This window comes from Zoogloea sp., from assembly GCF_030157465.1.
Taxonomy (GTDB): domain Bacteria; phylum Pseudomonadota; class Gammaproteobacteria; order Burkholderiales; family Rhodocyclaceae; genus Zoogloea.
In genome coordinates, this window is sequence record NZ_JAOAUU010000092.1 from 1 (window position 1) to 49734 (window position 49734).

Sequence of the window (49734 nt, forward strand, 5' to 3'; positions counted from 1 at the left end):
CAGCATGACAACGGAGGAATGGGAAACCTACCTCGGCGAGCAGTTTCGAACCATGCGCATCCGGGCCAACCTGGAGCAGACCCAGCTGGCCACCCGCTCCGGGGTGAGCCTTGGCGCCCTCAAGAACCTCGAAGGCGGCAAGGGCTGCTCCCTCAAGACGCTCATCAAGGTCGCACGGGGGCTAGGCAGAACCGACTGGCTCGAAGCACTCGCCCCCAGGATCAGCGTGAGCCCCATGCAGTTGCTGAAGTCCCGCACCCTGAAAGCCCCGCGGCAAAAGGTCTTTCGGCCCCGCAAGTGCAGCCCGTCGGAGTAGCCCATGTACCGTGCTGTCGACCTGATTGAAGTACGGGCCTGGGGCGCCACGGTCGGCGGTGTGTCCGTCGACCCCGGCCTTGGCTACTACGTTTTTGAATACGACCCGAAGTGGCAGGCACGCGGCATCGAACTGGCGCCGCTGACGATGCCCGTCGCCCAGCCCGTCCATGTGTTTCCCCTCTTGCCCGAGGCCACCTTCAAGCGCCTGCCGGCCATGCTGGCCGATGCCCTGCCCGACGACTTCGGCAACGCCCTCATCGACGCCTACCTGGCCCGGGAAGGTGTGGCCAAGGCCGCCATTACCGCGCTTGATCGGCTGGCCTACATGAGCAACCGGGGCATGGGCGCGCTGGAGTTTCGCCCGGCCCGCGGCCCCAAGCGGACCAAGGCCACCGCCGTCGAGATATCCCAGCTCGTGGCGGGCTCGCGGGAGGCCCTTTCGGGCAGGTTCGGTGGTGATCGCGAAACGGAAGCCGCAATCATGAACCTGATCCAGGTTGGCACCTCTGCCGGTGGCGCCCGGGCCAAGGCGGTGATCGCCTGGAACCCCGACACCAACGAGATCCGCTCCGGGCAGCTGCCCGCCGAAGCGGGATTCGACTACTGGCTGCTCAAGCTCGACGGCGTCGGCACTGATTACGAACTTGGAACCGGCGGGCACTACGGGCGCATCGAATACGCCTACTACCTGATGGCAAGGGCTGCCGGCATAAGCATGTGCACCTGCCGGCTGCTCGAAGAAAACGGGCGCGCGCACTTCATGACCCGGCGCTTCGATCGCCAGAACGGGACAAAACAGCATATCCAGAGCCTGTGCGCCATGCAGCATCTCGATTACAAACAGCGCGGCACCCACGACTACAACCAGTATTTCCAGACCATCGCCGCGCTGGGCCTGCCGGATGCCGAACGGGCCGAAGGCTACCGGCGGATGGTCTTCAACGTGCTGGCCTCCAACTGCGATGATCACACCAAGAACCTGTCCTTCATCCTGGACAAAGGCGGGCAATGGCAGCTTGCCCCGGCCTACGACGTGACTCACGCCTACAATCCGAACGGTGAATGGACGTATCAGCACCTCATGTCGGTGAACGGAAAGTTCCGCAACATCAACCGGGCCGACCTCGAATCGGTCGGCGATCGCTACCTGGTGCCCGGCTACCGCGACATCATCAGGCAGGTTTCCGCCGCCCTCGCCCGCTGGCCGGAGTTTGCCGGGGCGGCCGAAGTGCCCGACGACGAGATGCGGCGAATTCAGAACGACTTCCCGGTTGTCTAGGGCATCGACCAAGATCTTTCGATAAAAACGACGACTGCAGCCCCGCCCGCAACACGCGCGGTTCATAGTGCGAAAAATGTATCTACAGGAATCCGACTCTTGAGCAATCAACTATTTCACCGCCTGGCTTTACTCGACCCTGCGGAACAGCGCGAGCTACTGCGCCACTGCCGGCATGGCCTCGAGAAGGAAAGCCTGCGCGTCGATCCTGCCGGCCAGCTGGCCCTGACGCCCCACCCCCGGGTTCTGGGTTCGGCACTGACCCATCCGCAGATCACCACCGACTATTCCGAGGCGCTGATGGAGTTCATCACCGACGCCCTGGAAGACCCCGCCGACACCCTCGGCGAGCTGGATGCCATCCACCGCCACACCTACGCCCGCCTCGGCAGCGAGCAGCTGTGGACCCACTCGATGCCCTGCCCCCTGCCCGACGAAGCGGCAATCCCCATCGCCGAATACGGCGCCAGCCATGTGGGCAAGCTCAAATACGTCTATCGCAAGGGCCTGGCGGTGCGCTATGGCAAGGCCATGCAGTGCATCGCCGGCATCCACTACAACTTCTCGCTGCCCGAAGCCCTGTGGCCGCTGCTGCAGCAGGACCAGGGCGACAGCAGCCCGGCGGCCGAGTGGCAGTCGGCCTGCTACATCGCGCTGATCCGCAATTTCCGCCGCTACAGCTGGCTGCTGATGTACCTGTTCGGGGCCTCGCCGGCGCTGGGTGCCAGCTTCCTCAAGGGGCGCGAGCACACGCTCGAAAAGCTCGGTGACGACACGCTGTTTCTGCCCTGGGCCACCAGCCTGCGTATGAGCGATCTCGGCTACCAGAACAACGCCCAGGCCAGCCTCACGCCCTGCTACAACAACCTGGAAAGCTACCTGGCCAGCCTGCGCCAGGCCGTCTCCACGCCCTATCCGCCCTACCAGGCACTCGGCACGCACCGGGACGGCGAGTGGCAGCAGCTCAACACCAACGTGCTGCAGATCGAAAACGAGTACTACTCGAGCATCCGCCCCAAGCGCGTGATCGGCAGCGGCGAGCGGCCGATCCAGGCCTTGAGCGCGCGCGGCATACAGTACGTCGAGGTGCGCTGCCTGGACATCGACCCCTTCCTGCCGCTGGGCATCGATCTGACCGCCGCCCGCTTCCTCGACGCCTTCCTGCTGTACTGCGCGCTCGAAGACAGCCCCGCGCTGTCGTCCGCCGAATGCCGCGAGTGCACCACCAACTTCGCTCTCACCGTGAAGGAAGGCCGCCGGCCGGGCCTGCAGCTGAGCCATCGCGGCGCAGCGGTCGGGCTGAAGGAATGGGGCCTGCAACTGCTGGAAAGCATCGGGGCCTGTGCCGAGCGGCTGGACGCCGCCCACGGCAACACGCTGCACCGCGAAGCCCTGGCCAGCCAGCGCGCCAAGCTTGAGGACGCCAGCCTCACGCCGTCGGCCCGCGTGCTGCAAAGCCTTCACGAGGACAAGCTGGGTTTCTTCGCCTTCGCCCGGCGCCAGTCCGAACGCCACGCCGAGTGGTTCCAGAGCCGCCCGCTGGATAGCGCAGACGAAGCCGTCTTCGAAAAAGCCACCCGCGACTCCCTCGCCGCCCAGGAAAAACTGGAACGCGAACAGCAGGGCTCTTTTGACGAGTACGTGGCGCGCTACATGGCGGCTGCGGCAGCACCCGTCTGAGCCCGAAAACACAGCCCCTGACCCGGCCTTGCGGGTCGGGTGAGGGGCTGGATGAAGTGGCTCCGGGGCGTCTGCCCGCCCGCGCTACGACTCTTTAATGATGCCAAACAGTCGAAGCGTGCCCTGGAACGCCCGGACGCTCACATCCGGGTCGTAGCGCCTGAAGAGCGCTTCCTGTTTCTTGCGGTCGGAGGGCGGCATGGCATCGAGAATGAGCTGGCGCTCCTGCATGATCTCCTGCCCCATCCGCTCCGTGACAAAAACGAAGGTGATCGGCCAGTACAACCCATTGCTCTGCCGCAAATGAAAGCGCGGCATCGCGGGGAGAATCGCTTCGGTGCTGTGGCTTTTCATGACGGTTTCGGGGTCCGTTGGTCTCACCGTCATTGATAACTCATCACGGCCCCGGCTGCCTTGACTCAAGTCACACCGGCGAGTTTTTGGCGCCGGACACGCTCTTATTTCCTGGTCCGGCGCAGCAACCAGAAGATGACTTCATGCAGCTCGTCGTCGTCGCGAATCTCCGCGGCAAAGGCGTCACAGGTGGCTTCATCCACCAGAACCCGCTCGGCAAGCACCAGAAAATCCGACAGCTTTTCGGGGTCATGCAGTTGCCCCACGGCAATCCGGAAAGCCTGCCTGCTCGGCACGCAATACCAGATGTCGTAATAGAGGTCGATGAGCCCGACGCAGGGAATCCTTGGCAGGCGTTCGGCCAACTGGCGGATGAACTCGGGGTCTGGCCCGTAGCTGATGAGGTTGTCCAGCTCTTTGCGGACATCCGCGGTTTGAGCGTCCAGCCAGGCGGCGGTTGAAGCAGTCATTGAAAGTGTTGTGTCGTGACCAGCCGCAAGGATACCGGTGCCGGCCCGGGCTGCATCGCACCGAGCCCTTGCCCCGGTTCATTTCGAACATGTCCCCCGCCCGGTGGATCGAGCGGAACCGTGGCGCGTCCGGGGATAAATTTCACGGGATTCCATCCGTAAAAGAGGGGCCATTCAAAACCACAGCCCCGCCTCCAGATGCGCCGTCTTCCCCTGCTTCTGACCCTTTTCTGCCGCCCAGGCTTTGCGGACAACTGCGACCGGCTGCCCAACCCGTCGGTAACGCTCAAGCTGCACGAAGAGCCCATCAGCCTTGATACACGCACCAGCATCCGAACCCTCACGCTGCTTGGCCCCCTTCCCATGCGGCCGGAGAAACACGTCCTGGGGCTCACACGGGGCACCGCGACGGTCCGGTTTGAAACACGTATCGCCTCGTACGTGGATCCGACCGGGCAGTGGGAATGCGCCAGCCCGCACATCACCGTGAGCTATGGCTTCAGCCCCATGACCGTTTACGTTGCCAGGGAGTTTCCGGAGGGGAGCTGTGCCTACCGGGAAATTTATCAGCACGAAATGCGCCACGTTCGCGCCTACCAGACGCACCTCAAGCACATCGAACAAGGCCTTGCCGACACCCTCAATGAGCGCTTTGCATCTGCCGGCCCCTGGCGCGGTCCGCGAGGTCAGGCGAGCGCCAGGCTGCAACAGGAGCTCGAAGCGCGCTGGGCGCCTTACGTCAAACGCGAGATCAACAAGGTCGATGCCGCCCAGGCCCTGATCGACACGCCCGAGGAGTACGCCCGCGTCGCCGGGAGCTGCGGCGGTGAAATCAGGAAAATCACTCGCTGAGCGAACTGGCGGGTATTTCCAGGCAACTAGCGCTGAGGAGTCGCAAGGCATTTTTCCAGCTGATTTTTCGGCGCCCGCTGAATGCGCCGAAGCAGCTCGACCGACACGTCACGCACTTTATGGCGGAGGCGCAGCTCATCCTCCAGGCGCAACAGAAGGCTCGCTGCCATCTCTGCGTCCGCCAGCGCGCGGTGGTAGCGGCCGGCAACCGGCAGCTTCGCGTACTCCACCAGAGCGCCGAGCTTGTGGCTTGGCGCAAGCGGAAAAATCCGCCGCGACAGCAGTAACGAACAAACGAAATCCTGCCTCCTGGCCCGCTGGATTCGCGCCAGCTCGGCATCCCAGAACCTGGAGTCGAACGACGCGTTGTGGGCAACCAGCGGGTAGTCGCCGACAAAGTCGGACACCTCCCGCATCACCTCGGCCGCCGGCGGCGCGCTGCGAATCATGGCGTCGGAAATCCCCGTGAGGGCCTCGATGTACGACGGAATGCGGACGCCGGCGTTCATGAGGCTCTGATAACGGTCGACGACCTTGCCGTTCTCTAGAAGCACCGCGGCAATCTCCGTCGCCCGGTCACCCTGGACGGGTGACAGGCCCGTGGTTTCGAAGTCGATGACTGCAACAATCTCCATTACTCGTCCTATCGCTGAATGTCACAGGGCCGAAGCACTCAACTCGTCCAAAAACCCGGCAACCAGATCCTGCATGTGCGCATCGCGCGCGTCGGCCAGGACGTGACTGGCCACCGTGTTCGTACTGCCCTTCAGGAGCCAGCGCAAGGTCCGGTGTGCAGAAAACAAAAAAGCCCCGATTTCTCGGGGCTTTTTTGCTGATACTTTGGCGGAGAGTGAGGGATTCGAACCCTCGATGCAGGTTTGTGCCCGCATGCTCCCTTAGCAGGGGAGTGCCTTCGACCTCTCGGCCAACTCTCCGCAACAGCCGCGCATTATAGGCAACACACGGCACTAAGGCAAATTATTTTTTAAGCCTGATCGAGGCCGAAAGCGCGGTGCAGCACGCGAACGGCCAGTTCCAGGTATTTCTCGTCGATGGCGACGGAAATCTTGATCTCGGAGGTGGAGATCATCTGGATGTTGATGCCCTCTTCGGCAAGGGTACGGAACATGCGGGAGGCGACACCCGGGTGGGAGCGCATTCCGACGCCGACGATGGAAACCTTGGCCATCGTGCGGTCGCCGCGGATTTCGCGGGCGCCGATGTGGGACTGGACACCTTCGAGGATCTTGACGGCCTTGTCATAGTCAGGACGATTCACCGTGAACGAGAAGTCCGTGGTGCCGTCATGGCCGACGTTCTGGATGATCATGTCCACATCGACGTTGGCATCGGCAACCGGGCCAAGGATCTGGTAAGCGATGCCCGGCTTGTCGGGAACGCCCAGCACGGTGATCTTGGCTTCGTCGCGATTGAAGGCAATGCCGGAGATGATCGGCTGTTCCATGTTGTTCTCTTCCTCAACGGTAATCAGGGTTCCTTCGCCTTCCTCCTGGAAGCTGGAAAGAACCCGAAGCTTTACTTTGTACTTGCCGGCGAATTCCACCGAGCGGATCTGCAGCACCTTGGAGCCGAGACTGGCCATTTCCAGCATCTCTTCAAAGGTGATGGTGTCCAGCTTGCGGGCTTCCGGCACGACACGCGGGTCGGTGGTGTAAACACCATCCACGTCGGTGTAGATCTGGCACTCGTCCGCCTTGATCGCGGCAGCCAGCGCAACACCGGTGGTATCCGAGCCGCCACGGCCGAGGGTTGTGATGTTGCCCTCCTCGTCCACGCCCTGGAAACCAGCCACGACGACCACCGAACCGGCATCGAGGTCACGACGGATGTTTTCTCCGTCGATATCGAGGATGCGCGCCTTGGTGAAGGAATCGTCGGTGAGGATGCGCACCTGACCACCAGTGTAGCTGCGGGCGTTAACCCCGGCTTCCTGGAGCGCCATGCACAACAGGCCAATAGTGACCTGTTCGCCGGTGGAGATCACCACGTCGAGTTCGCGGGGGCTGGGGTTGGCACTGATTTCCTTGGCCAGACCGATCAGACGGTTCGTCTCGCCGCTCATAGCGGACAGGACGATCACCATCTGGTGTCCCTGGGCATGGAACTTCGCGACCCGCTGGGCCACGTTCTTGATCCGTTCGGGGGTTCCGACGGAAGTGCCGCCATATTTCTGAACTATGAGCGCCATCTTGACTTCTAAGAAGATGAGGATGTGGAAAGCCGGTGATCTTATCGGATTATGCGAATTCTTGCATCAGCGCGATTTTTCCGGGGTATGTGAATCAGGTCACGCTTAGACCGTGTGGAAAACCCTAACCCATACAAATACGGCGTTGTATCTGTTGCGAGTAGTAATCTATACTTTCTGGCATATAACGAAAGTTATAGAAGAAACCTGCGGTAAAGCCGTAATAGCTAACATAGTCAAACCCTTGAGGAAGCCAACATGAAAACCACCGAAAAAGTTGATGTGCGTGAAATCCGTCGCAAGCTGGGCATGAACCAGTCCCAGTTCTGGTCGAAGATCGGCGTGACCCAGAGTGGCGGTTCACGCTATGAGAGCGGTCGCAACATTCCGCGTCCGGTGCAAGCCCTGCTCCGTCTGGTGCATATCGAACAGGTCGATATCTCCAAAATCAAGAAAGACGACGTGGAAGTGGTCGAATATCTGAAGGCCACCAACCCGGAACTCTTCAAGACGCTGAAAAAAGAAGCCCGCGCCAAGCGCAAGGAGCGTATTCCCCACTGAGCCGGCGGCAGCATGACTGTCAGGGGCTGACCGTCACGGTCAGCCCGGCGCTGCCAAGCATCTCCCTCACCGTGCGGGCAATCGCTTCCAGTTCATCCGGCGCAAGTTGCTGCAGATGCGTGGCTTCCGGCTGAAACGATGGCCGCGCAACGCCGTACAAAAGCACGCCCTTGAGCGCAGCGCTTCCGGCGTATTCCAGCATTTCCCGGTAATGGTCGATCTGATCCTGCGACGGCACTTGCCCGTCCCAGCGAAACAGGCAGGTCTGCACCCAGGTCGGGCACAGGGATGCGCACAGGGCCAGACGCCTGGCGTGAGTGTGCGGATCCACATCGATGCCGTTGATGCGCGCGATGTCGGCAGCTGTGCCTGCATCAAACTTGAACCACACTTCGCCCCCTGCCGCTGCCAGATGTTGCAGCGCCGTCTGCACGTAGGGCCGGTCGATCAGGCTGCCGTTGGTAATCAGACGGATCGGCACCGCGTTGAGCCCCGCCGCGTTGCGAATCGCAACCACCTTGTCGACGATTTCTGCAAAGGCCTTGCTGCCCGTCGGTTCGCCGTTGCCTGAAAAGGCAATATCGCGGATGACCCGCGCCTCCGGTGGCACCCGTTCCTGCATGAAACGGCCGTGGAGCAGTTCGTCGAGGAAGCCCTTCAGCTCGGCTTCAAGCAGCGCCAGGTCGATATCGGGCGCAGCACCACGCACCAGGCCGGGCACCTGGCAGTAGGCGCAATGCCAGTTGCAGGCGTTGTTGGGGTTCAGGTTGATGCCCACCGACACGCCGCCGGCACGTCGCGACACGACCGGATAGATATAGGTCATCGCGCTGAAACTGCGATTGTGATCGGTCACGGTAAGCATCTGCGGAGGCTGGGTCATGCTGTGGTCGAGGTCCAAAAACGAGGTGCGTATAATATCGAAATCTTCTTTGCTACCCGGTGCTCCCATGCGTATTACGCGCCGCCTGGAATTCGACGCGGGTCACCGCATCCCCGACCACGCCAGCCAGTGCCGTCACCTTCACGGCCACCGCTACGCGCTGGAAATCACCCTGTCCGGCGAGGTCATCGAGACCGAAGGCTCACCGGCGCGGGGCATGCTCATTGATTTTGGCGACGTCAAGGCCATCGCCAAGCAGCACATTGTTGATGTCTGGGATCACGCCTTCCTGGCCTATCGCGGCGACACCGCCGTCGTGGACTTTCTGCAAGCCATGCCAGGCCACAAGACGGTTCTGCTCGACGTGATCCCCACCGCCGAGAACCTCGCCGCCGAAGCCTTCCGTATTCTCGAACCGCTATATACCGGGGTGTACAGGGATCAATTGCGCCTCGAACGGGTGCGCCTCTACGAAACCCCGAACTGCTGGGCCGACGCACTCCGTTCAGGGCACAGTTAAGCCACCTCTCCGGCCTGGACGATCCGCAGCGCAAGGCTGGCCAGCCCGTCTACGGCTGCCTCCACCACATCCCCCGGCTTCACCGGCCCGACGCCTTCCGGCGTGCCGGTGAAGATCAGGTCGCCCGGCTCCAGGCGAAAGTACGCCGACAGCCTGGCAATGATCTCCGCCACCGACCAGATCATGTCCGCCAGATCACCCTGCTGGCGCGCCTCGCCGTTCACCTTGAGCCAGATCGGCGCCGCAGCCGGGTGGCCGCAGCGTTCAACCGGCACCAGCGGCGCAACAGGCGCCGAATGATCAAAAGCCTTGGCGGCCTCCCACGGCTGCCCCTTGCTTTTCAGGGCGCCCTGCAGGTCGCGGCGGGTCATGTCGAGGCCGACGGTGTAACCCCACACGTGATCCAGCGCCTGCGCCACAGGAATATCAGCCCCGCCGCGGCCAATCGCCACAACCAGCTCCACTTCATGGTGAAAATCCTGCGTCGCCGAAGGATAGGCCAGCTCGCCAAGCGTGCCTGCCCGCACCGGCACGACGGCGTCAGCCGGCTTGCAGAAGAAGAATGGCGCCTCGCGCGTGGGGTCGCCCCCCATTTCCCGCGCGTGGGCCGCGTAGTTGCGCCCCACGCAGTAAATCCGCCTTACCGGGAACACGCCCTCGCTGCCCACCACCGGCAACACCGGAACGGGCGCTTGTTCAATCACGTAATCGGTCATTGCACATCCTTCCAGAAACACCAGGGTGCGAATGATGACCAAAGCGCCGGCCGAGGGCCAGAGCATGTTTGCGGTAACCGGCTACCACCAGCCCGCCGCCCCGCGCCGCCACACTCGACGCGTTGTTCCCGATGACCCACACCCAAATGGAGACAGGCATGGCCAAGAAAATCCTGATGATCTGCGGCGACTTCTGCGAAGACTACGAAACCATGGTGCCCTTCCAGGCCCTGCTGGCGGTTGGCCACACCGTGCACGCCGTGTGCCCTGACAAAAAGGCCGGCGACAGCATCGCCACCGCCATCCACGACTTCGAAGGCAACCAGACCTACACCGAGAAACGCGGCCACAACTTCACCCTCAACGCCACCTTCGCCGACATTCGCGCCGAAGACTACGACGCGCTGGTCATTCCGGGCGGTCGTGGCCCCGAATACCTGCGCATGTACCCGGCCGTGATCGACGCCGTGCGGCATTTCTTCAGCGCCGGCAAACCCGTCGCCGCAGTCTGTCACGGCGCCCAGCTGCTGGCCGGCGCACGGGTTCTGGAAGGTCGCACCTGCTCGGCCTACCCGGCCTGTCAGGCCGAGGTCGAGCTGGCCGGAGGCACTTACGCCAATATTCCGGTGGACCAGGCCATCACCGACGGCAACCTCGTTTCGGCGCCTGCCTGGCCGGCCCACCCGGCCTGGATTGCCCAGTTCCTCGCCCTGCTCGGCACAAAAATCAGCCACTGATCCGGCGCCCGGCGCCCAGGCCGGCACAAAGCCCCCGCAGCACCTACAATGGTTTGGCGGGGGCTTCCCCGTTTTTGAGCGCCCGACGATGTGCCAGATCTTCATCAACGCCGACCCGGATCTTTACGCCACCCGCAGCCGCTCGATCCGCCTGCGCGGCGTCGCCACCAGCCTGCGCCTCGAAAACCTGTTCTGGCAGGTGCTCGAAGAAATCGGCGAGCGCGACGGTCTCAGCGTGCCGCAGCTGCTCGGCCGGCTCTACGACGAACTCTCGGCAAGCGGCCGACTCGACGAAAGCACGAACTTCACGTCCTTCCTGCGTGTCTCCTGCCTGCGCTACCTGCAACTGCAACTGGCCGGCGGCATTCCCGCCGATCCCCGCGTCCCGATTCGCAGCCTCGACCCCGCCTGGGTACTGGCCGCCGAGCGACGCCCTTCAGCCTGAGAGAAACACAATGATCGACCTGTATTACTGGACCACCCCCAACGGCCACAAGATCACCCTCTTCCTCGAAGAGACCGGCTTGCCCTACACCGTCCGGCCGATCAACATCGGCAAGGGCGAACAGTTCCAGCCGGATTTCCTGCGCATCGCACCGAACAACCGCATCCCCGCCATCGTCGACCGCAGCCCGAGCGGTGGCGGCGAGCCGATTTCGGTGTTCGAATCCGGCGCCATCCTGCTCTACCTCGCCGAAAAGACCGGCCGCTTCCTGTCTGCAGACGCCCGCACGCGCATCGACGCCCTGCAGTGGCTGTTCTGGCAAATGGGGGGGCTGGGCCCGATGGCCGGGCAAAACCACCACTTCACCCAGTACGCCCCCGAACCGGTTCCCTACGCCATCGATCGTTACGTCAAGGAAACCGCCCGCCTCTACGCCGTGCTCGATCGCCGCCTGGCCGACCGCGACTTCATCACCGGCGCCGACTACTCCATCGCCGACATGGCCTGCTACCCGTGGATCGTCTCCCACGACAAACAGCGCCAGAACCTCGATGACTTCCCCGCCCTCAAGCGCTGGTTCGAAACCATCCGGCAGCGCCCGGCCACCGTCCGCGCCTACGCCCTGGCCGAGCAGGTCAATCCGGCCCAGCCTCCCATGAGCGACGAGGCAAAGAAGGTTTTGTTCGGCCAGGATGCAAGTACTGTCACCAAGCCGTGAACCGGGGCCGGGACGCGGAAGCCGGCTTCCGGTAAAATCCCCCTTTATTTGAAGCCGCCTCTTTTTCCCGGGCCCAAGACCGCTTCACCCTTCACCCGGCCCGCGCCCCTCTCCCATGACTGCTCCCATCGAACGCTTCGACCAGCTTGATCTCCAGGCGCCGCTCCTCGCGGCCCTCGCCGAGATCGGCTACGAAACCCCCTCGCCCATCCAGGCCGCCTGCATTCCGCTCCTGCTCGCCGGCAACGACATCCTCGGCGAAGCCCAGACCGGCACCGGCAAAACGGCCGCCTTCGCGCTGCCCGCACTTCACCGCGTGGACATCACCAAGCGCAACCCGCAGGTGCTCGTCCTCGCCCCCACGCGCGAACTCGCCATCCAGGTTGCCGAAGCCTTCCAGCGCTACGCCAGCAAGATGCCCGGCTTCCACGTGCTGCCGATCTACGGCGGCCAGAGCATGGTCGTCCAGCTGCGCCAGCTCCAGCGCGGCGCCCACGTCATCGTCGGCACCCCCGGCCGTGTCATGGACCACATGGAGAGAAAGAGCCTCAACCTCGAAGGCCTCACCACCCTGATCCTCGACGAAGCCGACGAAATGCTGCGCATGGGCTTCATCGACGACGTGGAATGGATTCTCGAGCGCATTCCGGCCGAACGGCAAACCGCCCTCTTCTCGGCCACCATGCCGGACGCCATCCGCCGGGTCGCCCACCGCTACCTGCGCGACCCGAAGGAAGTGAAGATCAAGTCGGCCACGACAACCGTCTCCACCATCCGCCAGCGTTTCCTGCAAATTGCAGGCCCGCACAAGCTCGACGCGCTGACCCGCATTCTTGAAGTGGAAGACGAATTCGATGCCGCCATCGTCTTTGTCCGCACCAAGACCGCCACCGTCGAACTCGCCGAGAAACTCGAAGCCCGTGGCTACGCCGCCGCCTGCCTGAACGGCGACATGACCCAGCAGCTGCGCGAGCGTGTCATCGAGCAACTCAAGAACAAAACCCTCGACATCGTCGTCGCCACCGACGTGGCGGCCCGTGGCATCGACGTGCCCCGCGTCAGCCACGTCATCAACTACGACATTCCGTACGACACCGAGGCCTACGTTCACCGCATCGGCCGCACCGGCCGCGCCGGCCGCGCCGGCAACGCGATCCTCTTCGTCGCCCCGCGTGAAAACCACCTGCTGCGCCAGATCGAGCGCGCCACGCGCCAGCCGATCGAAGCCCTCAAGCTGCCCTCCCGGGAAGCCGTTGCCGACAAGCGTGTCGCCTCCTTCCGCCAGCAGGTTACCGAAGTGCTCGAGTCCGAAGACCTGAGCTTCTTCCTCAACGTGATCGCCGGCATGGAAGAGAACAACGACTCGGACATCCGCGAAATCGCCGCCGCGCTCGCCTACCTGGCCCAGAAGGATCGCCCGCTGCAGATGCCCGATTCCGGCAAGCCCGACTTCGCCCAGATGTCCGCCTCCGGCAAGCCGGATCCGCGCGCCCCGCGTGAAACGCGCGAGCCCCGCGAAAACCGCGGTGAAATCCTTGAGCGTCGCCGCGACTACGCTGAAGGCCGCCTGGCCCGCTACCGCATCGATGTGGGTCGCGAGCACATGGCCAGCCCGAAGGACATCGTCGGCGCCATCGCCAACGAGGCCGGCATCGAAAGCCGCTTCATCGGCCAGATCAACCTGTTCGAGGACTACAGCACCGTCGAACTGCCGGCCGATCTCTCCAACGATGTGATCCAGATCCTGCGTCGCGCCCGTGTGCGTCAGCAACCGCTGAACATCCGCCTCGCCAGCCCCGAGGAAGCCAGCCGCGAACGGGGTGCTGGCAGCCGTGGCGCGGGTCCGAAGAAGCCCTTCCGCAAGGAAGGCGGCTTCGATCGCCCGGCGGGTGGCTTCGATCGCCCGGCAGGCGGCTTCGGCAAGCCCCCGCGCAAGCCCAGGCCCTGAGCAAGGGGCGCTGCGCCCCTGCGTGTATTGACCATTTCAGGGGGACGCTCGCGTTCCCCTGATTTACCTTTGTGGGTCAGCGCACCCTAGCTCAAGCCAAGGTCATCGACGATCCGCTGCAAGGCTTCAAAGCAGCGGGGATCAATGGCCTGCCCCACTTCCGAGCCCATGATTGCCAGCGTTTTGGCCACCGGCATCGCTCCACGGTAAGGCCGTTCGGCGGTGATCGCATCAAAGATGTCGGCGGTGGTGATGATCCGGGTTTCCAGGGAAATCGCCTCCCCGGAGATTCCCCGCGGATAGCCCTTGCCGTCCAGGCGCTCATGGTGGGCGCCTGAAACGATCGCCATTTCAGTAAAAGCCCCGATGCGCGACAGGATGGTTTCGGTATAAACCGCGTGCTGCCTCACCGCGGCCCATTCGTCTTCATCCAGCTTGCCCGGTTTGTCGAGAATGGCATTGCTGACACCCAGCTTGCCCATGTCGTGAAGCAGCGAGGCGCGCTTGAGCCAGCGCCGCCGGTGCGGCTCCAGCCCCAGCTCGGCGGCAATGCAGTCGGCGTACAGCGCAACGCGGGCACTGTGACCCGAGGTATAAGGGCTTTTCGAGTCGATCACCTCGCCAAAGGCCGCGGCGATCTCATCGAGGTAATCATCATCCAGGGGCACGACAAAACGCCCCGGCTCGAGTGCGAACACAGCCTGATCCAGGTCGGGTGCCGACAGGCGCTCCCAGAAAGCGGGGTCTTCCGCACAGCGCCGGAATGCAGACACGACCGCGGGGTCGAACCACGAACCGCTGCGATCCTCCACCTCCCAGCCCGCCGCATCCGCGCCGTCGGAAACATTGAACACATCCACCACCTGCGCCAGCAGGGCGATCCGCGAGGAAAGGGGAATCGCCTCTCCCTGCAGCCGCGCCGGGCGCCCGCCGCCGTTCCAGTGCTCGTCGAGGCCGTGGATGCCCATCGCCACACCCTCGCCAAAACGCAACTGCCGCGCGATGTCAGCACCGCGGGTGCACCGGGTCTGGATCAATTCCTGGGCAATCTCGTCGCCACTCTGAAAAATCCTGGCGAGCGCCTTGAAGCGCTCGGCAAGGCCTGCACCAAGGCCGGTATGGCCGATGACGAACTTCAAGACCTTGGGCAGGCTGCCATTGACGGTTTTGAAGTCACGCTTGAATGCAAGGTCGTCACTCAGATATAGCTCGCAAATGCGTGCGGCGTTGCTGCTGCAGCCCAGATCCTTCAGCAGCAACGTGTAATAAAGCTCCCACAACTGCTCGTCGCTCAGACCCATTGCGCGCCCCACGTGCATGCCGATCCAGCAGCAGCGCACACAATGGCCTTCCGGCTGCCCTTCGGTGATATCAAGAGCGTGACTCAGGGCCCCGATCAGTTCCGACAACGTCAATCCGCCCAACGACATCCGATTCCTCCACCCGCTTCGACAGCGCCTGCCGCCCGTTCCGGGCGACAGCAGACGTCAGACTAACGGCATGGCACCGGCGGACTGTAGCCTCAGGCAGACAGGTGCTGGCGTGCCGGGCACACACTTCCTGTCGTTAAGCGGGCAGCGCTCTGTTAAAATTTAAAGTTACAGTCATCACTTTGTAACAACAAAAGCCATGTTCGGACGTCTCCTGCCCCAAGAGGGCCGTTTTTTTGACTACTTCAATAACCATGCCGAGCAAATCGTTCTCGGGGCTCAGGAACTCGTCGCCCTGATGGAAGACATGGGCAGCGCGGAGAAACATATCGCCGCCATCGAGAAAATCGAGGAAGCCGCCGACAAGATCACCCACGAAACCGTCGCCCAGGCGCACAAGAGCTTCATCACCCCCCTCGACCGCGACGAGATCCATAGCCTCATCAATGCCATGGATGACATCCTGGATACGGTTCAGGACGTCGCCGAGTGCATCACCCTGTACCACATCCAGCGCATCACCCCGGAAGCCCTCCAGCTGGCCAACGTGAGCCTGTCCTGTTGCACCCGCGTGAAGATCGTGGTCGGCCTGATCGCCAACATGGACAACGCCAGTGCCATCCTGCAAACCTGCCAGGAAATCGACCGGCTCGAAACCGACGCGGATCGCATCATGCGCAGCGCCATGTCCAAGCTCTTCCGCGACGAGCGCGACGCACTCCAGGTCATGAAGCTCAAGGCCATCTACGAACAACTTGAATCGATTACCGATCGCTGCGAGGACGTCGCCAAGATCGTCGAAGGCATCGTGCTGGAAAACGCCTGAGCACCGCCATGGAAACCGTACAGATCGGATTCTGGGTCATCGCCGGGCTGGTGGTTGTTGCGCTGCTGTTTGACTTCATGAACGGCTTTCACGACGCAGCGAACGCCATCGCCACCGTCGTCTCCACCGGCGTCCTCAAACCCCATCAGGCCGTAGCCTGGGCCGCCTTCTTCAACTTCGTCGCGCTCTTCATCTTCCAGCTCAAGGTCGCCAGCACTGTTGGCAAGGGCATCATCGACCCGAGCGTGGTGGACCACTACCTCATCTTCGGCGCGCTCCTGGGCGCCATCGCCTGGAACGTGGTCACCTGGTATTACGGCATTCCGTCAAGCTCGTCCCACGCCCTGATCGGTGGCATCGTCGGCGCAGCCATCGCCAAGGCGGGCAGCACCGATTCCCTGATCGGCGCGGGCATCTGGAAGACCGTCGCATTCATCATCATCTCCCCGCTGTTCGGCTACATCCTGGGGTCGCTGATCCTGGTTGTGGTCGCCTGGGTCTGCCGCAACAAGACCCAGCGGCGGGTGGATAAATGGTTCCGGCGCCTCCAGCTGGTTTCCGCGGCCCTCTACAGTCTGGGTCACGGCGGCAACGACGCCCAGAAGACCGTCGGCATCATCTGGATGCTGCTGATCGCCGCGGGTGTCACCGCCCAGGGCGACCCGGTTCCCATGTGGGTCGTCGTGCTGTGCTACATGGCCATCGGCCTTGGCACCCTGTTCGGGGGCTGGCGGATCGTCAAGACGATGGGGCAGCGCATCACCAAGCTCAAGCCGGTGGGCGGTTTCTGTGCCGAAACTGGCGGTGCCATCACCCTGTTCCTCGCCACCAGCCTGGGCATCCCCGTGTCCACCACCCACACCATCACCGGCGCCATCGTCGGTGTCGGCTCGGTACGCCGGACGGCGGCAGTGCGCTGGGGCGTTGCGGGCAGCATCGTGTGGGCCTGGGTGCTCACCATCCCCTGCTCGGCACTCATCGCCGCAGGCGGCTACTGGCTCGGTCGCGGGCTGTTCTGACGAGCACTTACCGGGAGGCTTGACGCGCGGGAGGAGAAGCCTGATCCTCCCGCCACTCCGGTTCCCGACTCAAGCACCCATGGCAACACCCACCCTCAAGCAGCAAAAAACCTTCGCGATGATCCGCATCCTGGGCGGCTTCGCAGCAGCCCTCGTGCTCGGCTACTCCTTCATCACCAACGTGCTCGCCGGCCAGCCGGTCGAAGGCCCGGTATTCATGACGGGCATCATGGCACTGCTCGGCCTGGGCTACTCGGCCTACTACACGCGCACCCTGAGCCGCATCGCCGAAGCGGAAAAAGGCGCCGGGGCGCCCGCACAAAAGCCTTGACCAGCCGCCTCGCCGCGCGGGTTGCTCTGGCCGGGCTGATCGCCGGCATGGCGCTTGTTTCGGGTTGCGCGAGCACCGGCCCGGTTGAATCGCGCCCCTCGCCGACGCTGCCACCCGCCTCTGGCGGGATACCCGCCAAACCCCTGCCAGCGCCTGCCACCGAGCTTCCGAAACCCGCTCCGGCACCCGCGACCTTGCCGACGCCCGTACCACTGCCCACTCCGCCAAAGCCGCCCGCGGCCTATCCGTCCGAGCGCGAAGGGCGGGCGCTGGTCGCAGGCTTCCTGCCGCCCGGCGTGAAGGACCGCGACGGCTGGTCCGGCGACATCTTCACGGCCTTTTCGACGCTGCGCATCCCGCCCACGCCGGACAACATCTGCGCCGTCATCGCCGTCATCGAGCAGGAATCGACCTTCCAGGCCGATCCGGTGGTGCCCGGCCTCTCGCAAATCGTCCAGAAAGAAATCGACACCCGGCGTGAGCGGCTGCACCTTCCACGTCTGCTGGTCGACGCCGCGCTTCTCAAGACCAGCCCGGACGGCCGCAGTTACAAGGCGCGCATCGATGCCCTGCGCACCGAAAAGCAGATGAACGATCTGTTCGACGACATGATTTCCGAGCTGCCCAACGGCCGATCCCTGCTGGGCGGCTACAACCCGGTGCGCACCGGCGGACCGATGCAGGTCAGCGTCGCCTTCGCCGAGGAACAGGTCACCGAGAAGGCCTACCCCTATCCGCGCCGCGGCAGCGTGCGGAGCGAAGTCTTCACCCGGCGCGGCGGCATCTATTTCGGCACGGCGATCCTGCTCGACTACCCTGCCCCCTACAGCAAGCTCCTGTACCGCTTTGCCGACTTCAACGCCGGCCGCTACAGCAGCCGCAACGCAGCCTTCCAGGCCGCTGTCGCACGCATCAGCGGCCTGCCTCTGGCCCTCGACGGCGACCTGCTGCGCTACACGGGCGGCGTCCCCGCATCCGAGCCAAGCACCACCCTCACCGCATTGCAGCGCATCGCCAGCCGCCTCGGCCTGTCCGGCGCCGAAATCAGTCGCGATCTGCGCCTCGAAAAAACTGCCCGCTTCGCACAAACAGCGCTTTATACCCGGGTCTTCGCCCTCGCCGAGGGTGCCGCCGGAGGACATTTTCCGCGTGAAGCCATGCCTCAGATCGACCTCAAGAGCCCCAAGATCCAGCGCAAGCTCACCACCGGCTGGTTCGCCGAAAGGGTCGACTGGCGGCACCGCACCTGCCTCGGCCGCGACCGCTCGGCGCTGCCCTGAAACCCGCGCGGGGCAAAGCGTTTCCTTGATGCAGGCCAGATGCGCAAGGGCCGCCAGGCTATACAATCCAGTACAAACCATGCCCGCAGGACATGGTTTAATATTTTGATAAAACAACGATCAAGGGAGAAGAACAGATGACCGTCCACGCCCAATACGCCGCCAAGCGCGTAACTCCGGCCGAAGCCATCCGCAATGTCCATAACGGCGACACCATCGTCGTTCCCACCGCAGTCGCCGAGCCGCCGGCGCTGCTCAATGCTCTCTCCGAAAGCCGCCGCGACTTCCGCGACGTCAAGGTTTCGCAGATTCTCGCCGTGCGCAAGTTTGGCTATCTCGACCCGACCACCGCGGAGCACGTGCGTCACGTGGCGTACTTCTTCAGCGCGGCCAGCCGTCCCGGCTTCAAGGAAGGAGTGGGCGATTTCTACCCGAGCTACTTCTCGGAAATGCCCCAGCTCATCGACCGCGGCCTGATGCCTGCCGAAGTGGTGTTCACCCAGGCCTCGCCGATGGACGAACATGGCTACTTCTCCCTCGGCCTCGCCCCCGACTACACCATGGCGGCGATCCGCAAGGCGCGGGCGGTGGTGATCGAAGTCAATCCGAACGTGCCCTTTGCCTTTGGCAACTGCCACATCCACATTTCGCAGGTCACCGCGCTGGTCGAAAACGACGAGCCCGTGCTCGAAGTCGGCCTGCCCACCATCGGGCCGGTTCAGGAAGCCATCGGCAAGTACGTCGCCGACATGATCGAGGACGGCTCGACGCTGCAGATCGGCTACGGCGGCATTCCCGATGCGGTCGTGATGCAGCTGACCCACAAGCACGATCTGGGCATCCACACCGAAATGGTCGGCGACGGCATCCTCACGCTGCTCGAAGCCGGCGCGGTCACCAACCGCCGCAAGAACTTCATGCCCGGCAAGATGGTCGCCACCTTCGCCCTCGGCTCGAAAAAGCTCTACAAGTTCCTTCACCGCAACCCGATGGTCGAGATGCACCCGGTGGATTTCACCAACGACCCGTACATTGCCGGCCAGAACGACAACCTGATGTGCATCAACGCCACGCTGGAGATCGACTTCCTCGGCCAGTGCGGTTCGGAAAGCCTCGGCCCCATCCCCTACTCCGGCACCGGTGGCCAGTCCGACTTCGTGCGTGCGGCCAACCGCTCCAACGGTGGCAAGGCCTTCATCGTGCTGCCCTCCACGGCCAAGAACGACACCATCTCGCGCATCGTGCCCACGCTTACCCCGGGCACCCACGTATCGACCAGCAAGAACGACATCAACTACGTGGTGACCGAGTTTGGCGTGGCGCAGCTGCGCGGCAAGAGCGCCAAGCAGCGCACTCAGGCGCTGATTGCCATCGCCCACCCGAACTTCCGTGCCGAACTCACCGCAACGGCCAAAAAAATGAACCTGCTGTAATTTTTTCGCAGCAAGCAGTCAAACAAAACGCCCCGGTTCTGCCGGGGCGTTTTTTCTTGGTGCGGGGCAGCAGCAGCGTTACTGCTGCGTCGATCCAACCTAGTCGATCTTGAATTCCATCTCGAATTTGGCGCCGTCGTCGATGCCAAGCACGCTCACCAGGTAAGGCATCACCTTCTTCAGCGTGGCCGGCAGCGTCCAGGGCGGGTTGACGATGAAAAGGCCGCTGCCATGCATGCCAAAGCCGTCCTCGGAAGGCTTCTGTACGTCGAGGCTCACGTTCAGCCAGCTGATGCCCGGCAGGCGCTTCAGCTTTTCCGGCAGCTCCCGCGACTGCATGCTGTGCAGCTTCGGGTACCACACCATATAGGTTCCACTCGGGAAGCGGCGCAGGCTTTCCTTGATCATGGCGACCACGGTGCGATAGTCGGTCTTGACCTCGTAGGGCGGGTCGATCAGCACCAGCGCGCGCCGGGGCTGGGGCGGCAGGAAGGCGTTGATGCCGGTGAAGCCGTCCTGATCGAGAACCATCACCTTGTTGCCGGCATCGGCGAAGGTCTTGTTGAGGATGCGGTTGTCCGCCGGATGCAGCTCGAAAAGACGCATCTTGTCGTCGGCCCGCAGGAGCGGCTCCGCGCAGCAGGGCGAACCCGGGTAGAGGTGCAGCTTGCCGCTGGGGTTGAGATCGCGAACCAGCTTGAGGTAGCTTTTAAGCTCTTTCGGCAAATCCTTGCGGCCAAGCAGCCTGCCAACACCTTCTTCGAATTCGGCGTTCTTGCGGGCAAAGGTCTCGTCGAGCGAATAGCAACCGGCACCGGCATGGGTGTCGATGTACCAGTAGGGCTTGTCCTTCTGGTTGAAGTATTCGAGCAGCTGGACGAGGACAAAATGCTTCAGCACGTCGGCGTGATTGCCGGCGTGGAAGGCGTGGCGGTAACTCAGCATGGCAGATGCGCCCAAAAACGGGATAAAGGATCAGGGCGCGATGCTATCACCTCGAGTGCCCCGCCGCCTCCCCGGCGATCACTCCGGCGAGTCGTATTTGCGGCGCGACCCGCGAAAGCCCTCGACTGGGTATTTGGCTTCGTTTTTGGCGAGCTTGGCGCGGGCGGCCGCCTCGAGGTCGATACCGGCCCGATCGGCAATCAGGAGCAGATACAGCAGCACGTCGGCGCATTCGTCCTCAAGCGCTTCACGGCCGTGAAGATCGGTCGGCAGCCCGGCAATCTCCTCGTCGGTCTTCCACTGGGTCAGCTCCAGTAATTCGCCCGCCTCGAGGTTGAGGGAGACGATCAGGTTGCGCAGGGAATGAAACTGCGACCAGTCCCGCGCATCCCGAAAGGCCGCGATAAGGCGGGTCAGTTCAATCAGATCGGCGGCCATCAGTCAGCTCCGGCCGTGGATCGAGAGGGTCGCCACCGGCGCATCATGGTTTCCCGTTGGCATAAAGACCTTGTTAAAGACCTTGTAATTGCTCATCACAGCAGCTCCCCGTGTGCCTGCAGTTTTATCAGAACGCCCGTCAGCGCGCCTTCCGGTGCTCGTAAGCCCTTATTTCCCTTACGGAAAGCGCCTCTGCAAAAGGGGACTTTCCCCTTGCACTCGACTGTCACCCTGATATTATGGCGCGCTGTTTGCCCGGCCATTCGGCGGCACGGGCGAAACCCAACCAAAACAGGAAAAAAATATGCCGATTTACCGCCTCGGAGAGCACACCCCGCAAATGCAGGAGGGCGTCTGGATTGCCGACACCGCGACCGTAATCGGTGACGTGCACCTCGGACGCAATGTCAATTTGTGGTTCGGCGCGATCCTGCGCGGTGACAACGACCCCATCACGATCGGCGACAACACCAACGTCCAGGATGCCGCAGTGCTCCACACCGACGATGGCGTGCCGCTCGACATCGGCGCCAACGTCACCATCGGCCACAAAGCCATGCTGCACGGCTGCACGGTGGGCGAAGGCTCGCTGATCGGCATCAACGCCGTGGTGCTGAACCGGGCGGTGATCGGCAAGCATTGTCTGATCGGCGCCAATTCGCTGATTCCCGAAGGCAAGGTGATTCCCGATCGATCGCTGGTATGCGGCTCACCGGGGCGCATCATCCGGGAGCTGACCGATCACGAAATCTCCAAGCTCCAGGCCAGCGCAGACAACTACGTCAACAACGCGCTGCGCTACCAGGAACAACTGGTCCAGCTGTAAACAAAAATCGGGAAGGCCGCGCTCACCAGCGCGCCTTCCCGATTTTTTTGATCAGGCCAGGGTCAGGATGACCGGCTGGTGGTCGGATGCGGCCGTAAGCTGATCCACCGCCACGGATTCCACCCGGTCGACAAGGTCGGCGCTGACGAAGAAGTAGTCGCAGCAGTAGGCGCGATCCGGCCATTCGGCGCCGTTCAGCCCCACCGTGTTCAGGTGCGGAATATCGCTGTAGCAGGCTCGCCAGGCGTCTTCCCAGCCTGAAACATCGGCACTGATCGGCGCGGTCATGCGGTAGTACTCCGGGCTGCCCGGCTCGCAGTTGAAATCACCGCACACGATGGCCGAAGCCGGCCGCGGCAAGTAGGCAAACGGCGAATCCTGCCCGTCTCCGCTTTTCTCCTGGGGGCTGTCCATCGCCGCGAGGCGCACCGAATCACACTGAAGCGTGTGCAGCGCCGCGATCTGGGTCATGCGCTGGATGCGCGAGTAGTACTCCAGGTGAGTGTTGAGCACCCGGATCGGGCCGCGTGGTCCGTCGACAATCACTTCAATGCACGCCCGCGGCATGCTCGGCACGCCTTCTTCGGGCGGGCGCGGCAGGCTGTGGCGAAACACCTGCCCCACCGGCAGGCGGGACAGCGTGAGGTTGCCGAACAGGCTGCGACCGCCGGATTTGCCGGGCAGGTCGACTGCGGCAACGAAATGCGCGCTGTAGTCCGCAAAGGCTTCGGCCAGTTCAGCCACGCAATCCACGGGCGCGCCGCCCTGCAGGCCGGCAAAGCCGACGGCAACCTCCTGCAGGCAGATCACGTCGAAATCGCCCAGCGTTCGAATGGCGGAAATCGTTCGCTGAAGGTTAACCACCCCGTCAGCGCCCCGCCCCCACTGAATGTTCCAGCTCAGTAGCTTCATCAGAAAATCTTCTCTCCATGCTTCACGATACTGACCGGTCCGCCGGCAAGCGGATCGTCGTGAATGAGCATAGCAAGCTTGCGCTGCTGCCTCCTGCCCAAAACGGCCGGTGCCGTGAGCAATTGCCTGTCGCAACGCAGCTCATTGCGTGGGGCAGGATATTCATCACGCTGGCGAAACCGCCACGGCGCGGCGTCTGCAGCTAAAGCGGGCGCTTCGACTGCCGTAAACCCTTTCGCTCCCTGAACGCATTACCGTCCACGCCCCTGCCCCGGATTTCGACTGCGACCACCATCATGACGACACCCCAGGAACTCGTTGCCTGCGTAGAAAAACTTGCCAGCCTTCCCGCGGTGTATCACCGCATCCGGGCGCTCCTCGATGATCCCGACAGCTCGGTGCACGACTTGACCGAGGCGGTCGCCAGCGACCCCGGCATCACGGCGCGGGTGCTGCGGGTGGTGAACAGCGTTTTTTACGGTTTTCCGGGAAAGATTGAAACGGTGAACAGGGCCGTCAATCTGATGGGCATGCAGCAGGTCCATGACCTGGTGCTGAGCACCGCGATCATCGGCGCCTTTTCGGGCATCCGCCCGGCCCGCATGCACATGACGCGCTTCTGGACGGATTGCGTGTTCAGGGGTCTGGCCGCGCGCACGGGGGCACGTCAGCTGGGTCTGGCCGATCCCGAACGGATGTTCGTCGAGGGGCTCCTGGCCGACATCGGGCACCTGGTGATGTTTCAGGTCGATCCCGACAATGCCCAGATCGCCCTCGAAACGGCCAACAGCAAAAATATTCCGGTCCACGAGGCGGAGCAGGCCGTCATGGGCTGCAACTACGCGGAAGTCGGCGCTGCGCTGGCGTCCTCGTGGCACCTGCCCGGCGGCTTCGCCATGGCAATCGGGGCCCAGTTGATGCCGGCGCTGGCAGGGCCCCATGTCACCGAAGCGGCCCTGCTCCATCTGGCCAACCACATTCTCGCCACCGACGAAGCCGAAAACCCGGACGAAGCCGTTCTTGAACGGATGGACCCGATGACCGCCGCGATGCTCGAAATGAGCGTCGAGCACATCACCTCGATCCGGGCCGCGGTGCGCAACGAAAAATCCGCGGTGATTGCGCTGTTCTTCCCATGCAGGGGCTGAGCGCGTATCCGTAATCACGGATACGCGCTGGATCAAAAGCGCCGGAAAATCGTTTCGACGCCCTCGCCGCTCTCGACACTGCCGCGCCACACCACCGTGGTGCTGGGCACGATGCGGTCGTAGCCACGGGAAATCCACCCCGCCAGCGGTTCGTTCGATCCATGCAGGATGCTCACCTCACCGTCCGGCGGCAGGATCATCGCGAGACACACCGGCCCATTGGCAATACTGATCCCGTCGGGCGTGCAGGTTACGTTGCACTCTTCGCTGAAATGCCAGTTCAGCGTAACCGTCTGGGTGGTCGAACCCTGCACTTCGTCGCGCACCGTCAGGCGGTCGCCCAGCTTGTCGAACTCCCAGCTGCGCCGGTGCACCGGGCGCCCCGGCAGGCGCCGGTAGCCATCGTGCTCGGCCACCAGCCGGTCGAGCACGCGGTTGGTATCCCGCACCACAACGCGGGTCTTGTACTTGCGGGTCCACATGAACTTTCCACCCGACACCGCCTGGTCCACGCCGCCGATGCACAGCGTGTTGTGCATGGCGGTGCCGCGGAAGGCATCGCGCCACGGCCCGGCGCCGTGGTAGGTGCCGGTACCGGGATCGACGAGAAACTCCCGCCCGGCCACCGACAGCGTGAAGGACAAGGCATCCGCATGGCCGTGGGCCGCGATCCCGCCGAGCCCGAGCGGGCCGGCGTCGGCAACGATGCGGAACTCGTCGGGAGTATCCAGGTTGGCGCCCAGCACAAACACCCCACCCTGCGGAAAATCGGTGCGGGACGTGGCCGGCACGGCCTGCAGCAGCAGGCTGTCGAAGGCGGCGCAGGCTTCGCGCCCGAGCAGCCAGCGGGTGCGCAGGTCGACGATGCCGGCCTTGCGCGCCAGTGCCGGGTTTGAGAACAGCAATGCGCCGGTTGCCAGCTGGCTCTGGAAGGGGCAGCCAGCGGCCCCCAGCGACAGCCCCGAGACCCGCCCGTCATCCGCGTCACCGAACATCGGCACGTTGCCGCCGGCATCCATGATGGCGGCAACGTATTCGAGCATCGCCTCCATGCGCTTCCAGTAGGCCTCGGACATCGGCTTGCCGGTGGCCCGCGCGGCGAGCCCGGCAAACAGCAGAAAATCCCATACGAACTGCTGGTAGGACGTGGTCTGCTCGAGGTTGACCCCATCCGGCGCGTTTTGCGCCAGCGCCTCGCGCTCCAGCCCTTCGCGGGCGATCCGGCGCCACTGCTTGGCGTCCTCCCAGAAGGGCCAGGTGGCGCCCGCCACGAAGAGCCCGGACAGCTCGCCGATCAAGTGATTGTTGGCCGATGAATGGCGCGACATGTGCCCGCGGATGAACTCGGCGTGGCGCCACACGCTGTTGAGCCAGTCGGTGCGCAGCACCTTGCCGATGGGGTGCTCGAACAGCGGCGACTGCAGCCCGCCGATCATTTGCCACACCGTGGCCCAGTTGATCAGCCGGATGCCGGCCTCGAGCGCGCTCGACCAGTTGGCGCCAAGAGCGTGCGGGCACTGCACGAACCAGCTCTCCAGCAGGGTGCCGACACCTTCGAGGTAGCGCGCATCGCCGGTGATCTGCCAGGCCTGGGCCAGGCACACCATTTCGAGGTGGCGGTTGGGCTCCCACAGATACTTGATGTCGCCGGTCTGGGCCGGGTTGCGAAAGGACATCACCTTGCCGTAGCTCAGCGGCAGCAGCGCGCCCTTGTCCGGGTTGCGGTTCCATTCCGGTGGAAAGCCCAGGGCCTCGGTATCGCGGGCCAGCACCCGCCACTGGCCGGACAGCAGTTCGTTGGCCCGTTGTATGGTCAGCCCGGCTTCTTCCGGCAGTTCGCGGGGCAACCAGCGGGCGCCGGGACGGTCCAGGCGAATCAGTGGCACGTCCGTCGGTGCGCGACGCCGCTCCATGGCGCGGCTGGCCGTCGAACCGGCGCGCCCCATGATTTCGGCAACCGACATGCAGCGCAAGCGGTTCCAGTACCAGCCCACCTGGGTCAGATTAGACATTTGATTCACTACTCCTGCTCAACCGGCTCACGATCTGCCGGAATTTTCCGTTCCGTGTGCGCGCGATCTGCGCCACACGCTCGATTCTGATATTGACCTGCGTGCCCAGCCGCTCGCGGGCCCGCTGCAACAGGGCCGACTCGGCCCGCGGGCCGAATTCGGGGGCCGCCACGATGCGGATGCACACGTCGTCCAGCCGCTCCTGCACCACCTGGGCTTCAATCAGCCCGCGGAGGCCCGAGAAGATCCAGTCGAGCATCACCACGTGGCGGCCATCCGGCGTGTGGATGGCGTCGTCCACCCGGCCGAGCACCCGCTCGACAACGCGAAAACGTCGCCCGCAGGAGCACTCGAAGGCCGGGTCGGCCAGCACCACCCGGTCTTCCGCGCGGTAGCGCAGGAAGGGCATGCTGCGATTGCCGAAGCCGGTGCCGATGAGGCTGGCCGTGCCGTCCCCGTTGGACTCGAACTCCACGCAGCCGTAGTCTTCCATCACGTGGTAGCGACCGTGCTCGCAGGTGCCGATGGCCGCCACCCGCTCGAAAGCACCGTACCAGTCAAAAACGCCGCAACCGAAACGCTCGGCAATCACCTTGCGATCGGCAGCGCTGAGGGTTTCGGACGAGGTGACGATGCAGCGCAGCGCGCGGCCGCGATACACCCGGTCGTGATCCTCCAGCCAGCGGGCCAGGTAGCTCACCGACGAGGGATAGGCCTGGAGCATCACCGGATCGAAGCGCTCCAGCGCCTCGATGTAGGCGGCGCCGTTTTCCGGCTTGAGGTGGAACGAGGACAGCATCAGCATGTTGTCCGCCCGGTTCATGCGCCACAGATGGCCGCCGGACTGCGCCATCGGCACCACCGGATCACCGCGCAGCCAGGCCCGCCGCTCGCCATGGCGATAGCCGGCCCACTGCGCCTGACGGTCGACAAAGGCCTGCTCGAAGGCGATCGCATCCCGGTCGCGCCAGCCCGGCATCGCTTGGCCGGTGGTACCGCTGGTTGAACCCTTGAAACGCAGCCACGAGCCGCCCTCGGCAAGCAGTCGCGGGCCGGCAGCAATCACGTCCTGCCGGGTCAGCTCGGGAATCTCGCGCAGATCATCCAGATGCTGCCAGCGTGCGGGGTCGATGCCGGCCTGGGCAAACAGATCACGGTAATAGGGCACCCGCTGCCGGGCATGCTCGGCCAGCTTGCGCACCGATTCCAGCTGCAAAGCCTGCCACTGGGCCGGCGCCAGCCACTGGCTGCGCTCGATGGAAGCGGCCGTGCGCCTGAGCATGCTGCGCGCGCTGAGCGCTGCGCGCAGCCGGCTGTTCAGTGCCAGGATTTCTTCCTGCACGCAAAACGGCGACTGGCGATAGAGAGTGGAGTGACTGGAGATCATGACCGCCTCAAACTTTCCTTTGACCCGGCGTGGCATCCAGCTCGCGCCAGGCAGACTCCAGCAGATCGCTCACACGCTCGATGCCGTAAGCCTTGAGCACGCGCCGGCGCCCGATCTCGCCCATGCGGCGGGCCTCTGCCTCATCGGCCAGCAAGGGCTTGAGGGCCGCCACCAGCGAGGCCACATCGTCGGGCTCGGCCAGCCTGCCGCTGTAACCTTCGATCACCACCTGCGGAATGCCCCCCACGCGGGTGGCGACAACCGGCAGGCCGGCCGCCTGGGCTTCGAGCACGGCCATCGGCACGCCTTCGAAACGCGACGGCAGCACAAAGATTCCGGAGCGGGCCAGCAGCCGGGCCTTGGCCGCGCCGGCAACCCAGCCGGGCAGCTCGACCCGTCCGGCCACACCGGCCGCGATGGCGGCGGTACGCACGCCTTCCAGATCGCCCTCGCCGGCGATGATCACCTTGAGCTGCGGCCGCACACCGGCCAGCCGGGCCAGCGCCTGGATCAGCACAAAAACGCCCTTTTCTTCTTCGAGCCGGCCCAGAAACAGCAGGGTGTGCGGCTCACGGATGACATCGGCCGGCAGCTCGGCCGGAAGCACCGGGTTGGGCAGCACGCGCACGTCGGGGTGGCCGATGTTCTGGCGCAGCCACGTGGCCCAGCTTTCCGACAGCACGAACACCACCCGCGCCTTGTGCACGGTGCGCTCGACCCACGCCCGTTCGAGCCGCGACAGGCCCGCGTGGTAGCGGTCGAAAGCCCCGCCGTGCAGATGAAACACGTAAGGCTTGCCGGCCAGCCGGGCCAGCGCCAGAAAAAGGCTCTTGCGCCGAAAGCTGGCGTTGGAGGCCGAATGGGCATGCACCGCCGCCACCCGGCCGGCCAGCAGCAGGCCGGTAAAGCGCAGCAGCGCCGTGACCAGGGCCACCAGCTTGCGGCCGGCGCTGCCATCCATGTAGGTGGGCAGATAGTGCAGCGCGCGGCCCTCGCCCAGCCCGGCCTCGCGCCAGATGCGCAAAACCGAGGCGATGCCGCCCCGCGCCGCCGGATCGGGGCCGAGCATCACCAGTGCCGGACGCGGGGAAGCGGGCAGTTCAGTGGGCACGGACAGCCTCCTCGGCCTTGATGTGCTGGATCATCAGGCGCCGCTTGCCCCGCGCCGTGCGCTCGATGTTCGGCACCACCTGCAGCTCGGCCTCCACTAGGCCGAGGAGCTTGGTGTTGAAGTAGTTGTCGAGCACGCTGATCACCGACGGGGCCAGCGGCGTGGCCGACTGCAGGCGCACGATGATGCGGCCCGGCGCGTGCTGCTCGTACTGGCAGGCCTCGACCTGCAGGAACTCGGGCGGACGCAGCCCGCCCAGCGACGCCACCGGAATGCGTCGCCCGTCGCGGCCCACAAAATAATCGTTGTTGCGCCCGTCGATGCGCTCCAGCACCGGGTAGCCCGGCAGTGCCGGATGGGACGGCCCGGCCGACCACATGGCCAGGTCTCCGGTGCGGTAGCGTATGAAGGGCATGGCCTTGTTGTCGAAGCCGGTCGCCACCACTTCGCCCTGTACGCCGGGCTCGGTGATCTGGCGGCCTTCCTCGTCGATGAGTTCCACATGGCCATACAAGGGCCACACAAAATAACGGTGATCGTCCGGCATGGAGCCGGCCATCACGGAACGTTCGGAATGGCCGTAATGCACCAGCACCGGGCAGCCGAACACGCGCTCGATGAGCGCCACCATGTCCGGCTCGGCCGATTCCGAAAACAGCTGCACCCCGCGAACCGCAGCGACAAAGCGCGGCACGGGGTTGTAATCCAGCCAGCGCGCCAGCTCATAAACCGCCGACGAATAGCCCTGGATGAAGCTCACCCCATGCTCGATGGCGGCCTCCACGTGGCGGGGCATGTAGGCCGCGTCCAGGTGGTTAGGGCTGATCCAGAGCATGCGCTTGATCGGCTCGTAGCTTTGCAGCGGGCCGTCGTCGGCCGCCGAGCCGCGGACGTTGCGCCCGCGCAGTGACAGCACCGCATCCTGCCGGGTCAGGCCGATGCGCTGGCTGAAGGCTTCGATGTAGGCCGCTTCCTTGGCCCGCGAGACGCCCTTGTGCAGCGAGAAGCGGAACGGTTCGGACACCGAGCCGCTGGTCTGCATGGGCAGCCGGTCGGCAGCGGTGCAGGCCGTCGAAAGGTAGTTTTCCGGCGCGCGTTTGTAGTCCAGCTTGGTCATCAGCGGAAACAAGGCCAGCCATTCGCTGGCCGGCATGTCGGTCAGCAGCTGGGCCGCCAGCGCGGCATAGGCCGGCACGGTGCCGGCGGCCCAGCGCAGGGTTTCGCGCAGGCGGTCGTCGGCCAGCTGCTTGATCTCGGCGGGCGACGCAAGCGCCGCCTCGGCGCGATAGCGCGGGTAATCCTTGCCGTGACGCAGGCGGTCCGGCAGCAGGCCGTAGAGGCGCCCCAGCGGCTCCTTCACCCACGCGGGCGCGTCCATGTAGCGCTTCAGCCAGCGGTAGCCCCAGTCTTCGATTGCCATCGTGGCTCCTTTAGCGCTTGACCCATTCGCGCGCAAACAGCGCAACGAAGGCCATGTCGTCGATGAAATAGCGGCGGAACATGCGCCGCGGTTCCTGCAGGAACCGGTAGAACCATTCCAGGCCGGCGTTCTGCATCCACACCGGGGCCCGCTTCACGAGGCCGACCGCCACGTCGAAGGTGCCGCCCACGCCCATCGCGAAGGGCACTTTCATGGCCGCCTGGTAGCGCGCCAGAAATGCCTCCTTCTTGGGCGAGCTGATCGCCACGAACAGGATGTCGGGCCGGGTGGCTGCGATCTCGGCCACCACCTTTTCTTCTTCCTCGGGCGTCCAGTAACCGTTGCGGTAGCCGGCCAGGGTGAGGCCGGGGTAACGGGCCGAATACAGGCGCGCAACCCCGCTCACCACCTCTTCGCGGGCGCCCAGCAAAAACACCCGCCAGCCCTTTTCGGCCGCGCGGGCCATCAGGGCCTCGAACAGATCGACGCCGGTCACCCGCTCCTTGAGCGGCTTGCCGAGCAGGCGCGAAGCCCACACCACGGGCATGCCGTCGGCGTTGATCAGGTCGCAGTCGTTGATGATCTGGCGCAGCGCCGGATCCCGATTGGCCTTGACGATCTTGTCCACGTTCACCACCACATGCTGGTGCGGCTTGCCCGAGCGGATGAAGCCCTCGACCACTTCGAGGGTCTCGGCCATGTTCAGGTTGTCCACCGCGCAGCCCATCAGATGCGTTCTCATTGCGTTTTCCCGCCGGAATTATCCGGACTGCCTCCGGCCGGCTGCGTGGCGTGGGGCACGGCCCGCGCCGCGCGCCCGGCGGCAAAGCGTGACCGTCTTGTCAGATAGTCGAAAACAGTCAGTCCGGACTGATGGCTGATGGTGTGCACGCAGGCGATTCCCGGCTGCCAGCCCGGGTCGATGCGCCTCTCGGTTTCCTCGACATATTCGGTCGGCGTCAGCTTTTCGATGCGGCGCAGGTTGAGGGCGTGGCCGTATTCAGGCACGCACACCTGGGCCGGGCGCAGCAGCTTGCCCTCGTGGGTGAACACCGGGCCGGCCGGCCGGGCAAAGCGCGCATCGGCCACCACCGGGTTGGCCGCGTGGGGCAGCCAGGGGCCGAGGGGCGTTTCCGCGTAGTAGGCGTGCAGCTCGTCGTGCTTGTCGGCGCCGGGCTCGGACACATTGCCGAGCAGCCACCACCGGCCCTCATGGGTGAACAGGGTTGCATCCACCATGTCGATGCCGGTGAGGATGTCGGCCTCTTTCTCCCAGCGGTCCGGCAGGGCCACACAGCGGTAAAGCTCGACGCTGCGGTTGGCGCCGCTCTCGGGCACCATCCACAGCGTGTCCTTCCACCAGAACAGGAAGGGGTAGGACAAGTGCCACGGCTTTTGCATGACCGGCACCGGGTCTTCCCAGCGCCCATCCTGATGGACGCGCATGGCCTTCAGGGTACCCTTGCCTTCCCGGTAGATGACTTCCTCGATGAACACCCACCAGCCTTCGCCGGCGGCGGGCCACACCATCGGGTCGGCCCAGAAGCGGTCGGCCGGGGGCTGGATCAGGGTTGTCGCGGCCGGGTCGAAGCAGATCTCTTCGCCAAACGCCAGGGCCAGGCCCCACTGATCGCAGCTCAGGGCCTTGCTGGCCGAACGCGACACGGTGCGCTGGAGCAAGGTGGCAAAGCGCGCCCGCGCCGGCAGGGCCGCAGATGCCGCAGCGGGCCCCGACCCATCGTGCGGGCGGCCGGGCTCGTCGTCCTGCGCCAGCCGCAGCAGGGCGCGGCGAACCATGCCCATGCCTTTGGCAATCGCGCGGCGGCGGTTGCGGCGGATCGAAAAGCTGCACGATGCGCCCAGCGAATCGTCGATCAACTGACCGTCGATCACCGATTCAAGCCGGATCACCGTGCTGTCGTCACCATCCACAACCGGCGCCGCACCGGCCAGCGGGTCCACCGCCGGACGGCCCGAGAGCATCAGCGTCCAGTGACGGGCGGGGCCGGCTGGAATCGCGGCGGGGCGTGCGCGCAGGTCGAGCAGCACGTCGCAGCCCTGCTCCGCCAGCCATTCGCCCGCGGCAACGCCTGCCGGACATTCCGCCACGCCGTCCGGAGTGGCCAGGTTTACGCTGCGCAAGGGCGAGGCGCCCCGGTCGAACACCAGCCCGTCCACCCGGTCGGCCCAGTCGGGCTCGGGCAGCGGCAGCGTATCGCGCACGCATGCGGTGAGATGGATGCCCGGCAGGGCCAGACAGTCGCCCACCAGGCGGGCCACCCAGCCGGGAACCGGGCCGGCCGGCAAAAAAACGGCAAGACGAATAGTCATGGGCTCAGGTGCACTCATGCGAAAACCTCCGGCGCCCGGCGCAGTACGGCCCGGCGTAATAAAAGATTGCGCGACAGGGTCGCACCCAAAAGAACGGCAAAAAGACTCAGCACGGCATCGACACCCCGCGGCGCCACTAGCATCACCACGGCGCAGGCCGCAACGAAAATCACCAGCGACAGCACATTCACCCTCAGCGGAAGCCGGGTTTCTTCAACGGTTTGCAGGTAATTGGATTCGGGCAGCACCAGCTGGCCCACATAAAAGCTCGCCAGATAGAGCAGGAAGATGGCGCTGGCGCCGGCAAGGGCAAAATCCGGACGCTGGCCCCACCACGCCAGCGCCCCCCAGACGGCCAGTGCAAGCAGGCTGAGCGCGGTGTTGAGGCGCACCAGGTTGCGGCGCAGCGCGGCCAACGTGGCGCGCACTTCCGCGCTGCCCTGCTGGTGCACCACCCGCGCCAGGGCCGGCAGCGCATTGAAACTGAGCGCCCGCGGAAACAGCAGCAGCACGCTGGTCAGGCTGCCGATCAGCGCCACGAGGCCGCCGTAGCCCTCCCCCGCCACACGCACGGTCAAGGGCACCAGAATCATCGACATGCCGGCGCTGACAAAATTGAGCGCCGCCTGCTCAAACGCAGTGCGCGCGCTCCCTGCCGGCAGGGATGCATCGCCACCACAGCGGCGGGTCTGGCGCACCAGCACCAACAGGCCGACGAGGCCCAGCAGCGCGGTGGGCACGGCCAGCGCCGCATAGGCCATCCACGGCTGTCCGCCGCCAAAAAGCGCCAGCCCGCCGGCCAGCAGCACAACCAGTACGGTTTCAAGAATCAGCAAACGCCGGTAGGCCGCCAGCGCCAGGCCAAAGTGACGGGCCAGCGTGTAGGCCGTCCAGCCGGCCAGCAGCAGCGCCGTCCAGGCGGGCTCGAAAACCCAGCCACCCCAGGCGAGGAGCGGCAGCACCAGGCAGGCCGGCAGCGTGAAGGTCAGCGCACCGCGCGCAAGGCCCAGCATCACCGGGGCCGACTTGCCCACCCCGGCCACCGGCACGCGGGCCAGCACCAGGGCCGACCACCCCACCGCCGAAAAAAGCCCGAGCATCATGGCAAACGAAAGATCGTTGGCGAAGCGCCCCAGCGCCTCGGTGCCGCACACGGCCTGGACCAGCGCAAAGTGAAGCAGGCGCTGGCCGCCGGGTGCCGCGGTGACCGCCAGCACCTCGCCACGCCGCATCAGGCTGGCCAATCGCGCGCTCATGGTGTGGCCACCGTTTTGCGGTGCTGCCAGGCCGCCGTCGCCGCCACGAGGGCCAGCGGCATGATCAGGCTGGCCTGGGGGCGAAACATGATGCCGTTGCTGAAAGCCGTGGAGGCCACCAGCGCGGCCAGCAGCGGCGCCGCCACGCCGGGCGGAAAGCTGCGCGACCACACGACCAGCACGGCCAGCACGGCACCCAGACCAAGCACGCCCTGCTGGTTGAGCAGACGGATGAAGTCGTTGTGGGAATCCTTGGCGCTCCACCACCACACTTCGGAGACGATCCAGTCCGAACCCTCGCCGTGGCCGAACAGCCACTGGAGCAGGCTGCTGTTGGCGAGAATGTCGATTTTTTGCAGCCACATGGAAAACCGGCCGGAGGTCAGCTCGACCATTTCATCCCACGAAGGCAGATGCACCAGGCCGAACAACAGCGGCACGAAGGCTGCGGCCAGCCCCGCCGCCAGCATCACGAACAATGCCAAAGGCGCCATCGGCCGGCGCTGGACGAGCAGCACGGCACCAAAGGCCAGCGCCGCCACCATCGAGGTGCGCACGCCCCAGCCATAAAAAACCAGCACCACCGAAAAGCCGACAAGGCCGATCAGCAGGCGTCGCCCGAGCTGGCCGGCCTCGAAAAGGTAGAACGACAGCGCGCCGCACACCACCACGAGGTAGGAGCTGGTGTGCAGCGAGGCGAAATACACCGGCCAGAACGGCTCGCCGCCCCGGTTGAGAGAGGGCGGCAGCACGATCAGCGCACCGATCACCAGCACCCAGATCAGGCCGAGCGTGATCTGCATCAGCCGGATCACCAGCGCCGGTTCGCGCTCGAAAAGACGCAGCAGCAGCACCGAGAGCAGGGCCGGCGTGACGATTTTCAGGTATTCGAACATCGCCGTCGTGAAGTTGAGACCGGACAGCACTTCGGTGGTGAGGAAGGACGCCAGCCCGAGGGGCACCGCCACCAGCACCAGCGGCGTGCGCTTGAGAATCGCATCGGCGTAAGCCAGAAGGCCGGCACCCAGCACGCCGAGCAGCAGCATGTCGGCCAGCCGGTTGTAAACGGATTCGATTTCCGCATCGAAATAGGGCCTGGCCAGCAGCACCGCCACCAGCAGCTTGCCCCACAGGCCGATGAACAGGGCCCAGGCGAAGCCCTGCGTCACCCGTGTTTCAAACGGTGTGGAGGCGACAGCCGGGCCCTTGGCGGAAAGCAGCGCAGTCATCAGAAATCGAGCAGCACGCCGCCGATGACCACCACCCCGGCCTCGCGCAGACCGGTCGACAATTCGGCAACCCGCTTGTGGACCGACGCATGACGACGGGCCACCACGATGGCGCTGCCGCAGGTGGCGGCCACGAGCCGGGCATCGGCGCCGGTTTCGTCGGCCGGTGTATCCACGAGGGTCATGTCGTAGGTATCCCGCGCCACCGAAATCTGCGCACCAAAGGCCCGGCGGGCCAACAGCTCCTGCGGGTTGGGCGGCACGATGCCGGCCTGGAGCACCGACAGGTGATCGAAGCGCGGGTGAGGCTGAATCGCGCCCTTCTCGCCGCGTTCAGCCAGGCGCGCGGCCAGGCCGCCCGCCGGCGGCAGGCGAAACAGGCTTTGCTGACGCGGAAAGCGCAGGTCGCAATCCACCAGCAGGGTGCGCTCGCCCAGTTGCGAGAACAGCACCGCCAGGTTGGCTGCCAGCCAGCTACGCCCTTCGCCGCGTGCCGCGCCCACCACGGCAACGCTGCACAGTTGCGGGTTGGTCATGCGCCGCAGCACCAGCTGGCTGCGCAGCTTGCGCAGGGCTTCGACGCGCGGCGAATTCGGCTCGAAGGCCGCGACCAGCTCCGGGTCGGCCCCCTGATCGCCAGCCGCCAGCACCGGGTAATCGAACTGGCGCGACAACGCGGCGTGCACGTCGGCCTGGCTGACCAGCCCGAGCTCGACGGCCGCGGCGCCAAAGGGAATGCCGCGCTCCTTCTGGCGGGCCGTAACACGCTCGACGGCCCGCGCATCGAGCCGGCCGCTGGAAACGAGAATCTCGCCCAGATTGGGAAAGCCCATCTGCTGCGTTTCGAAGGCCGGCACCGGGTTGCGACCGGGAAAGTTTTTCATGTCCATCGTTCGATCCTCAGGCCCGCCGCAGGGCTGCGGGCAGGAAACGCGCGAACAGGCCGTCGCTGGCACTGGCCGGGCTGTTGATTTCGGCCAGCATCGGTGCGCCGAGGGCATCGAGCATGTCGTCGGCACCGCGGATGCGCCTGTCGAAGAGTTCGCGCACGATGCTGAAGGCCATGCCCAACAGACCTCCGATGAAGATCGCCAGCCCGAGGTTGAGCAGCAGCTTGGGGCTGGACGCTTCGGTGGCCGGCACCGCCGTCGACAGCACGGCCACGTTGCCCTGCCGCGACTTGCTCTCGAGGCTGGTCTGGGTGAGGCGAGCCATCACCAGGTCGTAGGCCTTCTGGGCGCTATCCACTTCACGCAGCAGCACGCCCATTTCATCGCGCTGTTGCTTGAGTTCGATGACGCGCCGCTTCTGAGCTTCGAGGCGCCCTTTGATGTCCCCCTCGCGAGCCTGGTTGATGCGGCTGTTGGTACCCACCACCGCCGCCACCTGGCCGCTTTCGGAGCGCAGCCGGGCGCGCAGGGATTCGACTTCACCCTTCACGCGCTGAAACTGGGGGTGGTTTTCGCCGAGGTATCCAGCGAGCTCGGTGAGCTTGGCTTCCTGCCGGGCCAGATCCACCTTGAGGGCCTGGATCAGCGGGTTGGCCGCCACTTCATTCAGGCCGCCGCCCTGGCGCTGGCGCGACGAGGTGTCGGTGCTCTGGGCCTGGGCGGCCGTGAACTGGGTGGACAGTTCGGTGAGGCGCGAACTTTCCAGGTCCAGTTTCTCGTCGCCAACCAGGCCATGGTCGCGCTGGAATTGCGACAGACGGGCCTGCGCGCTTTCGAGGTTGGTGCGCAGCGCCCGGGTGTGCTCGTCGAACCACGCGGCCGACTGGCGGGCAGGTTCGACCTTCAGTTCGAGGTCGGTTTCCAGGTAGGCCTGGGCAAGGGCGTTGGCGTAGTCGGCGGCAAAGCGGGGGTCGTCGGCGGTCACGGTCACGGTAAGCACGTTGCTTTCGTGGGACGGGCTCACCTTGACGCCCTTTTTCAGCCGGCCGGCAATCCAGCGATTGACGTCGCCCTGGCCGCCGGAGGCCTTCTGCCAGCGCTCCGACCAGCGCGGGCTGGCGCCCAGCTTGAGGGCCGCCACCGCGCGCCCGCCAACCCGTTCGCTGGCAATGATGTCGGCCTGGGTGGCGAGAAAACCCGGCGTGGTGGCGCCGTGGCCGGGCTGGACCACCAGCGGATCACTGCCGCGGGACTCCACCACCACTTCGGTCGATGCCGTGTATTGGCGCGGCAGGGCCAGGCTCACCACCAGGGCGAGCAGGACGACTCCGCCCCACACCATGAACAGACCTTTGCGGCGGGCCTTGAGGACGGCCAGAAGTTGTGCGATTCCCATGCTCGGTGTCCGCTCAGAAAAGTGCTTCGCGAACGACGACCACGTCGTCGGGCTGCACCGGGTCGTTGAGTTGCGGGTTGATGATTCGGGTCGTGCCGTCTTCAAAGCGGCGATGGATGCGGATGCCGCGCTCGGTGCCCCGCGGGCTGAGGCCGCCGCCCATGGCCAGGGCCTGCAGCACCGTCATCTGGCGCTCCACGCGATAGGCGCCGGCACGCTGCACTTCGCCGTACACAAAAACCTGGGGGGCGCGCTGCACGTAAAGGGTGTCGCCGGCCATGACCGGCACATCCTTTTCAGGCGTCCAGGTCACGAAGAGTTCGGCCACGTCGATTTCGGCCCGCACCCGGCGACCATTGCGCAGGCCGGTGAGAATCACCTTGTCGGCCCCCTGGGGCGCCGTGCCGCCGGCCAGCGCCAGTGCATCGGTCAGCTTCATCGCGGTACTTTCGAGGGGATAGCGGCCGGGCCGGGCCACCTGGCCAAGCACCGCCACCTGCGCGCCGCGCACCTGCTGGAGCACCACCGTGACCTGGGGCTGGAGCACGAAGCCACCCTTCTTCAAGCCGTCGGCAATGGCCCGTTCGGCCGCCGCCACGCTCAGGCCGCCAAGCTGCACGTTGCCCACCAGCGGATAACTGATCGCGCCGGTTTCGGACACGCGGGTTTCGAGGCTCAGGTCGGGGTTCTGGAAAACCGCGATCTTCAAACCATCGCCGGGGCCGAGGCGGTATTCCTGGGCGGCCGGCTCCTGCGCCCGCACCGCCGCGGGCAGCAGCGTCGTGACAAGCACGGCAGCGGCCAGCGCGCGGCCCAGCCAGGCGCCTTTTTTCATCCAGCCCTTCATCAAAACACCCACTGCAAGCTCCCCGCCAATGTCCAATAGTTGAAACTCAGTCCTGCTTCGTTCGATTCCCGCTGCTCCCGCGTCAGCGCGGTGATCCAGCGCGTGCCCGGGCTGATCTGCCAGGTGCCGGCCACCGAGGCCAGCACACCGCGGTCCTCGCGCCGGGCGCCGGTGCGGACACCCAAACCCGGGTCGCCCCGAAACTCGGCGTTGCGCCACTCGAGGCGCCCTTCAACCCGCAGCTTCGGCGAGTATTCCCACAGCGCGCCAAGGCGCAGGCCCTTGGTGGCCACGTAGCTCGACACGAAATCCTGTGCCGGCTCCACGTCGTAGCGCAGCGCGCCGCTCAGCTGCGTGCGCGGCGTCACCTTCCATTCCAGGCCGGCCAACGCATTGCGGCCCGAGTAGTCGTTTTGCGGAAAGCGCCCGTAAGTGCGCTTCACCGTTCCCACCCGCAACAGCGCCCTGGTGCCGCTTTTTATCGGCAGCGACGCATCGGCAAACAGCTCGTCCTGCTCAAAGCGCGATTCCGACTGCCCGCCCGACACCGTCGGTACGTTGGGGTACTGCCCGCTGGCCCGCCGGCGGGTGATCGCCACCACCGCGCCGGACGCCGGCACATAGCGCAGCACCGTATCCACGCCGGCAAAATCAATTTCGTTGCCCGGCCGCGATCCATCCGGATAGCGCCGGCTGCCCTGCCCCGCCTGCACGCCCACCTGCCAGTCCGGCACCAGCCGGTAAAAGGCGCTGCCGGTCAGCTGGCGCGTCACCGCCAGGCTCCGCTGCTGCTGGCGGTAGTACGCAAAATCGTCGGGCGCCTCGCGGTGCTCGGCGCTCAGTTCGCCGTTCCATTCCGGCCCGGCAGTCCAGCGCCAGCGCCCTACTGCGGTGCTGGCGTTGTGATTCAGAAACTCAAAGGCCCCGTAGCGCGCCAGGCTCAGGTCGTAGTCCAGCACCCACTGCTGGCCCGCGTAGGCCTTGTCCAGCCCCAGCCCGAGGCGGGTCACGCTGTACCAGTCGCCCATCCGGGCGAGCTGTGCCGACTTCGCCGCAGCCGGCCCCGACAGCCGGAACACGTTGCTGTCATAGGCGATGGTTTCGCCGATGCTGATCCGCGAACCGATTCCCCTGCCCAGCGGCAGGTCCAGCGGCGCACTGCCCCGCTCCTCGGCAGCCCGCTGCGCCGACTCGTCGCCAAGGCCGCGGGTCAAGGTCAGATCCGGCGGATTCAGCTCGTCGCTCTCGAAAAGCAGCACGGCACGACGGGGCTCTCCGAGCAGGGTCGATACACGCAGGGGTGACAGATCGTCAGCCAGAACCGGTAGGCCGGCTCCAAAAAGGAGCAGCGCCCCCCCAACACGAACACCAAATTCACGCAAATCCACACCCCAGATCAGCCAGTTTCGGCATATTGAGGGAGCAGGCAGTGAAATCAAGCGAATTTTTACGCATTTTGCAAAATTCAGCCTTCGCAAGACAGATATTTGCAAAATAAATCACATTAACTACAAATTTGACATTAACGTCGACGTACATGCAGTAAATTCGGCATCGTTCAAACTAGCCTCGAATTTGTCTATTGCCATGCAGGCCGCCCTCGAACGACAGACCCCCGGGCTCAAGCCGCACCTGTCGCTAATCTCATTGATCGAGACGCTTCTCGATCCGATCGCTTTCGCCGGCAGCCTGCTTGCCGTCGCCGGCGGCTTCGGCGTGGGTACCGAGCCGGCTTACCTCGTGCTGGCCTTCACGGTGTTCATGCTGGCCCAGCCGATGCCGATGCATATCGACAGCGGCCTGAAGGCGCTCTACCGGGGAAGCTGGCTGAAAGGTGCGGTGGTATTTTCCGTGCTGACCCTGGTCGGGCTGGTGACCGGCTTTGGCAATGCCTACGCGCCGGAAGTGCTGCTGGTGTGGTTTGTGGCCGGGCCGGCCAGCGCAGCCCTGGCGCGCCACGCCGCCCATGCGCTCACGCCGCTCGTCATGGCCCGCAGCGGCTACCACCAGCGTGCCGTGATCGTCGGTGCCAGCCTCGCCGGCCTTGCCGTGGCCGACCGCCTGAACAACTCGCGCCGGGCAGGCAAGCGCCTGCTGGGCTTCTTCGACGACCGCCATGCGGGTCGCCACGCCCGTGCCGACATCCAGCACTTGGGGCCGATACGCGAGCTGGCCAACTACGTGCGCCAGAACGACGTGGAGGTGATCTACATCGCGCTGCCCATGAGCAGCCAGCCGCGCATCGTCCAGTTGCTCGACGAAATGCGCGACACCACGGTGTCAATCTACTTCGTGCCCGATCTCTTCATGACCGACCTGATCCAGGCGCGTCTGGATGACCTCGGCGGCCTGCCCGTCGTGGCCGTGTGCGAATCACCCTTTACCGGCGTAAACGGGCTGTGCAAGCAGGTTTTCGATTTTGTCGTCGCGGCGCTGATCGTGGTGATGATTGCGCCGCTGCTGGTGGTGATCGCCATCGCCGTGAAAGTCACCTCACCCGGCCCGGTGCTGTTCCGCCAGCACCGCTACGGGCTCGATGGGGAGCGCATCCTGGTGTACAAGTTTCGCTCCATGAGCGTTTGCGAAAACGGCGACACCGTGACCCAGGCCAGCGCCAACGATGTCCGCGTGACGCCCCTGGGCGCCTTCCTGCGTCGCACCTCGCTGGATGAACTTCCCCAGTTCATCAACGTGCTGCAGGGCCGCATGAGCGTGGTCGGCCCGCGCCCCCACGCGGTGGCCCACAACGAAACCTACCGCAAGCTCATCAAGGGCTACATGGTTCGCCACAAGGTGCGCCCCGGCATCACCGGCTGGGCGCAGGTGAACGGCTGTCGCGGCGAAACCGAGACCCTCGACAAAATGAAGCGGCGGGTGGACTACGACCTCGAATACCTGCGGAAATGGTCGTTTCTGATGGACGTAAGGATCATCCTGCGCACCATCGGGCTGATGCGCAAAGACCCCAACGCCTATTGATGCGGATGCGTGCCGGCAACCCGGCACCTGGAAAACACCCCGGAGCACCCACCGGCTCCCGGATCTGATAACTCCGCCCTGCCCCCGCGGCCAGCCCGACAGGCCTGGCCGCAGGAAGCCCGATCAGGCGGATCCGACCTTGTTGCCCCCACCTATCGTCAGACGCATCGTCGCATCCTCCAGCCGGCTCAACAGCATCTGGTAATCCGGATGGCCGTTGAAGTTGGCCACCGCCACGCTGACCGTCACGCGGTTCGAATGACTGCGCAGCAGGCGAAAATCGGTGGTCTGCACCCGGGCCCGGATTTCCTCGGCCATATCCCGGGCGTGCCCGGCAGAGGCATTGACCGCGATGATCAGGAAGGTGTCATCTCCGTAGCGGAAGACATGGTCGCCACCCCGGGTTGCGTCCACGATGAGCATGGACATCTGCTGAAGCATGCGCGCGTGGCTTTCGGGATCGGCGAAGGCCGGGTTGTGGCTGGCCGGGTCCACCTTGATGAGCAGCACGCACAGCGGATCGCCGCTGCCCTTGTGGGTATCGATCTCGCGCGTCAGGAGGGCCGGCAGATAGCGCCGGTTGAGCAGGCGCGTGACCGAATCCCGCCCCAGCAGCGCACTGCCCAGGCGCGAGAACAAATCGTTCAGCAGGTAACGGATGAACTCGAGCCAGCGCTCCAGATCGAGGATCAGCTTTTCGGCCCGCGGCCCCACGACCTCCTCGGCCAGGAGCTGGGGGATGACCACCTCGTCGATTTCCCGCACCACGTCCCAGACTGATTCGAGTTCGTTGGCGCCATCGAAAAAGATGACGGCCTTGTGCCTGAGCCATGAGCCAAAATCCGACTCGGCCAGGGTGCCGGCCGCCATCACCCGGCTCGGGAGGCGCGTGGCCAGCAGCTGCTTGTGGCCCCATTCGGCCAGCAGCGCCCGCTGGCGCTCCCGCTCCAGGGCCATGTCGTGCTCGAGCGACACGACCCGGTAGGCCTCCTCCTTGCGGGCGTGATCCTGAATGTTGCGCACGAAGGCCGACATGATGAGCATGTCGGCCACCTGCAGCACTTCGTGGATATAAACCACCGCAGCCAGCTGCATCTTTATATCGGGGAATACAGCTGGAAGCCGCGCCCTAAGCTCCGCCGCGATGAGCCGCACGCCCCGCTGCATCAGATCCGAAGGCAACTTGATACGGGCGTGCACCAGGCCGATCTGGACCTGCCGCGCCACCAGCCCGGGCAGCGAGGCCTCGTCCCTGGCGGTAAAGATCGACACCATCCAGCCCAGCAACGACCCCTTGAGGCGCGACTCGACCAGATCGAGCTGCAGGTACTCCCGGGCCCGCGGGTGGGCCAGCATATGAACATAGAAAAGATCGATCACCTCCGGCGCAATCCGCTCGACCAGGCCCGCAATGCCTGTCCGCACATCGGCCGGTGCAGCCTTGAACGTGTCCTGCCAAAGCTTCAATACATCCGGAGCACCACCCTCACCCGCTCCGAAAAAAATCCCAGAATTCATTACCCTCTCTCCGTTTTGCGCTCGCACGGGTCATCCAAAACCGGATCCGCTCCCAGCCAGACCAGGAAGCACCAGACTCCCAATGTATGCATTTAGTAATATTCAAAGAATATATATCAAGGCCTCATGACGGGACAGTTAGGGCAAACACCAAAGCGCCCGATCACTGCAGGTCCACAAAGACTGTCGCCCCCCATCACAAACCGTGGGCCGGCCGATGCCCTTGCGGGGGCCGCGGCCGGAACACCATCCAGCACCACCGTTACGACGCCTCCCACATTCTTAACGCACCCGGGTGTGACGTGCTGACGCCGAGGCCGCCCGACCCTGGCTGTGTGTCACCCCAAAATCCTGCAAAATAGTGAGCTATCAGCCGAACGTGCTCAAGGAACGTCGTGCCCCGCAAGACACCACTCGCTCCCACTCAGAGATTGCCCAGCCGATCCCGATCCACTTTGCTCGTGCTTGCGGTCAGCGTCGGCGTGGCCTGTAGCGCAGCGCAGGCCACGCCCTCGAGCATTCGCGTCGTGATGGACGACAACTATCCTCCGTACGCCTTTCGCGACAGCGCGGGAGCGCTGCAGGGGATCGTCAAGGATCGCTGGGCGCTGTGGGAAGCCAGGACCGGCATCAAGGTCGAAGTCCTGGCGATGGATTGGGCCAAGGCGCAGGCCACGATGCAAGCCGGCGGAGCCGATGTCATCGACACGATTTTCCAGACCCCTGCGCGCGCGGGGATCTACGAATTTTCAGCGCCATACGCCAATCTCGATGTCGCGCTCATCTTCAATAAAAGCATCACCGGCATCAACGATGCCGTGACAGCCCGTGGTTTTCAGGTCGCCATCAAGGAAGGCGATGCCTGTGCGGATTTCCTGCAGCGGCGTGGCGTCGAGGATCTGAAGCCTTTTCCCAGCTACCAGGCGATGGTCGGTGCCGCCTCTCAGGGCGAGATCAAGGTGATGTGCATCGACACCCCGCCGGCCCAATATCTGCTGAACAAGGAGCATGTCGCCGATCAGTTTCGCCTTACCCAGCCCCTGTTCACCGGGCAGTTCCATTGGGCAGTCAGAAAAGGTGACGACCAGCTCAAGGAAACCATCGAGCGCGGGTTCTCCCTTGTCAGCGAAGCCGAGCTGGCCCACATCGAAGCCGACTGGAAGGGGGCGCCCCTGGATTCCATGGCGTGGAGCGAGCGCCTGCGGTATGGCCTCTACGCGCTGCTGGGCTTTGGCGCACTGAGCGCCTTTCTTGCGGGCTGGACTCTGCTTCTACGCAGGCAGGTTGCGGCAAAAACCAAGGATCTCACCGCTGCGCTTGCAGATCTGAAGACCAGCCAGACCACGTTCCAGGCTCTGTTCGAGTGCGCAACCGACGCCATCATCCTCATGGACGGCGAGCGCTGCGTGGACTGTAACGAACGTGCAGCGCAGATGTGTCGCGTTACGCGCGAGCAACTCATCGGATCAACCCCGCTCGACTTTGCCCCTGAATTACAGCCCGACGGCAGGCCATCCGTCGACCACCTCATGGCCCTGCTGAAACGAGTCCGTGCCGGCGAAGTCGTTGTCTTTGAATGGCAGTGCGTTCTCCGTGACGGGACGCGACTGGATGTGGAGGTGAGCTGGAGTCAGATCACCGTGCTCGATCTCGTATACCTGCAGGCCATCATCCGGGATATCGGCGCACGCAAACGTGTCGAGCATGAGCTCGATCAACATCGCCATCACCTTCAAACCCTGGTCGAAAATCGCACCTCCGAACTCGCTGCGTCGGAAGAACGTTTTCGCAGCCTGGTGGAGCAGTCCCTTGTCGGGATCGTCATCATCGCGAATGGCAGGTTTGCGTACGTCAACAAGGCCTTTGCCCAGATCTTCGGCCATGACTCGCCCGAAGAACTCCTGGATCTGGCGTCGATAGAGGAACTCATCGCCCCCGAATCCCGCAGCCTTGTGCTCGAGGCCATCCGGCTGCGGATTTCTGGCGAAGTCGACTCCATTCAATACGAAGCAACCGGCTTGAGGCGGGATGGCAGCCGTATCGGCATCGAGATATTCGGGCGCCGGATCAACTATCAGGGGCAATCTGCGACCATTGGCATGGTCATGGACGTGTCGCAGCGTCGTGCCCTGGACGAGGCTCGCGAGCTGTCGTTGAAAGAGGCAGAGCACCTGGCCCGCGTGAGAAGCGAGTTCCTGGCAAACATGAGCCACGAGATCCGGACGCCCTTGAATGGCGTGCTGGGCCTGGCCAGAATGGGATACCGCGCATCGCCAGAGGGCAGCGAGGAGCGCGGCATCCTCGCAAAAATCATCTCCTCGGGCCTGCACCTGCTCGGAGTCCTCAACGATGTCCTCGATTTTTCAAAGATCGAAGCGGGTCAATTGTCTTTGGAGTCCGTCGTCGTGGATACACATGCACTTTTAGATGAGTGCATGTATCTCGTGCAGGAGAGTGCGGCAGCAAAAGGCATTCGCCTCACATTGCGCATTGACGCGGATCTGCCGGCGCGATGCCTTGGCGATCCGCTACGGCTCAAACAGGTCTTGACGAACCTGCTTTCAAATGCAGTCAAGTTCACCCCCAGCGGGACCGTCACCCTCACCGCGACACGGCAACACGAATCGATAGTCCTGACCGTCACCGATACGGGAATCGGCATCAGCCCGGACGAGATCCCGTCACTGTTCAAGCCGTTTCATCAGGCGGATGCATCCACGACCCGGAAGTTTGGCGGCTCCGGCCTCGGCTTGACGATCAGCAAACGGCTCATCGACCTGATGAACGGAAGCATCCGGGTTTCCAGCGTCCCCGGTGAAGGCAGCTGCTTCGAAATACGCTTGCCCTGTCGAGCCTGCGAAAACATGGCGCTGCCCGACGCAGCGCTGAATCTTCAGACAGGCGATGGAACACGCCTCCAGGGCGTTCGGATCCTGGTGGCCGAGGACAACGAGGTCAATCAGTTGGTCATCGAGGCAATGCTCACCAACGAGGGGGCAGAACTCGTTCTCGCTGGCAACGGTCAGGAGGCCGTGGAGCGAGTCATTGAAAAGGGCGCGCAGTATTTCCAGCTGGTGTTGATGGACATCCAGATGCCCGTCATGGACGGGTATGAAGCCGCCCGGCAGATCCACACCCTGGCACCGGACCTTCCGATCATCGGCCAAACGGCCCACGCACTCCCCGAAGACCGCAGAAAGTGCCTCGCCGCCGGAATGGTCGACCACATTGCCAAGCCGTTCGAACCCGACTCGCTGATCAGCGTCTTGAAATCGCACCTGGGGCCCGCCAGGACGAAGGCCGGTACACGCGGCTAAAGGCGGGGTGTAAACATCCGGACGATCGGGGCGCCGCCCTGTTCCCACCCTGCAGTTTTGTCCATCTCCGCCGCGCGCCCCTGATCCGGAATCCTCCCGGCAAATTCTGGCGCATCCCGCTTTTAATTTCTGCGTCGATCCGCTGTTTTTGATCCGCCATCAGTGCGCCCAAGCGGCCCCTCACCTCCGCCATTTCCCCGAAAAATCAAGGATCTGAGGCGACTTTCCGATACTTCTTCTTGATTTCCAGAGCTAAAAACACTACTAAATGTAGTAGAAAAAATCTTTTAATCGCACCATTGCTTTTTTTAAGTGTTTGTTTTTAAACAACTAAAATTTTTGCTGAAAATCGTTTGTCGGAGTAACCTAGCGCCGCTTGTGCAATCAACGATTGCACCCACGAATGCATCAACAAAAGCACCCATAAAAGGAGGTGAAGCCGCCCATGACCGCCACGACAAAGTCCACAAAAAACCAGCCCGCAACTGCCGCCAACCTCCTGCCGCAGGAGATCTGCGACGAGGTGCTGCTGGAAAAATATGCCAAGGGTAACGAGAAGAACATCTCCGACGTGCGTGCCCGCGTGGCCCGTGCGCTGGCCGCCATGGAGGCGGAAGACAAGCGCGCCTTCTGGGAAGCCAAGTTCCTCGAAGCCCAGGAAAAGGGCTTCGTTCCGGCAGGTCGCATCAACTCCGCCGCCGGCACCAACCTGGCCGCCACGCTGATCAACTGTTTCGTGCAGCCGGTGGGCGATTCGATCACCGAATCCGTCGACGGCCGCTGCGGCATCTACACCGCGCTGGCCCAGTCCGCCGAAACCATGCGTCGCGGTGGCGGCGTGGGTTATGACTTCTCCTCCATCCGCCCCAAGGGCGCGATGGTGCGCGGCACCCAGTCCAATGCCTCCGGCCCGGTTTCGTACATGCGTGTGTTCGACCGCTCCTGTGAAACCGTCGAGTCCGCCGGCTCGCGCCGCGGCGCCCAGATGGGCGTGCTGCGCTGCGACCACCCGGACATCGAGGAATTCATCCACGCCAAGGATCACGGCGACCTCACCAACTTCAACGTCTCCATCGCCGTAACCGACGCCTTCATGCAGGCCGTCGAAGCCGATGGCTTTGTCGAGCTCGCCCACAAGGCCGAGCCCGCCACCGAATTCAAGGATTCCGGCGCCTACCAGCGCGACGACGGCCAGTGGGTTTACCGCAAGGTGCGCGCCCGCGACCTGTGGGAGCAGGTCATGCGCTCCACCTACGACCACGCCGAGCCGGGCATCCTGTTCCTTGACCGCATGAACAAGGACAACAACCTCTACTACTGCGAAACCATCGAGGCCACCAACCCCTGCGCCGAACAGCCCCTGCCGTCCTACGGCTGCTGCTGCCTGGGTTCGATCAACCTCACGCTGTACGTGAAAGACGCCTTCACCGACAAGGCCAGCTTCGACTTCGCCGGCTTCGGCAAAACCGTCGAAGTGTCGATCCGCATGCTCGACAACGTGCTCGAAGCCACCCACTGGCCGCTCGCCCAGCAGCACGCCGAAGCCCAGTCCAAGCGCCGCGTCGGCCTGGGCTTCACCGGCCTCGGCAACGCGCTGGCCATGCTGCGCCTGCGCTACGACACCGCCGAAGCCCTCGCCATGGCGATGAAGATCAGCGAATTCATGCGCGACCAGTCCTACCTCGCGTCCGTCGAGCTGGCCAAGGAGCGCGGCGCCTTCCCGCTGTTCAACGCCGACCTTTACCTCTCCGGCGGCAACTTCGCCTCGCGCCTGCCCAGCGACGTGAAGGACAAGGTTCGCAAGCACGGCCTGCGCAACTCCCACCTGCTGTCCATCGCCCCCACCGGCACGATCAGCCTGGCCTTCGCCGACAACGCCTCGAACGGCATCGAGCCCCCGTTCTCCTACACCTACACCCGCAAAAAGCGGATGGCCGACGGCACCTTCAAGGAATACGCCGTCGAGGACTACGCCTGGCGCCTCTACCGTCACCTGGGTGGTGACGTGAACAAGCTGCCGCCCTACTTCGTCACCGCGCTGGAAATCTCCGCCAAGGCCCACAAAGACATGGTCGCGGCCGTCGCCCCGTACGTGGACACCTCGATCTCCAAGACGGTGAACGTGCCCGAAGACTACCCCTACGCCGATTTCGAGAACCTCTACCTCGACGCCTGGAAGTCCGGCCTCAAGGGCCTCGCCACCTACCGCCCCAACGCCATCCTCGGCTCGGTGCTGTCGGTTACGCCCACCAGCGAGCAAAAGCAGCCGCAGGATCTCGAAATCTCCGACGACACCAACCGTCGCCTGTCGATCAAGACCCTGCCCGCCCCGGTGCTGTCGTCCCTGCGCTGGCCCGGCCGCCCCGACCTGCCGGACGGCAACGCCGCCTGGACTTACATGCTCAACACGCCGCAGGGCAACTTCGCCCTCTTCGTGGGCCACATGGATCCGGTCGAAGACAGCCCGGCCAGGGGCGCCTTCCCCTTCGAAGTGTGGGTGAACGGCGCCGACCAGCCCCGCGGCCTGGGTGCCGTGGCCAAGACCCTGTCGATGGACATGCGCGCCAACGACCGCGGCTGGCTCAAGCTCAAGCTCGAAACTCTCGCCAAGACCGTTGGTGAAAAGCCCTTCGAACTGCGCTTCCCGCCCCACGGCGAACAGAAGCTGATGCCGGGCGTCGTCTCCGCCTTCGCCCAGGTCGTGCGCTACCGCTGCGAAAAGCTCGGCGCCCTCGAAGACGGCGACAACCTGCCGAACCCGGTGCTCGACAGCCTGTTCAGCCTGGCCGAACCCAAGACCGGCACCGACGGCACCCTGTCCTGGACGGTGGATATCCAGAACCCGGCCACCGGCGAAGACTTCGTCCTCGGCCTCAAGGAAATCACCCTGCCCGACGGCGTCACCCGCCCCTACTCCATGTGGCTGTCGGGCAACTACCCGCGCGCCCTGGACGGCCTGTCGCGCATCCTGTCCCTCGACATGCGCGTGATGGACCCGGCCTGGATCGGCATGAAGCTGCGCAAGCTGATCGACTACCCGGAACCCCTGGGCGACTTCATGGCCTTCGTGCCCGGCACCCGCCGTCAGCAAAACTGGCCCTCCACCGTCGCCTACCTGGCCGCGCTGATCATCCATCGCTACGCCATGCTCGGCGTGCTCGACGAAGCCGGCTACCCGACCCGCGAAATGGGCATCCTCGAAGCCCCCCGCGACGACAACGAGCCCAAGCTGATGCAAGGCGCGCTGTGCAACGAATGCGGCAACCACTCGGTAATCCGCAAGGACGGATGTGACTTCTGCACCGCCTGCGGCGCGGTTGGAACCTGCGGCTGAGCTCCGGCGTGCAGGCTTGTGTGATGCTGTAGGTGGTCACCATAAGTTGCAAGTGACCGGCAAACCAGCCGGTAAGCTGTAAAACTCAAAGCCCACCCTCACCGGTGGGCTTTTTTTGGGCCAAACGGACGCGTCGACAGGGTTCAGACCAAGCTGAAAGCCCAGGAATGTTTTAGGACCGGCGAAGTAGTCGCTCTTGACCTACCTCAAAACGGCAGGGTGCGCGTCCGCCTCCATGCCTGCCAACGTCTCCGATGCCCGTATCTGAAAGAAAAGCATATGAGTTGGGCTAACCTAGCCCCGCTCGCAATATAACCGCTGCAGTGCAACTGCCTTAGCCCATCCCGTTATACACAACTCATTCGACATAGCGTCTTGCTCACGTAAGTGCTTGTTTTTACGAGAAGCGAAGGTAAAGTTGACGAAAAT

Annotated in this window: 43 protein-coding genes and 1 tRNA gene; 20 read left to right on the forward strand and 24 right to left on the reverse strand. The window is 64.4% G+C overall.

From position 1 onward, the window contains the following. From Q1W26_RS11615 to gshA, 3 genes are all read left to right on the forward strand, one after another. Window positions 1–316, forward strand: a 316-nt coding sequence (locus Q1W26_RS11615) for a helix-turn-helix transcriptional regulator (protein ID WP_300440082.1), incomplete at its 5' end; no start/stop codon positions are given. Between the two features lie 3 nt (window positions 317–319). Then, the gene (locus Q1W26_RS11620; RefSeq protein WP_300440084.1) at window positions 320–1597 is read left to right on the forward strand and encodes a type II toxin-antitoxin system HipA family toxin; all 1278 of its coding nucleotides are present in this window, start codon (window positions 320–322) and stop codon (window positions 1595–1597) included. A gap of 99 nt (window positions 1598–1696) precedes the next feature. Continuing rightward, window positions 1697–3277 carry a glutamate--cysteine ligase gene (gshA, locus tag Q1W26_RS11625; protein WP_300440086.1) on the forward strand — a complete coding sequence of 527 codons (1581 nt, stop codon included), beginning with the start codon at window positions 1697–1699 and terminating at the stop codon, window positions 3275–3277. Between the two features lie 84 nt (window positions 3278–3361). Here the strand turns inward: gshA and Q1W26_RS11630 are convergent, their stop codons facing one another. Then, window positions 3362–3631 carry a hypothetical protein gene (locus Q1W26_RS11630; RefSeq protein WP_300440089.1) on the reverse strand — a complete coding sequence of 90 codons (270 nt, stop codon included), beginning with the start codon at window positions 3629–3631 and terminating at the stop codon, window positions 3362–3364. Between the two features lie 104 nt (window positions 3632–3735). Continuing rightward, window positions 3736–4101 carry a hypothetical protein gene (locus Q1W26_RS11635; protein ID WP_300440091.1) on the reverse strand — a complete coding sequence of 122 codons (366 nt, stop codon included), beginning with the start codon at window positions 4099–4101 and terminating at the stop codon, window positions 3736–3738. Window positions 4102–4299: 198 nt separating this feature from the next. Here Q1W26_RS11635 and Q1W26_RS11640 point away from each other — a divergent pair, with 198 nt between their 5' ends. Next, complete coding sequence (locus tag Q1W26_RS11640; protein ID WP_300440093.1) at window positions 4300–4953, forward strand: hypothetical protein; 654 nt, start codon at window positions 4300–4302, stop codon at window positions 4951–4953. A gap of 26 nt (window positions 4954–4979) precedes the next feature. On the opposite strand, the gene Q1W26_RS11645 is transcribed toward Q1W26_RS11640, so the two are convergent. The 3 genes from Q1W26_RS11645 to Q1W26_RS11655 all read right to left on the reverse strand — a co-directional run bounded on the left by Q1W26_RS11645 (window position 4980) and on the right by Q1W26_RS11655 (window position 7162). Next, complete coding sequence (locus tag Q1W26_RS11645) at window positions 4980–5588, reverse strand: 3'-5' exonuclease (protein WP_300440096.1); 609 nt, start codon at window positions 5586–5588, stop codon at window positions 4980–4982. A gap of 206 nt (window positions 5589–5794) precedes the next feature. Beyond that, a tRNA-Ser gene (locus Q1W26_RS11650) sits at window positions 5795–5888 on the reverse strand. A gap of 50 nt (window positions 5889–5938) precedes the next feature. After that, window positions 5939–7162 (reverse strand): aspartate kinase, encoded by a 1224-nt coding sequence (locus tag Q1W26_RS11655; protein WP_300440098.1) that lies wholly within the window; start codon window positions 7160–7162, stop codon window positions 5939–5941. A 258-nt stretch (window positions 7163–7420) separates the two neighbouring features. Here Q1W26_RS11655 and Q1W26_RS11660 point away from each other — a divergent pair, with 258 nt between their 5' ends. Further along, window positions 7421–7723 carry a helix-turn-helix domain-containing protein gene (locus Q1W26_RS11660; RefSeq protein ID WP_300440101.1) on the forward strand — a complete coding sequence of 101 codons (303 nt, stop codon included), beginning with the start codon at window positions 7421–7423 and terminating at the stop codon, window positions 7721–7723. Window positions 7724–7742: 19 nt separating this feature from the next. On the opposite strand, the gene Q1W26_RS11665 is transcribed toward Q1W26_RS11660, so the two are convergent. Continuing rightward, window positions 7743–8606: a radical SAM protein gene (locus Q1W26_RS11665; RefSeq protein ID WP_300440104.1), complete on the reverse strand. Its 864-nt coding sequence runs from the start codon at window positions 8604–8606 to the stop codon at window positions 7743–7745. 67 nt (window positions 8607–8673) lie between these two features. On the opposite strand from Q1W26_RS11665, the gene queD reads away from it, so the two are divergent. Continuing rightward, window positions 8674–9126 carry a 6-carboxytetrahydropterin synthase QueD gene (gene queD, locus Q1W26_RS11670; protein WP_300440106.1) on the forward strand — a complete coding sequence of 151 codons (453 nt, stop codon included), beginning with the start codon at window positions 8674–8676 and terminating at the stop codon, window positions 9124–9126. Here queD and Q1W26_RS11675 read toward each other — a convergent pair. Then, on the reverse strand, window positions 9123–9908 hold the full coding sequence (locus Q1W26_RS11675) for a fumarylacetoacetate hydrolase family protein (protein ID WP_366143672.1): 786 nt from the start codon (window positions 9906–9908) through the stop codon (window positions 9123–9125). The genes queD and Q1W26_RS11675 overlap by 4 nt on opposite strands. Window positions 9909–10000: 92 nt before the next feature. Here Q1W26_RS11675 and Q1W26_RS11680 point away from each other — a divergent pair, with 92 nt between their 5' ends. The 4 genes from Q1W26_RS11680 (at window position 10001) to Q1W26_RS11695 (ending at window position 13690) form a co-directional block, all read left to right on the forward strand. Continuing rightward, window positions 10001–10579 carry a DJ-1/PfpI family protein gene (locus Q1W26_RS11680; RefSeq protein ID WP_300440108.1) on the forward strand — a complete coding sequence of 193 codons (579 nt, stop codon included), beginning with the start codon at window positions 10001–10003 and terminating at the stop codon, window positions 10577–10579. 88 nt (window positions 10580–10667) lie between these two features. Beyond that, complete coding sequence (locus Q1W26_RS11685; RefSeq protein ID WP_300440110.1) at window positions 10668–11024, forward strand: ribbon-helix-helix domain-containing protein; 357 nt, start codon at window positions 10668–10670, stop codon at window positions 11022–11024. 10 nt (window positions 11025–11034) lie between these two features. Beyond that, window positions 11035–11742: a glutathione binding-like protein gene (locus Q1W26_RS11690; protein WP_300440112.1), complete on the forward strand. Its 708-nt coding sequence runs from the start codon at window positions 11035–11037 to the stop codon at window positions 11740–11742. A 115-nt stretch (window positions 11743–11857) separates the two neighbouring features. Continuing rightward, the gene (locus Q1W26_RS11695) at window positions 11858–13690 is read left to right on the forward strand and encodes a DEAD/DEAH box helicase (protein WP_300440114.1); all 1833 of its coding nucleotides are present in this window, start codon (window positions 11858–11860) and stop codon (window positions 13688–13690) included. 86 nt (window positions 13691–13776) lie between these two features. On the opposite strand, the gene Q1W26_RS11700 is transcribed toward Q1W26_RS11695, so the two are convergent. After that, on the reverse strand, window positions 13777–15099 hold the full coding sequence (locus Q1W26_RS11700; RefSeq protein ID WP_300440116.1) for an HD-GYP domain-containing protein: 1323 nt from the start codon (window positions 15097–15099) through the stop codon (window positions 13777–13779). A gap of 220 nt (window positions 15100–15319) precedes the next feature. Here Q1W26_RS11700 and Q1W26_RS11705 point away from each other — a divergent pair, with 220 nt between their 5' ends. The 5 genes from Q1W26_RS11705 to Q1W26_RS11725 all read left to right on the forward strand — a co-directional run bounded on the left by Q1W26_RS11705 (window position 15320) and on the right by Q1W26_RS11725 (window position 20009). Continuing rightward, the gene (locus Q1W26_RS11705) at window positions 15320–15946 is read left to right on the forward strand and encodes a DUF47 domain-containing protein (RefSeq protein ID WP_300440117.1); all 627 of its coding nucleotides are present in this window, start codon (window positions 15320–15322) and stop codon (window positions 15944–15946) included. 8 nt (window positions 15947–15954) lie between these two features. Further along, complete coding sequence (locus Q1W26_RS11710) at window positions 15955–16965, forward strand: inorganic phosphate transporter (protein WP_300440120.1); 1011 nt, start codon at window positions 15955–15957, stop codon at window positions 16963–16965. A gap of 79 nt (window positions 16966–17044) precedes the next feature. Beyond that, on the forward strand, window positions 17045–17296 hold the full coding sequence (locus Q1W26_RS11715) for a hypothetical protein (protein WP_300440122.1): 252 nt from the start codon (window positions 17045–17047) through the stop codon (window positions 17294–17296). After that, window positions 17293–18576, forward strand: a complete 1284-nt coding sequence (locus Q1W26_RS11720) for a DUF1615 family protein (protein WP_300440124.1) — start codon at window positions 17293–17295, stop codon at window positions 18574–18576. Before Q1W26_RS11715 ends, Q1W26_RS11720 begins: the two co-directional genes overlap by 4 nt. Before the next feature lie 137 nt (window positions 18577–18713). Then, window positions 18714–20009 (forward strand): acetyl-CoA hydrolase/transferase C-terminal domain-containing protein, encoded by a 1296-nt coding sequence (locus tag Q1W26_RS11725; RefSeq protein WP_300440126.1) that lies wholly within the window; start codon window positions 18714–18716, stop codon window positions 20007–20009. A 99-nt stretch (window positions 20010–20108) separates the two neighbouring features. Here the strand turns inward: Q1W26_RS11725 and rlmJ are convergent, their stop codons facing one another. Continuing rightward, window positions 20109–20954, reverse strand: coding sequence for a 23S rRNA (adenine(2030)-N(6))-methyltransferase RlmJ (rlmJ, locus tag Q1W26_RS11730; RefSeq protein ID WP_300440128.1), 846 nt, complete (start codon window positions 20952–20954; stop codon window positions 20109–20111). Between the two features lie 78 nt (window positions 20955–21032). Continuing rightward, on the reverse strand, window positions 21033–21392 hold the full coding sequence (locus Q1W26_RS11735; RefSeq protein ID WP_300440130.1) for a nucleotide pyrophosphohydrolase: 360 nt from the start codon (window positions 21390–21392) through the stop codon (window positions 21033–21035). 304 nt (window positions 21393–21696) lie between these two features. Between Q1W26_RS11735 and Q1W26_RS11740 the strand changes: the two genes are divergently transcribed. Then, on the forward strand, window positions 21697–22218 hold the full coding sequence (locus Q1W26_RS11740; RefSeq protein WP_300440132.1) for a gamma carbonic anhydrase family protein: 522 nt from the start codon (window positions 21697–21699) through the stop codon (window positions 22216–22218). A gap of 51 nt (window positions 22219–22269) precedes the next feature. Here the strand turns inward: Q1W26_RS11740 and Q1W26_RS11745 are convergent, their stop codons facing one another. Next, window positions 22270–23130, reverse strand: a complete 861-nt coding sequence (locus tag Q1W26_RS11745; RefSeq protein ID WP_300440134.1) for an endonuclease/exonuclease/phosphatase family protein — start codon at window positions 23128–23130, stop codon at window positions 22270–22272. A gap of 296 nt (window positions 23131–23426) precedes the next feature. Here Q1W26_RS11745 and Q1W26_RS11750 point away from each other — a divergent pair, with 296 nt between their 5' ends. Continuing rightward, the gene (locus tag Q1W26_RS11750; protein ID WP_300440136.1) at window positions 23427–24278 is read left to right on the forward strand and encodes an HDOD domain-containing protein; all 852 of its coding nucleotides are present in this window, start codon (window positions 23427–23429) and stop codon (window positions 24276–24278) included. 32 nt (window positions 24279–24310) lie between these two features. Here the strand turns inward: Q1W26_RS11750 and Q1W26_RS11755 are convergent, their stop codons facing one another. Genes Q1W26_RS11755 through Q1W26_RS11810 form a run of 12 tightly spaced genes read right to left on the reverse strand, consistent with a single transcriptional unit; the run spans window position 24311 to window position 39545 of the window. Next, a complete protein-coding gene (locus Q1W26_RS11755; protein WP_300440138.1) occupies window positions 24311–26290 on the reverse strand; it encodes an alginate lyase family protein in 1980 nt (659 codons plus the stop codon). Next, complete coding sequence (locus Q1W26_RS11760; protein ID WP_300440141.1) at window positions 26283–27677, reverse strand: hypothetical protein; 1395 nt, start codon at window positions 27675–27677, stop codon at window positions 26283–26285. Before Q1W26_RS11760 ends, Q1W26_RS11755 begins: the two co-directional genes overlap by 8 nt. 7 nt (window positions 27678–27684) lie before the next feature. Beyond that, on the reverse strand, window positions 27685–28788 hold the full coding sequence (locus Q1W26_RS11765) for a glycosyltransferase family 4 protein (RefSeq protein ID WP_300440143.1): 1104 nt from the start codon (window positions 28786–28788) through the stop codon (window positions 27685–27687). Then, entirely contained in the window at window positions 28778–30208 is a 1431-nt protein-coding gene (locus tag Q1W26_RS11770; protein WP_300440145.1) for a hypothetical protein, read from the reverse strand. The genes Q1W26_RS11765 and Q1W26_RS11770 overlap by 11 nt, the downstream gene beginning before the upstream one ends. A gap of 10 nt (window positions 30209–30218) precedes the next feature. Beyond that, entirely contained in the window at window positions 30219–30950 is a 732-nt protein-coding gene (locus Q1W26_RS11775) for a WecB/TagA/CpsF family glycosyltransferase (protein WP_300440146.1), read from the reverse strand. After that, window positions 30947–32557 (reverse strand): hypothetical protein, encoded by a 1611-nt coding sequence (locus Q1W26_RS11780; RefSeq protein WP_300440147.1) that lies wholly within the window; start codon window positions 32555–32557, stop codon window positions 30947–30949. Before Q1W26_RS11780 ends, Q1W26_RS11775 begins: the two co-directional genes overlap by 4 nt. Beyond that, on the reverse strand, window positions 32554–33795 hold the full coding sequence (locus Q1W26_RS11785; protein ID WP_300440150.1) for a hypothetical protein: 1242 nt from the start codon (window positions 33793–33795) through the stop codon (window positions 32554–32556). The genes Q1W26_RS11780 and Q1W26_RS11785 overlap by 4 nt, the downstream gene beginning before the upstream one ends. Beyond that, window positions 33792–35024, reverse strand: a complete 1233-nt coding sequence (locus Q1W26_RS11790) for a hypothetical protein (protein WP_300440151.1) — start codon at window positions 35022–35024, stop codon at window positions 33792–33794. The genes Q1W26_RS11785 and Q1W26_RS11790 overlap by 4 nt, the downstream gene beginning before the upstream one ends. Further along, on the reverse strand, window positions 35024–35914 hold the full coding sequence (locus Q1W26_RS11795; RefSeq protein WP_300440152.1) for a chain length determinant protein tyrosine kinase EpsG: 891 nt from the start codon (window positions 35912–35914) through the stop codon (window positions 35024–35026). The genes Q1W26_RS11790 and Q1W26_RS11795 overlap by 1 nt, the downstream gene beginning before the upstream one ends. A gap of 10 nt (window positions 35915–35924) precedes the next feature. Beyond that, window positions 35925–37310 (reverse strand): chain length determinant protein EpsF, encoded by a 1386-nt coding sequence (gene epsF, locus Q1W26_RS11800; protein WP_300440153.1) that lies wholly within the window; start codon window positions 37308–37310, stop codon window positions 35925–35927. Window positions 37311–37323: 13 nt separating this feature from the next. Continuing rightward, window positions 37324–38145: a polysaccharide export protein EpsE gene (gene epsE, locus Q1W26_RS11805; RefSeq protein ID WP_300440156.1), complete on the reverse strand. Its 822-nt coding sequence runs from the start codon at window positions 38143–38145 to the stop codon at window positions 37324–37326. A gap of 11 nt (window positions 38146–38156) precedes the next feature. Next, window positions 38157–39545 (reverse strand): outer membrane beta-barrel protein, encoded by a 1389-nt coding sequence (locus Q1W26_RS11810; protein WP_300440158.1) that lies wholly within the window; start codon window positions 39543–39545, stop codon window positions 38157–38159. A gap of 199 nt (window positions 39546–39744) precedes the next feature. Here Q1W26_RS11810 and Q1W26_RS11815 point away from each other — a divergent pair, with 199 nt between their 5' ends. After that, window positions 39745–41136 carry an undecaprenyl-phosphate glucose phosphotransferase gene (locus tag Q1W26_RS11815; RefSeq protein ID WP_300440161.1) on the forward strand — a complete coding sequence of 464 codons (1392 nt, stop codon included), beginning with the start codon at window positions 39745–39747 and terminating at the stop codon, window positions 41134–41136. A 123-nt stretch (window positions 41137–41259) separates the two neighbouring features. Here Q1W26_RS11815 and Q1W26_RS11820 read toward each other — a convergent pair whose 3' ends face one another. Then, complete coding sequence (locus Q1W26_RS11820) at window positions 41260–42654, reverse strand: GGDEF domain-containing protein (RefSeq protein ID WP_300440163.1); 1395 nt, start codon at window positions 42652–42654, stop codon at window positions 41260–41262. Between the two features lie 530 nt (window positions 42655–43184). Here Q1W26_RS11820 and Q1W26_RS11825 point away from each other — a divergent pair. Continuing rightward, a complete protein-coding gene (locus Q1W26_RS11825) occupies window positions 43185–45971 on the forward strand; it encodes a PAS domain S-box protein (protein ID WP_300440172.1) in 2787 nt (928 codons plus the stop codon). A 445-nt stretch (window positions 45972–46416) separates the two neighbouring features. Next, window positions 46417–49305 (forward strand): adenosylcobalamin-dependent ribonucleoside-diphosphate reductase, encoded by a 2889-nt coding sequence (locus Q1W26_RS11830; RefSeq protein ID WP_300440166.1) that lies wholly within the window; start codon window positions 46417–46419, stop codon window positions 49303–49305. Window positions 49306–49734 lie beyond the last annotated feature (429 nt).

What these genes read in the sequence shown, in the direction of transcription:
- Q1W26_RS11640 (WP_300440093.1), top strand. Translation starts at nt 4,300, where the DNA reads ATGCGCCGTCTTCCCCTGCTTCTGACCCTTTTCTGCCGCCCAGGCTTT.
- Q1W26_RS11680 (WP_300440108.1), top strand. Translation starts at nt 10,001, where the DNA reads ATGGCCAAGAAAATCCTGATGATCTGCGGCGACTTCTGCGAAGACTAC.
- Q1W26_RS11825 (WP_300440172.1), top strand. Translation starts at nt 43,185, where the DNA reads ATGGACGACAACTATCCTCCGTACGCCTTTCGCGACAGCGCGGGAGCG.
- Q1W26_RS11770 (WP_300440145.1), bottom strand. Translation starts at nt 30,208, where the DNA reads ATGGCAATCGAAGACTGGGGCTACCGCTGGCTGAAGCGCTACATGGAC.
- Q1W26_RS11815 (WP_300440161.1), top strand. Translation starts at nt 39,745, where the DNA reads ATGCAGGCCGCCCTCGAACGACAGACCCCCGGGCTCAAGCCGCACCTG.
- queD (WP_300440106.1), top strand. Translation starts at nt 8,674, where the DNA reads ATGCGTATTACGCGCCGCCTGGAATTCGACGCGGGTCACCGCATCCCC.
- Q1W26_RS11665 (WP_300440104.1), bottom strand. Translation starts at nt 8,606, where the DNA reads ATGACCCAGCCTCCGCAGATGCTTACCGTGACCGATCACAATCGCAGT.
- Q1W26_RS11780 (WP_300440147.1), bottom strand. Translation starts at nt 32,557, where the DNA reads ATGAGTGCACCTGAGCCCATGACTATTCGTCTTGCCGTTTTTTTGCCG.
- Q1W26_RS11685 (WP_300440110.1), top strand. Translation starts at nt 10,668, where the DNA reads ATGTGCCAGATCTTCATCAACGCCGACCCGGATCTTTACGCCACCCGC.
- Q1W26_RS11715 (WP_300440122.1), top strand. Translation starts at nt 17,045, where the DNA reads ATGGCAACACCCACCCTCAAGCAGCAAAAAACCTTCGCGATGATCCGC.
- Q1W26_RS11675 (WP_366143672.1), bottom strand. Translation starts at nt 9,908, where the DNA reads ATGCTCTGGCCCTCGGCCGGCGCTTTGGTCATCATTCGCACCCTGGTG.
- Q1W26_RS11790 (WP_300440151.1), bottom strand. Translation starts at nt 35,024, where the DNA reads ATGACTGCGCTGCTTTCCGCCAAGGGCCCGGCTGTCGCCTCCACACCG.
- Q1W26_RS11750 (WP_300440136.1), top strand. Translation starts at nt 23,427, where the DNA reads ATGACGACACCCCAGGAACTCGTTGCCTGCGTAGAAAAACTTGCCAGC.
- Q1W26_RS11830 (WP_300440166.1), top strand. Translation starts at nt 46,417, where the DNA reads ATGACCGCCACGACAAAGTCCACAAAAAACCAGCCCGCAACTGCCGCC.
- Q1W26_RS11645 (WP_300440096.1), bottom strand. Translation starts at nt 5,588, where the DNA reads ATGGAGATTGTTGCAGTCATCGACTTCGAAACCACGGGCCTGTCACCC.
- Q1W26_RS11660 (WP_300440101.1), top strand. Translation starts at nt 7,421, where the DNA reads ATGAAAACCACCGAAAAAGTTGATGTGCGTGAAATCCGTCGCAAGCTG.
- Q1W26_RS11745 (WP_300440134.1), bottom strand. Translation starts at nt 23,130, where the DNA reads ATGAAGCTACTGAGCTGGAACATTCAGTGGGGGCGGGGCGCTGACGGG.
- Q1W26_RS11705 (WP_300440117.1), top strand. Translation starts at nt 15,320, where the DNA reads ATGTTCGGACGTCTCCTGCCCCAAGAGGGCCGTTTTTTTGACTACTTC.
- rlmJ (WP_300440128.1), bottom strand. Translation starts at nt 20,954, where the DNA reads ATGCTGAGTTACCGCCACGCCTTCCACGCCGGCAATCACGCCGACGTG.
- Q1W26_RS11785 (WP_300440150.1), bottom strand. Translation starts at nt 33,795, where the DNA reads ATGAGCGCGCGATTGGCCAGCCTGATGCGGCGTGGCGAGGTGCTGGCG.
- Q1W26_RS11690 (WP_300440112.1), top strand. Translation starts at nt 11,035, where the DNA reads ATGATCGACCTGTATTACTGGACCACCCCCAACGGCCACAAGATCACC.
- Q1W26_RS11740 (WP_300440132.1), top strand. Translation starts at nt 21,697, where the DNA reads ATGCCGATTTACCGCCTCGGAGAGCACACCCCGCAAATGCAGGAGGGC.
- Q1W26_RS11775 (WP_300440146.1), bottom strand. Translation starts at nt 30,950, where the DNA reads ATGAGAACGCATCTGATGGGCTGCGCGGTGGACAACCTGAACATGGCC.
- Q1W26_RS11655 (WP_300440098.1), bottom strand. Translation starts at nt 7,162, where the DNA reads ATGGCGCTCATAGTTCAGAAATATGGCGGCACTTCCGTCGGAACCCCC.
- Q1W26_RS11620 (WP_300440084.1), top strand. Translation starts at nt 320, where the DNA reads ATGTACCGTGCTGTCGACCTGATTGAAGTACGGGCCTGGGGCGCCACG.
- Q1W26_RS11695 (WP_300440114.1), top strand. Translation starts at nt 11,858, where the DNA reads ATGACTGCTCCCATCGAACGCTTCGACCAGCTTGATCTCCAGGCGCCG.
- epsE (WP_300440156.1), bottom strand. Translation starts at nt 38,145, where the DNA reads ATGAAAAAAGGCGCCTGGCTGGGCCGCGCGCTGGCCGCTGCCGTGCTT.
- Q1W26_RS11710 (WP_300440120.1), top strand. Translation starts at nt 15,955, where the DNA reads ATGGAAACCGTACAGATCGGATTCTGGGTCATCGCCGGGCTGGTGGTT.
- Q1W26_RS11820 (WP_300440163.1), bottom strand. Translation starts at nt 42,654, where the DNA reads ATGAATTCTGGGATTTTTTTCGGAGCGGGTGAGGGTGGTGCTCCGGAT.
- epsF (WP_300440153.1), bottom strand. Translation starts at nt 37,310, where the DNA reads ATGGGAATCGCACAACTTCTGGCCGTCCTCAAGGCCCGCCGCAAAGGT.
- Q1W26_RS11755 (WP_300440138.1), bottom strand. Translation starts at nt 26,290, where the DNA reads ATGTCTAATCTGACCCAGGTGGGCTGGTACTGGAACCGCTTGCGCTGC.
- Q1W26_RS11795 (WP_300440152.1), bottom strand. Translation starts at nt 35,914, where the DNA reads ATGGACATGAAAAACTTTCCCGGTCGCAACCCGGTGCCGGCCTTCGAA.
- Q1W26_RS11725 (WP_300440126.1), top strand. Translation starts at nt 18,714, where the DNA reads ATGACCGTCCACGCCCAATACGCCGCCAAGCGCGTAACTCCGGCCGAA.
- Q1W26_RS11760 (WP_300440141.1), bottom strand. Translation starts at nt 27,677, where the DNA reads ATGATCTCCAGTCACTCCACTCTCTATCGCCAGTCGCCGTTTTGCGTG.
- Q1W26_RS11735 (WP_300440130.1), bottom strand. Translation starts at nt 21,392, where the DNA reads ATGGCCGCCGATCTGATTGAACTGACCCGCCTTATCGCGGCCTTTCGG.
- Q1W26_RS11635 (WP_300440091.1), bottom strand. Translation starts at nt 4,101, where the DNA reads ATGACTGCTTCAACCGCCGCCTGGCTGGACGCTCAAACCGCGGATGTC.
- Q1W26_RS11630 (WP_300440089.1), bottom strand. Translation starts at nt 3,631, where the DNA reads ATGAAAAGCCACAGCACCGAAGCGATTCTCCCCGCGATGCCGCGCTTT.